This is a genomic window from Streptomyces tamarix, from assembly GCF_032423885.1.
Taxonomy (GTDB): Bacteria; Actinomycetota; Actinomycetes; order Streptomycetales; family Streptomycetaceae; genus Streptomyces; species Streptomyces tamarix.
Window position 1 is genome coordinate 1 of record NZ_JAWCTQ010000045.1, and the last position, 56,706, is coordinate 56,706.

Consider the following 56,706-nt stretch of genomic DNA (forward strand, 5'->3'; position numbering starts at 1 on the left):
ACAGCGCCCCGGAGGCGGAACGAGCCCCAAAAAGGGCGGCGCGGAGCGCTGAGCACGTTCGCCGCCTCGACACCCGCTCACAGCGCCCCGGAGGCGGAACGAGCCTAAAAAGGAATCAGCCGCTGGTGCGGGGCAGGTGGCGCCCGTAGTCGAGGATGTCCTCCTTGACGGGCTCCACCAGCGGGAAGTCCCTGTTCCAGTCCGCCAGGACCACCACGCCCCCGCCGCCGCCACGGGCGAACTGGAGCGGGAACGGCGTGCCCTCCAGGGACACGTCGAGGGTGCCGCCCTCGCCGTGCTCGCCGCCCGCGACCTCGATGGTGCGGACCCCGCCGACCTTGTCGCGGTTGCCCTTGTGGACCTCGCCGTGGAGCACGAGCAGGCCCTTCAGCAGGACGTTCATCTCGGTGAAGCCGCGTAGCTGCTTGTACGAGGGGTCGTCCTGCGGGACCTTGACGTATTTGCCGTCCAGCTTGTCGGCCGCCTCGATGTCCGACTCGGTCGGCTCGCCGGAGCCCTCGGCGTGCCGCCAGAACGCCGCGCCCGCTTTCAGGAAGAGGGCGTCGCCGACGCGCAGCAGCTCGAACGTCGACTTCCTGGTGGTGACGGAGCCGGTCGCGCCCTGGGCCTTGAGGCGCATGTTCAGCTTGTACGTGCCGGACTTGCTGACGAGGGTGCCCGCGAGGCGCACCGACGTGGCGCCGTCGGCGGCGGCGCGGGCCTTGTCCTCGATCTCGCCGGCCGGGAGCCTGCCGACCCCGTTGGTGCCCTCGTCCGGGTCTTCCGCGCAGGCGGTCAGTGCCGCGGCCAGTCCGACGCAGAGGGCGACGGGGAGCACGACGCGTCGGGTACGCCGAACCGGGGGGAGAGCGGTCACCAGCGCTGCCTCTCAGTGTTGCACGTGGGGGGACGGCCGACCGCAGCGTACCGGGGTCGGATCGCCCCCTCCGAACGGAGCCGGACGGACGCCCTGCCTGGGCGACCCGAACCCTGACGAGCTAGCCTGAAACACCGAACTGCGGGCATAAGCGGCATGTCGGTTGATGGTCACGCGGACGACAAGGAGGCGCGGGGCATGGCAGGAGGCGCCGCCCGGATCTTCGTCTCGCACCTCGCCGGGGCGCCGGTCTTCGACCCGAGCGGCGACCAGGTGGGCCGGGTGCGCGACCTCGTCGCCATGCTCCGCGTGGGGCGCCGGCCGCCCCGGGTGCTGGGGCTCGTCGTGGAGGTGATCGGCCGCCGCCGGATCTTCCTGCCGATGACCCGGGTGACGGGCGTCGAGTCCGGCCAGGTGATCACGACCGGGGTCCTCAACGTGCGCCGCTTCGAGCAGCGCCCCACCGAGCGCCTCGTCCTCGGCGAACTCCTCGACCGACGGGTCCGACTCGTCGACGGCGGCGACGAGGTGACCGTCCTCGACGTGGCGATGCGCCAGTTGCCCGCCCGCCGCGACTGGGAGATCGACCGGGTCTTCGTGCGGCGCGGCGCCCGCGGGGCGCTGCGCCGCAAGGGCGAGACGCTGACCGTCGAGTGGTCGGCGGTCACGGGGTTCTCCCTGGAGGAGGTCGGGCAGGGCGCGGAGAGCCTGGTCGCCACGTTCGAGCGGATGCGCCCCGCCGACCTGGCGAACGCGCTGCACCACCTGACGCCCAAGCGCCGCGCCGAGGTCGCCGCCGCCCTCCACGACGACCGGCTGGCCGACGTGCTGGAGGAGCTGCCCGAGGACGACCGGATCGAGATCCTCGGCAAGCTGAAGGCGGAGCGCGCCGCGGACGTCCTGGAGGCCATGGACCCGGACGACGCCGCGGACCTGCTGTCGGAGCTGCCGGAGGACGAGAAGGAGCGGCTGCTCACCCTGATGCGTCCGGACGACGCGGCGGACGTGCGGCGGCTGATGTCGTACGAGGAGCGGACGGCGGGCGGGCTGATGACGACCGAGCCGATCGTGCTGCGCCCGGACGCGACGGTCGCGGACGCCCTCGCCCGCGTCCGCCAGCAGGACCTCTCCCCCGCGCTGGCCGCGCAGGTGTACGTGTGCCGGCCGCCCGACGAGACGCCGACCGGGAAGTTCCTCGGGACGGTCCACTTCCAGCGGCTGCTGCGCGATCCGCCGTTCACCCTGGTCTCCGCGATCGTCGACACCGACCTGGAGCCGCTCTCCCCCGACACCCCGCTGCCGGTCGTGACCAGCCACCTCGCCGCGTACAACCTGGTCGCGGCGCCGGTCGTCGACGACAGCGGGTCGCTGCTCGGCGCGGTCACCGTCGACGACGTGCTGGACCACCTGCTGCCGGAGGACTGGCGGGAGACCGAGTTCGGCCCGGAGGCGGAGCGGGAGGCGGCGCATGGGGCCTGACCGCGCCCCGGAGGGGGGCACCGGACGCGACCACCGTACGGGCGGGCGCGAGCGCCCCGGCCTGCGGGAGCGCGCCGGCGGACGCGACCGTACGGGCGGACGCGAGCGCGCCGGCGGGCGGGAGCGGGCCGCGCCCCGCACCCGGCTCGACCAGCCGTTGGACCAGCCGCGCGTGCGGCGGCCGAGGCTACTGCCGGAGTACGACCCGGAGGCGTTCGGGCGGCTGTCGGAGCGGATCGCCCGGTTCCTCGGCACGGGCCGGTTCATCGTGTGGATGACGGTGGTCATCATCACGTGGCTGACCTGGAACATCACCATGCCGGAGCCGCTGCGCTTCGACCCGTACCCGTTCATCTTCCTCACCCTGATGCTCTCGCTCCAGGCGTCGTACGCGGCGCCGCTGATCCTGCTCGCGCAGAACCGGCAGGACGACCGGGACCGGGTCAACCTGGAGCAGGACCGGGCGCAGAACGAGCGGTCGATCGCCGACACCGAGTACCTGACGCGGGAGGTCGCGGCGCTGCGCATGGGGCTCGGCGAGGTCGCCACCCGCGACTGGATCCGCTCCGAGCTGGAGGTCCTGGTGAAGGAGTTGGAGGACCGGGGCTCCGTATTCCCGCGGTCCGCGCCGCCGGGGAGTGACGAAGGCGACCGCTGACGGGCTTTCCGAGGCCCTCGGTGGGCGCCGTACCATCGTCCGTATGACGACGGAAGACGCGGTGCGCGAAGCACTGGCGACGGTGAACGACCCCGAGATCAACCGGCCGATCACCGAACTCGGCATGGTCAAGTCAGTCGAGATCGGGGCGGACGGCGCGGTGGCCGTGACCGTGTACCTGACGGTCTCCGGCTGCCCGATGCGCGAAACGATCACGAAGAACGTGAGCGAGGCGGTCTCCCGCGTCGAGGGCGTCACCCGCGTCGACGTGTCGCTGGACGTGATGAGCGACGAGCAGCGCAAGGAGCTGGCCGCCGCGCTGCGCGGCACGACCGCCGAGCGCGAGGTGCCCTTCGCGAAGCCCGGTTCGCTGACCCGCGTGTACGCGGTGGCGTCCGGCAAGGGCGGCGTCGGCAAGTCCTCGGTGACGGTGAACCTGGCCGCCGCGATGGCCGCGGACGGGCTGAAGGTCGGTGTCGTGGACGCCGACATCTACGGCCACAGCGTCCCCCGCATGCTGGGCGCCGACGGACGGCCCACCCAGGTCGAGAACATGATCATGCCGCCGTCCGCGAACGGCGTGAAGGTCATCTCGATCGGCATGTTCACCCCGGGCAACGCCCCGGTCGTGTGGCGCGGCCCGATGCTGCACCGCGCGCTCCAGCAGTTCCTCGCGGACGTCTACTGGGGCGACCTGGACGTGCTGCTGCTGGACCTCCCGCCGGGCACGGGCGACATCGCGATCTCCGTGGCGCAGCTCGTGCCGAACGCCGAGATCCTCGTCGTCACCACGCCGCAGCAGGCGGCGGCCGAGGTGGCGGAGCGGGCCGGTTCGATCGCCGTGCAGACCCACCAGAAGATCGTCGGCGTCGTGGAGAACATGTCGGGCCTACCGTGCCCGCACTGCGACGAGATGGTCGACGTGTTCGGCACGGGCGGCGGCCAGAAGGTCGCGGACGGGCTGACGCGGACGACCGGCGCCACGGTCCCGGTGCTCGGCTCGATCCCGATCGACGTACGGCTGCGGGAGGGCGGCGACGAGGGCAGGCCCGTCGTGCTGTCCGACCCGGAGTCGCCGGCCGGCGCGGCGCTGCGCGCCATCGCGGGCAAGCTCGGCGGCCGCCAGCGGGGCCTGTCCGGCATGTCCCTGGGCATCACGCCGCGCAACAAGTTCTGAGGCGCACGCGCCGGGCGCGCGTCCGCCGGGTACGCCGAAGGGGCGCCCCTCCACCGTGAGCGGCGCCCCTTCGGCGTGCCCGGCGCGGGTCCGGGGCGCCGGGTCGGACGTACTCAGACGTACTCAGACGTACGTGGAGATGTCGGCGACGACGGCGAAGCCGAGCCCGTACGCGCTCATCCCCCTGCCGTAGGCGCCCAGGTGGACGCCGCGGGAGGTGCTTCCGGCGAGGATCCAGCCGAACTCGGTCTCGCGGTAGTGGAACGGCTGCGGCACGCCGTCCACGGGCAGCGACAGCGTCGTCCAGGCGGGCCCGTCCAGGTCGTCCGCGAGTTCGAACGCGGTCTCCGTCTGCTGGTCCAACCACTCGTTGCGCAGGACGTGGTCGAGCTGGGGGGGCCAGGTGTACGCGAGGAGCCCCGAACCGGCCAGCCAGGCGGCGGAGGACACGCTCGTGGCGTCCAGGACGCCGGTGCCGTCGCCGGAGCCGCGCACGGGGTGGGCGGCGACGGTGACGACGACCACGAAGGCGCCGCGCCCCTGGTCGGCGGCGTCGGGCCGTATCGACGGCTCCTCGCCGTGGCCGGTCGAACCGTGCTGCACGGTTCCGTCCGCCGCCGTGCTGACCCGCATCAGCCAGCGCGGGCCGGTGAACGCCTCGTCCAGCCCGTACCAGGGGAAGGGGGCCCGCAGGTACCCGTCGACGGTGCGACGGGCCGGAGGCACCCCCTCGGGCGTGGGTGTGGTGCCGGGCGTCGGCTGTGCCTGCGCCCCCACCCGTCTCGTGGTCTCCATCTGCCCGGCCGCCTCCTCGATCCGTTCGGACAGAGGGAGAGGATATCCACCGGGGAGGGGCTCGTACGGGAGGTCCGGCACCGGGTGGCCCGGGTGGCTCAGCCCGGTCGGGCGGCGTCCGCGTCGGAGCTCAGGTGGCGTCCGCGTCGAAGGGGGGCCGGTCGGCCGTATCGGGCGTGTCGCGCTTCTTCAGGAGGTCGGGCGTGGCGGAGCCGGAGGCGGCCGGGGCGGAGGCGGTGCCCTTGACGGCGTCGGCGACCTCGTCGATCTCCTTGCGGAGGTCGAAGCTGCTGCGCAGCTCCTGGAGGTCCCTCAGGTCCGGGTTCTCGGTGAGCTGCTTGCGGATGAACGTCTTCGGGTTGAGGTCCTCGAAGTCGAAGTCCTTGAAGTCGGGGCCGAGCTCGCTGCGGATGTCCTGCTTGGCGCTCTCGGAGAAGTCCCGGATCTTGCGGATGAAGCGGCTGACGTCCTGGATGAGCTGGGGCAGCTTGTCGGGACCCCAGATGAGCACGGCGAGGATCACCAGCGCCACCACCTCGAGTCCGCCTATGTCACTGAACACCTTGCTCCTCCTCCGGTCTCCGCTGCACCAAGGTACCCGCTCCACCCGTGTGGCGGGACCGGCGCCGGGACCATCAGCCGTTCGGTCGTTCAGCCGTCCGCCGACGAGCCGAGCGTGAGCGTCCTGACCTCCTCGTGGCCGCCGCGCCGCACGGTGAGGCGGAGTTCGTCGCCGGGGCGGTGGGCGCGGATCTTGACGATCAGCTCCTCGCCGTTGTGGACGCGCTCGCCGTCGACCTCGGTGACGACGTCGCCGGGGCGGACGCCCGCCTTGGCGGCGGGACCGCCCGGGGTGACGGACGCGCCGCCGTCCTGGGCCTTGTCCGCGACGCGGGCGCCGTCGCCGGTGAACTTCATGTCGAGGCTGACGCCGATGACGGGATGGGTGGCCCTGCCCGTGTTGATGAGCTCCTCGGCGACGCGCTTGCCCTGGTTGACGGGGATCGCGAAGCCCAGGCCGATCGAGCCGGACTGGCCGTCGTCGATGCCGGAGCCGCTGTCGGCGGCGCGGATGGCGCTGTTGATGCCGATGACGCGGGCCTGCGAGTCGAGGAGCGGCCCGCCGGAGTTGCCCGGGTTTATGGGGGCGTCGGTCTGGAGGGCGTCGACGTAGCTGACGTCACTGCCGTCGCCCTTCTCGCCGCCGGCGGTGATGGGGCGGCCCTTGGCGCTGATGATGCCGGAGGTGACGGTGTTCTGGAGGTCGAAGGGGGCGCCGATGGCGACGACCGGGTCGCCGACGCGGACGCCGTCGGAGTCGCCGAGCGGGAGCGGCGCGAGGTTCGACACCCCGGTGACGCGGACGACGGCGAGGTCGTAGCCGCTGTCGCCGCCGACGAGGGTGGCGCCGGCGGTCTCGCCGCCGCTGAAGGTGACGGTGATGTCGCCGCCGCCCTCGGCGGAGTCGACGACGTGGTGGTTGGTGAGGATGTGGCCGCGCTTGTCGAGGACGAAGCCGGTGCCGGTGCCCTGCGCGCCGCCGCCGCTGACGTGGAGGGTGACGACGCCGGGCAGGGCCCGGGCGGCGATGCCGGCGACGCTGTCGGGGGCGCGGTCCCTCACGTCCGCCCCGGCCTGGGGCAGCTCGACGGTGGTGAGACCGCCGTTGCGTTCGACGTACGCGCCGACGGCTCCGCCGAGGACGCCGGTGAGCAGCGCGAAGACCAGCGCGCCGACGAGCGCGAGCCCCGTGCGCGACCGCCGGGGCCGCACGCCGCCCGGGTGGCCGGTGAGCGGTTGCGCGGGCTGCCGCGCGGCAGGAGCGCTCCAGGGGTCGTACTGCCCCCACTGCGCGGGCGCGGGTGCGGGCGGCTGTCCGTGCGGCGCGGGGGTGGGAGCCGGCGACGGGGTGCCGTAGGCGGGCGGCTGGGCGGCCACGGGCCGCTGCACGGGCGGCGCGGGCGCCCAGGGGCCGGGCTCCCCATAGGGCGGTGTCCGGTACTCGTCGGGCGCGTGCAGGGGCCCGCCGGTGCCGGCGCGGTGCCCGGCGGGCGCGGCGCCGGTGTCGGTACCGGCCGCCGCCGGGGGGACCGGCCGGGCCGCGTCCGCGGGGGCGGTGTCCGGCGCGGCCGGGGACGCGGGCGCGGGGGCGTCCCGGGGGGCCGGGGGCGCGGGCGCGGCTCCGGGCGTAACGGCTCCGGGCGCGGCGGCTTCGAACGGCGCGGGCCGCGGGGAGGCGGACGGGCCGTCCGCCGGGGGCGGCGGGGTGGGGACCGGGGGCGCGGGGCGGCTCCACCACGTTCGTTTCGGCTGCGTGGGCTTCCCGTCGTCCATGCTCTCCCCGCTACTGGCCACTCAGCGCCCCTCCGGCGCCCCTGACCACGGATTCAACCAGGTCCTCCCGGGGCGCCGTTCAGGGTGCCGGGGGCGCCTTGTGCGACGGGTAGGGGTCCCGTACGGGCCCCGGAGCGCCTATCAGGGGCAGGGTCCCGGCGCCGACCAGCGGGGTCGCCGCGTGGAGGAACGGCGGGGCCGCCGGATGCCGCGACCGGGCCTGCGTGGCGGAGATCGGGGCGCCGGTCCGGTCCGCGAACCGGCCCGTGCTCGCGCCCGTGGCGGGGCGGCGGCGGGAATTCTCCGCCGCGGCCGGCTGCCCGGCGGACGACGACCGCAGCGGCGTCACCTTGTTCCCGGAGCCCTCGCCGCGCACGTCGACCGCCGTGACGGTCGGCAGCGTCCCGCCCAGCGCGATCGCCGCGAACGACACGGCGCTGGCCGCCGCGAACGCGAACCTCCGGCCGCGCCACGGGGACCGCTCGGCCTCCCGGCCGACCTCGTGGATGCGGAAGCCCCCGCGCCCGGCCGGTGCGTGCTCGGCGGCGGGGACGTACCCGAAGCCGCCGGACCTCACTCCGAACAGGCCGGCTCCCGAGCCGGGCCGCCCGGTGTCCGGGGCGTGCCCGGACCGCCGGGTCCCGGCTCCCAGGGCGCCTCCCCCGAGACCGCCGCCCCCGAACGGCGGCCCGCCGTCTCCCGCGGCGCCCCCGGGCAACCCCTGGAGGCGGGCGAGCAGCCCCGCGGGGGGCGGCGGGGGGGCGGACTCGGCGAAGAAGCTCTTGACGCGGCGCTGCGCGTCGGCCTCGGCCTTGCAGCGGGCGCAGGTCGCCAGGTGGGCGAGGACCCGCTCGCGGGCGTCGTGACCCAGCTCGCCGTCGACCAGCGCGGCGAGCCGGTCCCCCAGATGGTGTTCCGCGGGGGTCGGACGTGTGCCACTCACGCGGCTCCGCCCTCCCCGACCACGGCGGCGAACGGACGCCCGGCGACGCGCTGCCCGGCCCGCGCCTCGGGCGACCGGTGCTTGAGCGCCTTGCGCAGGTGCGACCGGCCGCGGTGGATCCGGCTGCGGACCGTGCCGAGCTTCACGCCGAGCGTCGCGGCGATCTCCTCGTACGACAGGCCCTCGATGTCGCACAGCACGACGGCCGCGCGGAACTCCGGCGCCAGCGTGTCCAGCGCCTGCTGCACGTCCGCGTCGAAGTGCGTGTCGTGGAACGCCTGCTGCGGCGACGGCTCGCGGCTGGGCAGCCGCTCCGCGGCGTCCTCGCCGAGCGCGTCGAACCGGATGCGCTGCTTGCGCCGCACCATGTCCAGGAACAGGTTCGTGGTGATGCGGTGCAGCCAGCCCTCGAACGTGCCCGGCGTGTACGTCGACAGGGAGCGGAAGACGCGGACGAAGACCTCCTGCGTGAGGTCCTCGGCGTCGTGCTGGTTGCCCGTCAGGCGATAGGCGAGGCGGTAGACGCGACCGCTGTGCGTGCTGACGATCTCCTCCCAGGTCGGAGGGGCCCACGCCTGCGATTCCGCATCCGATGCGAAGGTCGCCGTCGTGGCTGCGGTCTCGGTGGCGGCACGGGTGCTGTCAGCGGTGTCGGTCACGGATTTCGGCTCACCCGCCGACCTGAGGAAGCGCCGCAGCCGCAGCGCTCCTCTCCGATCCACAGGCGCAGCCGCACCTCCCCTATCGGCTCTGGTGGTGTCCAGTGGAGCCCCTACCATAGCCACCTCGCCCGTTAGCTCCGGATAAGAATCTTTACGCGAATTTGGGACGGACTTCGGGTCTTGATCCGTCCGACCGTCCCCACCCCTTCCCAACGCCTGGTCCCATCTGCGGGTTCCCGAAGGCGAGCGGCTACAGTCACCGTTGCCAACTACGGGAACAGGAGAGGGTCATTACCGCCAACCGGCAGACGAGCTGGGCCTTCGCCGACGCCTTTGCCGCCGAGGACGAAGCGCTGCGCTGGGCCCGCGACCGGGCCCGGGAGGCAGGGCTGCCCTCGGTGTCCCCGGGCACCGGAGCCGCGCTGCGGATGCTCGCCGCCACGGCGGACGCCAAGGCCGTCGCGGAGATCGGCACGGGGACCGGCGTCTCCGGGATCTACCTCCTGCTGGGCATGCGGCCGGACGGGGTGCTGACCACCGTGGACCCCGAGCCGGACCGGCAGCAGTTCGCCCGGCAGGCGTTCCGGGCGGCGGGCTTCGCCGGGAACCGGGCGCGCTTCATCCCCGGCCGGGCGCTGGACGTGCTGCCGAGGCTGGCGGACGGCGGGTACGACGTGGTCTTCTGCGACGGCGACCGCACCGAGTACCTGGCGTACCTCGACGAATCGTTGCGGCTGCTGCGGCCGGGCGGGCTGGTGTGCTTCGAGGGCGTGTTCGCGGACGGCCGTACGGTCGACTCGGGGGTCCAGCCGGTCGAGGTGCTGACGCTGCGCGAGCTGTTGCGCACGGTGCGGGAGAGCGACGAGCTGGTGCCGTCGCTGCTGCCGGTCGGCGACGGGCTGCTCTGCGCCGTGCGCCGCGGCTGACCGGCCCCGAGGGGCCCGCCCCGGCCCCCCGTACGCCATCCGGTGTCCCGCGGCCCGTGGCGCTCCGGAGACACGGGCACCCCGGAGACACGAGCGCCCCGGCGTGGTGGGGGCACCGGCCGGGGCGATCGGGAAAACGTGGGCGTAAGCGTCAGCTCGTGACCTTCTTCAGCTCCTCGCCGAGGGCTACGGCCTCGTCCGGGGTCAGCTCGACGACAAGCCGACCGCCGCCTTCGAGCGGAACGCGCATGACGATGCCCCGCCCCTCCTTGGTCACCTCGAGCGGGCCGTCGCCCGTCCGCGGCTTCATGGCCGCCATGCTCGTTCCCCTTCCTGAAACCAGCTCATCGATCAGCCGATGGCCCCATGGAAGGGCGCGGACCGGCGTCGAACACATTGCTTCCAGGTCATTATCCCGCATGGCGACACCCGATGACCAACATCGGGCCGCATCGCTTGCACAACGCGATCACGCAAAACCCCTCATTTCGGCGGTCCGCCTGCGATACTTCGCCGTCGCGGCGCCCGGCACGCGGTGCCGTCGTTTGACGCAGGTCACATGCCGGGGCCCGATGATCTCCGCCATGCTGGGCGGGACACGACCGCCGGAGCCGCAAAGGGGACCCTGCCATGGCCGACACCGTGCTGTACGAGGTGAGCGACGGACTCGCGACCGTCACCATCAACCGGCCCGACGCGATGAACGCGATGAACACCGAGGCGAAGGTCGCGCTGCGGGACGCCCTGGAGGCCGCGGGCGCCGACCCCGCCGTGCGCGCGGTGCTGCTGACCGCGACGGGCCGGGCGTTCTGCGTGGGCCAGGACCTCAAGGAGCACGTGCAGTCGCTGACCGGCGAGGACGCGATGCGGACGGTGCGGGACCACTACAACCCGATCGTCCGGGCGATCACCGGCATGCCGAAGCCGGTGGTGGCCGGGGTGAACGGGGTCGCGGCGGGCGCGGGCTTCGGCTTCGCGCTGGCGGCGGACTACCGGGTCGTGGCGGACACGGCGTCGTTCAACACCTCCTTCGCGGGCGTGGCGCTCAGCGCCGACTCGGGCATCTCCTGGACGCTGCCCCGCCTGATCGGCCCCGGCCGCACCGCCGACCTGATGCTGTTCCCGCGCTCGCTGTCCGCGCGGGAGGCGTACGACCTGGGGCTGGTCGGCAAGCTGGTGCCGGCCGCCGAGCTGGCCGCCGAGGCGGAGCGGACCGCCCGCGCCCTCGCGGCGGGCCCCACGCTCGCGTACGCGTCGATCAAGGAGGCCATGGCGTACGGCGCCGGGCACACCCTCGCGGAGACGCTGGAGAAGGAGGACGAGCTCCAGACCCGGGCGGGTGCCTCCGAGGACCACCGGATCGCGGTGGAGGCGTTCCTCGCGAAGGAGAAGCCGAGGTACGTCGGCCGCTAGCGCGCCGCGGGGGCCGGGGCGGCCCCGGGGGCCGGGCGCGGGGTGCGGGCGACGCACTCCGCCAGGTGGTCGTCGACCAGGCCGCACGCCTGCATCAACGCGTACGCCGTGGTGGGGCCGACGAAGCGGATGCCGCGCCGCTTCAGGGCCTTGGCCAGGGCCGTCGACTCGGGGGTGACGGCGGGGACGTCCGCGAGGGTGCGCGGCGCCGGACGGGCCGCCGGGTCCGGCGCGTGGGACCAGACCAGCTCGTCGAGTTCGCCGGGCTCCCACCCGGCGAGCACGCGCGCGTTGGCGAGCGTCGCGTCGACCTTGGCGCGGTTGCGGATGATGCCCTCGTCGGCGAGCAGCCGCTCCCGGTCGGCCTCCGTGAACGCGGCGACCGCGGCGATCCGGAAGCCGGCGAAGGCCCGCCGGAAGCCCTCCCGGCGGCGCAGGATCGTGATCCACGACAGGCCGGACTGGAACGCCTCCAGGGAGAGCCGTTCGAACAGCGCGTCGTCTCCGTGGACCGGGCGGCCCCACTCCCCGTCGTGGTAGGGGAGGTAGTCGGGTGTCGACAGGCCCCACGGGCAGCGCGGCGCGCCGTCGGGCCCGGGTACGGCCCCGCCGGTCACCGCTCCCCCTCCTCGTCCCGCGCGTCGCGGTCGCCGTCCGCGGCGCGGTCCTCGTCCGCGCTCCGGGCCCCGTCCGCGACGCGGTCCCCGTGCCCGGCGGGGCCGTCGTGGCGGGGGTGCTTGGCGAAGAGGTCCGTACGGCCGGACGCCGTGGCCTGCGCGCCGGCCAGCGCCGACTCCAGCTCGGCGATCCGGGCGTCCCGCTCGGCGAGCTCGGCCGCCAACCGGTCCAGGACGTCGTCGACCTCGTCCATCCGGTAGCCGCGGGGCGCCAGCGGCAGCCGCAGCGCCTCGATGTCGGCGCGGCTGACCGGCCGGGTGAGCGGCAGGGGGTCGGCCAGGTGCTCCGGGGGCGCCTCGGGCAGGACCTCGCTCTCCGCGCCGCCGACCACCGCGAGGGTCACCGCGGCCACGACGACGACCATCGCTACAGCCAAGAACCAGAACACAGTGCGCCTCTCCCGGGGCCGGAAACATGGAGCGTAAAACGTCCGGTGCCGATCGTGCCATGCGGTCGCGGCGGTTAGGGTCGCAGGGACGTCATGCGAGGAGGACTTACGGGATGCTGCGCCTGGGACGACGCGAATTCGACGCGCACGAGCCGGTGGTCATGGCCATCGTGAACCGGACCCCGGACTCCTTCTACGACCAGGGGGCCACCTTCCACGACGAGCCCGCCCTCGCCCGGGTCGAGCAGGCCGTGGCCGAGGGCGCGGCGATCATCGACGTCGGCGGGGTGAAGGCGGGGCCCGGCGAGGAGGTCGACGCCGAGGAGGAGGCGCGGCGCACGGTCGGTTTCGTGGCGGAGGTGCGGCGGCGCCACCCCGACGTGGTGATCAGCGTCGACACCTGGCGGCACGAGGTCGGCGAGGCCGTGTGCGAGGCCGGGGCGGACCTGCTGAACGACGCGTGGGGCGGCGTCGACCCGAAGCTCGCGGAGGTCGCGGCGCGGTACGGGGCGGGGCTCGTGTGCACCCACGCGGGCGGCGCCGAGCCGCGGACGCGTCCGCACCGGGTCGCGTACGACGACGTGATGGCGGACATCCTGCGCGTGACGGTCGGGCTGGCCGAGCGTGCCGTGGCGCTGGGCGTGCCGCGGGAGTCGGTGCTGATCGACCCGGGGCACGACTTCGGGAAGAACACCCGGCACTCGCTGGAGGCGACGCGGCGGCTCGGGGAGATGGTGGAGACGGGGTGGCCGGTGCTGGTGTCCCTGTCGAACAAGGACTTCGTGGGGGAGACGCTGGACCGGCCGGTGAAGGAGCGGGTGATCGGGACGCTGGCGACGACGGCCGTGTCGGCGTGGCTGGGGGCCCAGGTGTACCGGGTGCACGAGGTCGCCGAGACGCGGCAGGTGCTGGACATGGTGGCGTCCATCGCGGGGCACCGCGAACCCGCCGTCGCCCGGCGGGGGCTGGCGTGACCGGTCGGGCCGCGCCGGCCCCGCGCCGGGCGACGGTGCTCAGCGGCCTGCTTCCTTGCTGACCAGGGCCACCGCCTCGTCCACGTCGTCGGTCACGTGAAAGAGCATCAGGTCGCGTTCGGCGGCCTTGCCCTGGGCGATGACCGTGTCGCGCAGCCAGTCGACCAGGCCCGACCAGTACTCCGTGCCGAACAGGACGATCGGGAAGCGGGTGACCTTGCGGGTCTGGACGAGGGTCAGGGCCTCGAACAGCTCGTCCAGCGTGCCCAGGCCGCCCGGCAGGACGACGAACCCCTGGGCGTACTTCACGAACATCGTCTTCCGCACGAAGAAGTAGCGGAAGTTGATGCCGATGTCGACGTGCGGGTTCAGGCCCTGCTCGAAGGGCAGCTCGATGCCGAGGCCGACCGAGACGCCCCTCGCCTCCCGCGCGCCCTTGTTCGCGGCCTCCATCGCGCCCGGTCCGCCGCCCGTGATGACCGCGAAGCCCGCCTCGACGAGAGCCCTGCCGAGCTTCACCCCGGCCTCGTACTCGGGCGTGCCCGCCGGGGTGCGGGCCGAGCCGAAGACGCTGATCGCGGAGGGCAGTTCGGCGAGCGCGCCGAAGCCCTCGACGAACTCGGACTGGATCCGCATGACCCGCCAGGGGTCGGTGTGCACCCACTCCGCGTCACCCGCCGTGTCCAGGAGCCGCTGATCGGCGGTTCCGGGCTGCACCTGCTCCCGGCGGCGGAGCACCGGGCCCAGCCGCTGCTCCGCCCGTGCACGCCCTCCCTCGACCTCGGGGTTCCCCATGACCTGCTCCCTCCGCTGAACATCTTTTGCTGGGGTCAGCGTAGGGCGGGACATGTGAAGAGTGGCGAAATCGCGGTTGTCAGGCAGTGAGCCAGTCGTACAGGCGCCGTTCGCAGTGGGTGATCCGGTCGACCACGACGTGCTCGTCCCGCTTGTGCGCGAAGAGGGGGTTGCCCGGCCCGTAGTTGACCGCGGGCACGCCGAGCGCGCTGAAGCGGGCCACGTCGGTCCAGCCGAACTTGGGGTGAGCGGTGCCGCCGACCGCCTCCATGAACGCCGCCGCGGCCGGGTGGGAGAGGCCGGGCAGGGCGCCGCCGGCGTGGTCGTCGACGACGAACTCGTCCACGCCGCAGTCGGCGAACACCTCCCGCACGTGCTTCTCCGCCTCCTCCGGGGTGCGGTCGGGGGCGTAGCGGAAGTTCACGACGACGGTGCACTCGTCGGGGATGACGTTGGTGGCGACGCCGCCGGTGATGCCGACGGCGTTGAGGCCCTCGTGGTACTCCAGGCCGTCGATGACCGGGCGGCGCGGCTCGTACGAGGCGAGGCGGGCCAGGACGGGGGCGGCGGCGTGGATGGCGTTGGAGCCCATCCAGGAGCGGGCCGAGTGGGCGCGCTCGCCCTTCAGGGTGAGGCCGACGCGCAGGGTGCCCTGGCAACCGCCCTCGACCTGGCCGTCGGACGGCTCCAGCAGGACGGCGAAGTCGCCCGCGAGCCAGTCGGGGTGGGCGGCGGCCACATGTCCGAGGCCGTTGAGGTGGGCGGCGACCTCCTCGTTGTCGTAGAAGACGAACGTCAGGTCGCGGTTGGGCTCGGGAACGGTCGCGGCGATGCGGAGTTGGACGGCCACACCGGACTTCATGTCGGATGTGCCGCAGCCCCACAGGACGCCGTTCTCGTCCAGCCGGGAGGGGACGTTGTCGGCGATCGGCACGGTGTCGATGTGTCCGGCGAGGACGACCCGCTCGGCGCGGCCGAGGTGGGTGCGGGCGACGACGTTGTTGCCGTACCGGTCGACCGTGAGGTGCGGAAGGGCGCGCAGGGCCTGCTCGATGGCGTCCGCGAGCGGCTTCTCGGTGCCGCTGACGGAGGGGAAGTCGACCAGTGCGGCGGTGAGCGCGGGGCCGTCCAGCGTGAGGTCCAGAGCGGCGTGGAGGGGCGCTTCGGGCGTGGAGTCGGGCATGTGCCGACCTTATCCCGGCCCCCTAGTACGGTTGGTTGCGTGTCCGAATCCGCCGCCCCCTCCCCCCGCCCCCGCCGCGGTCGCCGAGTCCGGGTCGCGGCGTCGTTCGCCGTCCTGCTGGCCGTCGCCGGTTACGTGGCGCTGCGGTACGAGTCGGGCGGCGGCGGTACGCCGCGGTGCGTGGTCGGCAGCGGCAGCCACACGTACGCCCTCTCCCCCGAGCAGGCGGCGAACGCCGCGACGATCTCCGCCGTGGGCACCACGCGCGGCATGCCCGAGCGGGCGGTGACGATCGCGCTGGCGACCGCGCTGCAGGAGTCGGCGCTGCGCAACATCGACTACGGCGACCGGGATTCGCTGGGGCTGTTCCAGCAGCGGCCGTCGCAGGGCTGGGGCACGGCCGAGCAGATCATGGACCCGGTGTACTCGGCCGGCGTCTTCTACGACCGGCTGGCGGAGGTGCCGGGGTACTCGCGACTGCCGCTGACGGTGGCCGCGCAGCGCGTGCAGCGCAGCGGCTTCCCGCAGGCGTACGCGAAGCACGAGCCCGACGCGGCGCTGCTGGCGGCGGCGCTGACCGGGCGTTCGGCGGCGTCGCTGACGTGCACGCCGACGCCCGGGCCGCGGCCCGGGGACGCGCGGCGGGTGCGGGGCGAGCTGGTGCGGGCGTTCGGTGCGGGGGTGCTCGGCGCGGCGCCGGAGGACTCCGGTGACGGCAAGGGGGGCGGCGCGCCCGGCGGGTCGACGCCCGGCCGGACCGCGTCCCCGGACCCGGCGCCGGGGGACGGTTCCCGCACGGTGGTGGTTCCCGTGCCCGCCCGGGCGGACTCCGCCGGCCCGGCGGGCGGCGCGTCGGACGGTGCGGCGCGGCGCGGCTGGGAGCTGGCGCAGTGGGCGGTGGCGCGGGCGGAGGCGCTGGGCGTGGTGGAGGTCTCGTACGCGGGCCGCGTGTGGAGCGTGCGGGAGGCCGACGAGGGGTGGCGTACGGCGGGGTCCGGCGCGGGAGCGGGGACGGCCGGGGTCGTCATCGAGGTCGCGGAGTAGGAGCCGCAGGGCGGCGTCACATAGTAGTCGACTCTTCTCGCAGAGTAATCGCGGCGCGCTCGGCCGGCATTCGGCCAGCCGTCCGGGAACCCGCCTGATCGGGTTACTTCCCCCCTCCCGCACCCCGTCCCCGCCGGAGAGGGGGGCCGCCGCCGGGCCGGTGCACCCTCCCCCGGGAGAACCTGCGGAGGAACGATTCCGCACGCCCTCCCGAAGACTTTTGTTTGCCCGGTTTTGGGAGGAGCGGGCCCTCCGGCGCATTGCCAACTCTTTACCCGGGGCCACCGCAACCTCCCCCGCCCTCCGAGCGGTTGTCACAGCGTCCGATCGTCGGACAGGCATCACAACCACACGACCTCTTCCCCGTCGAAGGAGCATCATGTCCCTCCCCCTGACCCGCCGGATCGCCAGTGCCGCGCTGCTCACCGCAGCGGGAGCGGCCTCCGTGGTCGGTGCGGCCGGCTCCGCGAGCGCCGTGGACCTCCCCCAGACCACCGACCTCACCGGCGGCGTCACCGCCCTCGACACCGCGCGGATCACCGACACGGCCGGCACCGCCTCGCAGAAGGTCACGGACCTCGCGGGCGGCGACACCGCCGAGAAGGCCGTCCCGGCCGCGGGCCGGGCCCTCGGCACGACGACCGAGAACGCCGTACCGACCGCCCGCGAGGCCACCGGCGACGTCACGCGCGACGCGGGCGCCCTCGTCGACGGCACCACCGGGAACGACCTGCCGGGCGGCGCCCTCCTCGGCGGCCTGCCGGTCTCCTCCCCGCTCGGCTGACCCCGCGCCCGCACGCACGGAAGGGCCCGGTTCGCGTCACGCGAACCGGGCCCTTCCCGTCACCGCCCGCGGGCGGGGCCGGCCGTCAGCCGAGGCGCTTGACCGCCGCGGCGACCCGCTCGTCCGTCGCCGTGAACGCGACCCGGACGAACCGCTCCCCCGCCGTGCCGTAGAAGTCGCCCGGCGCGACCAGGACGCCCAGGTCCGCCAGGTACCCGACGGTGTCCCAGCAGGACTCGTCGCGGGTGGCCCACAGGTAGAGGCTGGCCTCGCTGTGCTCGATGCGGAAGCCGTGCGCCACCAGCGCCGTCCGCAGCGCGGCCCGCCGCTGCGCGTACCGCTCGCGCTGCTCGCGCACGTGGGCGTCGTCGCCCAGCGCCACGACCGTCGCCGCCTGCACCGGGGCGGGCGCCATCATGCCGCTGTGCCGACGGATCTGGAGCAGCTCGCCCAGCACGGCCGCGTCGCCCGCGACGAACGCGGCCCGGTAGCCGGCCAGGTTGGAGCGCTTGGACAGGGAGTGGACGGCGACGATCCCCTCGTACGAACCGCCGCACACGTCCGCGTGCAGCACGGAGACCGGGTCGGCCTCCCAGCCCAGCTCCAGGTAGCACTCGTCGCTGAAGACCAGCACGCCGTGCTCGCGGGCCCAGGCGACGACACGGGTCAGCTCGTCCTTCGCGAGGACCCGGCCCGTCGGGTTGGACGGCGTGTTCAGCCACAGCAGCCGCAGCCCGTCCGGGTCCAGCTCGGTCGGGTCGTCGTACACGACCGGGACGGCCCCGGCGAGGCGGGCACCGACCTCGTACGTCGGATAGGCGAGCCGCGGGTAGGCGACCTTGTCGCCCGGGCCGATGCCCAGCTGCGTCGGCAGCCACGCCACCAGCTCCTTGGAGCCGACGACCGGCAGCACGTTGGTGTGCGCGACGCCGCGGGCGCCGAGCCGGCGCTCGCACCAGCCGGCGATCGCGTCGCGCAGGGCCTGCGTCCCCCAGACCGTGGGATAGCCGGGCGAGTCGGCCGCCTCGACCAGGGCCCGCTGGATCAGCTCGGGCACGGGGTCCACCGGGGTGCCGACCGACAGGTCGACGATGCCGTCGGGGTGGGCCGCGGCCGTCTTCTTGTACGGCTCCAGCTTGTCCCACGGGAAGACGGGGAGGCGGGAGGAGACTCCGGACACGGTGCTCACTTTCTCGTGGGTGCGGCGCTCGGGCGCGCCGCGGGCACGAACGCCGCGGCCCCGTACGGCGGAAGGGCCGTACGGGACCGGCGGCGCGGGATAAGCGATCAGCCGTTCTGCGGCGGCAGGGCGGCGATGAAGGGGTGGTCGCGCTCGATCAGGCCGAGCTTGGAGGCACCACCGGGCGAGCCGAGCTCGTCGAAGAACTCGACGTTCGCCTTGTAGTAGTCCTTCCACTCCTCCGGAGTGTCGTCCTCGTAGAAGATCGCCTCGACCGGGCAGACCGGCTCACAGGCCCCGCAGTCGACGCATTCGTCCGGGTGGATGTACAAGGACCGCTGGCCCTCGTAGATGCAGTCGACGGGGCACTCCTCGATGCACGCCTTGTCCTTCACGTCGACACAAGGCTGCGCGATGACGTAGGTCACGCTGTCGTTCCTCCTTGGTAGGGCTGGCTCTGCGCGGGAGCGCGGCGTCGTCGATGCCCGCACCTAGTATCTCCGTTCTTGGAGACGATCCGAACAGGAGGGGCGGACAGAGCTGTGGAGTTCACTGCGGGCGGACGGCTTGAGGTCCGGATCACACCTTCTGACGTGGGCAAACGGGTGTCTGTCCGCCGGTTGGGCGAACCGGCCTCCGGGACGGAGACGTTCACGGACACGGTCGGGGTTCTCACATCCTGGACCGAAGGTGTGCTGTTGATCACACGACGGACCGGGGAGACCGTCCGCATCGCGGAATCGTCCCTGGTCGCGGGCAAGGTGGTGCCGCCCGCCCCGGCCCGCAGGCGCGGTCCCGCAGCGGGTTTCGAGGAGCTGGCCCGGGTCCAGGCGCGGGCCTGGCAGCCGGTGGAGAGCGAACCGCTCGGGGAGTGGACGCTGCGCGCCGCGCGCGGCTTCACCCGCCGGGCCAACTCCGCGCTCCCGCTCGGCGACCCCGGCGTGCCCCTCGACGACGCCCTCGCGCGCGTGCGGGCCTGGTACGGGGAGCGCGGCCTGCCCCCGTACGTGCAGGCCGCGACCGGTGCCGAGGGCACCCAGGAGCGGTTGTGCGCCGCCCTGGAGGAGCGGGGCTGGCGGCGCGAGGTCTCGGCGGAGGTGCGGACCGGGGGGCTCGCGCCCGTCGCCGACCTGCCCGCCGACACCGGCCGGGTGGCCCTGTCCCGCACCCCGGACCCGGCGTGGCTGCGCCGGTACCAGCGGGTGGGTGAGCCCGGCCCGCACGTGGTGCGGGTCCTGTCCGCCGGGCCTTCGGTGTGGTTCGCCTCCGTGGCCGGCGAGGGCGGGGTGCCCGCGGCGATCGGCCGGTGCGTGGTCGACGGCCGGTGGGCGGGGTTCATGGCCGTGGAGGTCGACCCGGCGCACCGGCGGCAGGGCCTCGCCCGGGCGGTGATGGCCGCGCTGGCCGCCCGCGCCCTGGAGGAGGGCGCGTCGGCCGCCTGGCTGCAGGTGGAGACGGACAACGGCGCGGCGCGCGCCCTGTACGACGGCATGGGCTTCGCGGTCCACCACCACTACCACCACTTCCGCACCTCCTGAACGGGTACGTGAGGCGTATGCGCGACCACACCGAGCCCGACCGGTGGCGGACCCGGTTCGCCGAGGCGGCCCGCGAGGAGCGGCCCGACCTGGCGGAGCTGTGCCTGCTGATCGGTGCCGTGGCGGAGCCGGAGCTGGGCGAGGCCGAGCTGGACGCCGCCGAGATCGAGCTGGACCGGCTGGCGGGGCTCCTGCCGTACGGCCCGAAGTCGCCGCACGCCTGGGTGGCGGCGCTGGCCTCGCTGCTCGGCGACCGGTACGGCTTCCACGGGACGCCCGACGACTACCGCCTCCTGGAGTCGTCGCTGCTCCACCACGTGCTGCGGCGCCGCCGGGGGCTGCCGATCCTGCTGTCGGTGGTGTGGATGGAGGTGGCGCGGCGGGCGGGCGCCCCCGTGTACGGAGTGGCGCTGCCGGGTCACTTCGTCGTCGGGTTCGGGGACCCGGGCGAGCAGGTGCTGGCGGACCCGTTCGCCGGGGGCCGGCCGCTGACCGGCGTGGACGCGGAGCTGCTGGTGGTGGGCGCCACCGGGGAGCGGCTGCGGCCGTCGATGCTGGTGCCCGCGGACCCGCTGGAGATGGTGCTGCGCATCCTGAACAACATCCGCGCCTGGGCGGCCGGGCGGCCCGAGCGCTCCGGCGTGGCGCTGTGGGCGGTGGAGTTGGCGCTGCTGCTGCCGTCGCACCCGGCGCGGCTGCGGTACGAGCGGGCGCTCCTGCTCGTCCAGCGGGGGGACTTCCTGGCGGGCGCGGCGGAGATCGACGCGTACGCGGACGTGGTCGCCGCGGTGGAGCCGGACGCCGCCGCCACCCTGCGCGCCCACGCGCGGGCGGCGCGGGCCCGGCTCAACTGACCGGCCGGCGCCCCGTGCGGGCCTGCGCGGGGCCGTTCCCCGCGCCGCCGGGCCGGGGCGCCCGCGGACGCCGCGCCCGCCGCCCGGTCGGGCCCGACCGGGCGGCGGGCCCGACCGGCACGTGCACGGTCCGGGCGACGGCGGGCCCGGGGACGCACGGCAGGACCCGGGACGTACGGCACGGAGGGCCGGGACACACGGCGCGGAGGGCCGGGACGTACGACAGGACCCGAGGCACACGGCGCGGAGGGCCGGGACGTACGACAGGACCCGAGGCACACGGCGCGGAGGGCCGCCCCGCCGGTCGGCGTGGGCGGCCCTCCGCCGTACGGGCCGGTGCCTACCCCTGCGGGTCGAGCTCGATGGTGACCGTGCGCTCCGCCGCCGTCCTGCCCCGGAGGGCCTTGTGCATGGCGGAGGCCACGTCGTCCGCCGACAGCTGGTGCTTCTTGCCGTCACCCTTGGTGATCATGACGCCGTCGAAGATCCCGTCGAGGAGGCGGTCGATGGCCTCCTTGTCGTAGTACGGCTCCAGCCTCGTGCCGACCGCCTTCATGGACAGGATCTGCGGCAGCGACCGCTGGGGGCCGAACTGGATCTGCCGGCCGCCGGCCCTGATGGTGATCAGATCGGACATCGCGGGCTCGGCGAACTCCTTCATCGCCCGGTCGATCTCGGCCTGCTTGATCAGCGGCTCGCGGGTGGTCACGGGCAGCTCGACGACGTTCGCCCGGCCCGTCTCGACCTGGGCGCGGTACGCGTCCCTGACGAAGATCATCGACCGCTGGACGTCCAGCACCGTGCCGGCCTTGCCCGGTACGGGGACGGCCTTGCCCGGCTCGAACGCGATGGTGCCCTCGGTGACCGTGCCGGAGCCGCCGCCCAGACCGGCCAGGGCGACGCCCAGCTTCTCCTCGTCGACCGGGATGACCGGCTCGGCGACGCGTTCGGCGCCGAACAGGGAACCGATCACGGAGACGGGGTTGTAGTCGCTCCCGGCGGCGGCGCGGACGGTCTCCTGGCTGTCCAGGGACAGGCCCGCCTTGTCGGGGGCGAGCGTGCGGTTCCGGCCGCCGACCTCCAGCCGGAGCGGTGTGGCGGCGCGCTCGCCGAGCACGGCGTCCAGCTTCTGGACGGCCTCCTCCTTCGTGGAGCCGCCGATGTCGACGCCCAGGACGGTGGTGCCCTTCGGCACGTCGGCCTGGTTGAGGAGCAGCCCCGCGCCGTAGGCGACGCCGGCGGCGACGACCACGCCCACGGCGAGGAGCACCAGCTTGGAGCGGCCCTTCTTCGCGGGGGCGGGCGCGGCGCGCGTGGCCGGCGGCGGGGTGGGCGCGGGCGCCTCGGGGGCGGGCTCGTCGAGGACCGGCGGGTACGCCTCGAACGCGCCGGGTCCGCCGGCCGCGGGGGCGGGGCCCGGCGCCGGGAACGGCGACGGCGCGGACGCCCCGCGGCCGTCCTGCGGGACGACGGGGATGCCGCTCGTGAGCGTGTCGCCCGAGACCTGGCCGGGCGGCGGCCCGGGGTGCGGCTTCTGCGGGGTGAGGATCGCGGTGTCGTCGGACATCCCGCCGCCCGGGGCGGGGGCCGGGGGTCCGGCCGCGCCGGCCGCCGGGGCGGGGGCCTCCGCGGGCGGCACCGCGGCGGTACCGAAGGCGGGGCCCGTCGTCGGGCCGGAGGGGGCGCCGGGCGCGTCCGAGAAGTACGGCAGGCCCGGGGCGCCGACGGCCGGCGGGCCCGGGGTCCGGTCCTGCGGCGGGGCGGCGGCCGTCGCGGCGTACCCGGCGCCGTCGGCGCGCGGCTCCGCGCCCGCGTTCGCACCCACGCCGGTGCCCGCGCCGGTGTCCGGGGCCGCTTCGGCCGGGACGGCCTCGGCGGCGGGCGGCGTCACGGCGGGGGGCGTCGCGGCGGGCGGCTTGCGCGGGGCGAACCAGTCGCTGGTCGGCTTCTCCCGCGCGGCGGCCGGCGCCGGCTCGTCCGCGTCCGGGCGGGGCGTCTGCGCCGTCCGCTCGGCGGGGCCCTCCTGCTCGGGCGCGTCCGCCGGCGCGCCCTGGCCGTCCGCCTCCACCGGCTTGCGCATGACGACCGGCGGGATGGGCCGCGAACCCGGGATGTTGATCCGGATGCGGGTGGTCAGGGTCGTTTCGGTCTTCTTCTCCTCGGGCCGCGCGGGTGCGGCGGCCCCTGACTCCTCCTGGTACTGGGGCGACCCGTACGGCGGGGTGCCCGAGGGGTACGCGGCTCCGCCACGCCCCTGGTGCCCGGAGGACGAGGTGTCAGTTTCACGACTCAAAGCAGGATCTCCCGGTTGGCTCCGCCGCCCGCTCACACACCCACGGGCGCCCGGCGGCGCGCACCACCATACTGTCCGCCGTCGCCCCGCCACCCCTCCCACGGGGGAACATCACCGGGCAATACCCCTCAAGTTCGGGCGCGCCCCTCGTCAAGTGCCCCTGCGGGCCCCCGTTGTTGCGGCAGCACGGAGAGGGTGGCGCACATCACAGCGAGCGCCATGCCGCCGAGGACGAACACCAGATCGGCCAGTCCGCCCCAGAACACCTTGTCGCCCTCGCCGCGCCCGAAGCCGACCACCACGACGGCCGCCAGCCAGCCCGCGCCGGACGACACGACGCCCGACTGGCCGCCGACGGCGCGCAGCCCCCCGTAGAAGAGGGCCGCCGTCGCCAGCAGGGCGAGCAGCAGTCCGCCGGGGAGCCAGCCGGCCTGGACGAGCGCGCCGGCCAGTCCCACGAGGACGCCCAGCAGGGCGAGCGCCGTGTGCGCCACGGCCTTCACCGCGGCCCTCATGCGGCCACCCCCGCGAACAGGTCGGTCTCCCGCTCCCCCGCCGGGGCGCCGGACGCGCCCCGCGCCAGCTCGTAGTACTCGTGGACGAAGACGGGCTGCCCGAGGGCGTTGGACAGGGCGAAGAACCGGCCCTGCACGGCGATCTGCGTGGCGTGCGCGCCCATGGCGGCCGTCTTGCGGTCCGCGTACGCGGTGCCGTCGATCTCGGTGGTGACCAGCTCGTCGTCGACCACGCCCGGTACGTCCCCGATGTCGGCGATGCTGGGGAAGGTGACCCCGGTCGCGGCGCGCAGGGCGGCGAAGCCCTCCTCGGCGACCGAGCGGGGCACCCGGTTCCAGTAGATCTTCGCGATCGTGTGCGGGGCGCCCAGGTCGGGCCCGTACGCCGGGTCGGCGGCCAGTTCGGCGGCGCGCATGGCCACGCGGTGGGCCTGGATGTGGTCGGGGTGGCCGTACCCGCCGTCGGGGTCGTACGTCACCAGGACCTGGGGGCGGACCTCCCGGACGACCTCCACCAGGTGCGCCGCGGCGGCGTCCACCGGGGCGTTCCAGAAGGCGCCCTCGCGGTGGTTCTGCGGGACGCCCATCATGCCGGAGTCGCGGAAGCGCCCCGGGCCGCCGAGGAAGCGGTGGTCGGTGACGCCCAGCTCCTTCATCGCGGCGGCGAGTTCACCGACGCGGTGGGGTCCGAGCCGGTCGTCGCGGTCGGGTGCGAGATGGGCGAGGGCAGGCGGGATGACCTCGCCCTCCTCGCCCCGTGTGCAGGTCACCAGGGTGACCAGGGCGCCCTCGGCCGCGTACTTGGCCATGGTGGCGCCGTTGTTGATCGACTCGTCGTCGGGGTGCGCGTGCACCAGGAGCAGACGACGGGCGGGGAGATCCGTCATACGGACACCCTACGAGGTCGGCTCCCGGGGGGCGGCTTCTAGAACTTGAGGTTGCCGATCATGCCCGCCACGCTGGTGGTGAACTGGCTGACGGTGGGGGCGATGGAGGAGCTCGCCAGGTAGAAGCCCAGGAGCATGCAGATCACCGCGTGCCCGGTCTTCAGCCCCGATTTCCGGATGAGCAGGAAGACGACGATCGCCAGCAGCACCACCGCCGAAATCGAGAGTGCCACGGCGGTTCACCTCCATACGTGTCGGTCGGGAACGGGCAGCGCGCATGTGCCAGGAGGTTCATACCCACCTTGCGCTACGGATCATAACTTTCCGTCTCCGCACATCGATCGGTGCACGGCAGCATTGGGGGGCGCACAGCCGCTAGTTTCGGTCACATGACCTCGCGGCAACAGCACTCGTTCCCCCGCCAGTACGCCCGCACCCGGCGCTTCACCCTCGGCGCACCCCGGTCGTTCACCGTGGCGCCCGACGGCTCCCGGGTCGTTTTCCTGCGCGCCCCCTCGGGGACGGACCCGGTCAACCGGCTGTACGTCCTGGACCTGGACGGCGAGCGGCCCCGCGAGCGGCTCGCCGCCGACCCGAAGGCCCTGCTCGGCGGGGGCGAGGAGCACCTGTCCGCCCAGGAGCGCACCCGCCGGGAGCGCGGCCGGGAGACGGCGGGGGGCGTGGTGGGCTACGCGACGGACGCCGCCGTCGAGTTGGCGGCGTTCGCCCTGTCCGGACGGCTGTACGCGGCGGAGCTGCGGACCGGGGCGGTGCGCCGGCTGCCCGCGTCCGGTCCGGTGATCGACCCGAGGCCGTCACCGGACGGACGGCTGGTGGCCTATGTGGCGCGGGGGGCGCTGCGCGTGGTCTCCGTGCGGGCGGGGGCGGAGGAGGCGTGCGGGGCTGACGGGGTGCACGGGGCGATCGGGGCGGAGGAGGCACGCGGGGGCGGCGCGGTGGACCGGGTGCTCGCGGAGCCCGAGGGCGAACACGTGACGTACGGGCTGGCCGAGCACGCGGCGGCCGAGTCGATGGGCCGCCCGCGGGGCTTCTGGTGGTCGCCGGAGTCGGACCGGCTGCTGGTCGCGCGGGTCGACGACGGCGCCGTGCGGCGGTGGTGGATCTCCGACCCGGCGCACCCGGACCGGGAGCCGGTGCCCGTGGCGTACCCGGCGGCGGGGACGGACAACGCGGACGTGCGCCTGTTCCTGGTCGGGGTGGCGGGCGGGGAGCGGACGGAGGTCGTGTGGGACCGCGGCCGGTACCCGTACCTGGCGCGGGTGCACTGGTCGGCGGCGGGGGCGCCGCTGCTGCTGGTGCAGGCCCGCGACCAGCGCACTCAGCGGTACCTGGCGGTCGACCCGGGGACCGGGGCGACGCGGACGGTGCACGTCGAGGAGGACGGCCGGTGGCTGGAACTGATCCCGGGTGCGCCGGCGTGGGCGCCGGGCGGACGGCTCGTGCGCGTCGCGGAGGAGGACGGGGCGCGCGTGGTGGTGGTGGACGACCGCCCGCTCACGGGCCGGGACTTGCACATTCGTAACGTACTGGACGTAGGGGACGGGGACGTCCTGGTTTCGGCCTCGGCGGGCGAAGGCGCGGACGACCCGGAAATTGGCCAGATCCATGTGTACCGGGTGAGCGGTTCGGGCGTGGAGCGGATCTCCGAGGGGCCCGGCGTCCACGGGGCCGTCCGCGGCGGCCCGGTGACCGTGCTGGTGTCGGCGGTGCCGGACGGGCCGGGGGCGCGGGTGCGGGTGCTGCGGGACGGGAAGCAGGTCGCGGCGGTCGCGTCGTACGCCGAGGTGCCCGTGTTGTCGCCGCGGGTCGCGCTCACCGTGTCGGGGCCGCCGCGGGTGCCGTGCGCGGTGCTGCTGCCGCGCGCGTACGAGGAGGGGGACGGGCCGCTGCCGGTGCTGATGGATCCGTACGGCGGGCCGCACGGGCAGCGGGTGGTGGCGGCGCACGACCCGCACCTGACGTCCCAGTGGTTCGCGGACCAGGGCTTCGCGGTGGTCGTCGCGGACGGCCGGGGCACGCCGGGCCGCTCGCCCGCCTGGGAGAAGGCGATCGCGGGGCGGCCCGCGCTGGTGCTGGACGACCAGGTCGCGGCGTTGGAGGGGCTGGCCGGGCGGTTCCCGCTGGACCTGGGGCGGGTGGCGATCCGGGGCTGGTCGTACGGCGGCTGGCTGGCGGCGCTCGCGGTGCTGCGGCGCCCCGACGTGTTCCACGCGGCGGTGGTGGGCGCCCCGGTGACGGACCAGCGGCTGTACGACACCCACTACACCGAGCGGTACCTGGGCGGGCTCCCCCAGGACGTGCCGGAGGTCTACCGGGCGAACTCGCTGGTGTGGGACGACGGACTGGTGGAGGCGCGGGAACCGGCCCGGCCCATGATGATCATCCATGGTCTGGCGGACGACAACGTGGTCGCCGCCCATACGCTCCGGCTGTCGTCGGCGCTGCTGGCGGCGGGCCGCCCCCATGAGGTGCTGCCGTTGACGGGCGTGACCCATATGACCCCGCAGGAGCAGGTCGCGGAGAACCTGCTGCTGCTCCAGGTGGACTTCCTGAAGCGGTCCCTGGGCCTTCCCTGAACGACCGGCCGGGGCGGCATGGCGCGCCCCGGCCGGTCCACGGCACCCGCACGGCCGTACGGGATTCAGGGTGGCGTGTCCGTATATCGGAACGGGGTCGGCCCGGTGTCCTGTCCGTTACGTGGCCCGCGGCCCGCCCGCACCGGGCGGCGGCCCGGGGGCGGCCCGGTCCCTCGGCGGCCCCGCCTCGCCGGGCACGACGTGGAGCTCCTCCGCGAAGTGGCACGCCGAGTCGTGCCGCGCGGGGGTGGCGGCGTCCCCGAACGCCGCGGGGACGGCGAGCGGCGGGACCTCCAGGGCGCACCGCTCGCGCGCCTTCCAGCAGCGGGTGCGGAAGCGGCAGCCGGACGGCGGGTTGGCGGGGGACGGCACGTCGCCGGAGAGGAGGATCCTCCCCCCGCGGTGCTCCCGCGCCTCCGGGTCGGGCACGGGCACGGCGGACAGCAGCGCCTGGGTGTACGGGTGGGTGGGGTGGTCGTAGATCTCGGTGCCGGTGCCCGTCTCGACGATCCGGCCCAGGTACATGACGCCGACGCGGTCGGAGATGTGCCGGACGATCGACAGGTCGTGCGCGATGAAGACGTACGACAGGCCGAACTCGTCCTGGAGCCGCTCCAGCAGGTTGACGACCTGCGCCTGGACGGACACGTCGAGGGCGGAGACCGGTTCGTCCGCGACGATGATCCTCGGCTGGAGGGCGAGGCCGCGGGCGATGCCGATGCGCTGGCGCTGACCGCCGGAGAACTGGTGCGGGTAGCGGTTGATGTGTTCGGGGTTGAGGCCGACGACCTCCAGCAGCTCCCGCACCCTGCGGCGGCGGTCGCCCTTGGGCGCGGCCTCGGGGTGGATCTCGTACGGCTCCCCGACGATGTCGCCGACCGTCATCCGGGGGTTGAGCGAGGTGTACGGGTCCTGGAAGACCATCTGGATGTCGCGGCGCACGGCCTTCAGGGCGCGCCCGGACAGGCGGGTGACGTCCTCGCCCCGGTAGCGGATGGCCCCGGAGGTGGGCCGCTCCAGGTGGACCAGCATCTTGGCGACCGTCGACTTGCCGCAGCCGGACTCGCCGACGATGCCGAGGGTCTCGCCGGAGCGCAGCTCGAAGGAGACGCCGTCGACGGCCTTGACCGCGCCGACCTGCTTCCTGAAGAGGACGCCCCGGGTGAGCGGGTAGTGCTTGACGAGGTCCCGTACCTCCAGGATCGGCTCAGCGGGGGGCATCGGCGGGCTCCTTGTGGAGGGTCTCCCGCCAGAAGTGGCAGGCGCTGCGCCGGTCGGCGGAGACCTCGTGGAGCGGGGGGACGTCGGTGCGGCACACGTCGCGGGCGCGGGGGCAGCGCGGGTGGAAGGGGCAGCCGGGCGGGATCGCCGTGAGGCTGGGCGGCAGGCCCCTGATGGCGTACAGCTCCCTGCCCTTCTGGTCGAGGCGCGGGATGGAGTCGAGCAGGCCCTGCGTGTAGGGGTGGGCGGGCGCCTTGTACAGGTCGTGGACGGGGGCCGTCTCGACGATGCGGCCGGCGTACATGACGGCGATGTGGTCCGCGACGTCCGCGACGACGCCGAGGTCGTGGGTGATGAGGACGAGGCCCATGCGCAGTTCCCGCTGGAGCTCGGCGAGGAGCTCCATGACCTGTGCCTGGACGGTGACGTCGAGGGCGGTGGTGGGCTCGTCCGCGATGATGAGGGCGGGCTCCAGGGCCATCGCCATGGCGATCATGATGCGCTGGCGCATGCCGCCGCTGAACTGGTGGGGGTACTGGCCGACGCGTTCGCGGGCGGCGGGGATGCGGACGCGGTCCATCAGGTCGACGGCCCGGGCGCGGGCGTCCTTCTTCGACAGGCCGCGGTGGACGGTGAACATCTCCGCGAGCTGGTCCCCGACGGTGAGGACCGGGTTGAGGGCGGACAGGGCGTCCTGGAAGATCATCGCCATCCGCGCGCCGCGCACCTTGCGCCGCTCGTCCTCCTTGAGGGTGAGCAGGTCGCGGCCCTGGAAGAGGACCTGCCCGCCGGTGATCCGGCCGGGCGGCGCGTCGAGGATGCCCATGACGGCCTGGGCGGTGACGGACTTGCCGGAGCCGGACTCCCCGAGGACGGCGAGCGTCTCGCCCTCGTCGACGGAGTAGGTGACGCCGTTGACGGCCTTGGCGGTGCCCTCTCGGGTGCGGAACTCGACGTGGAGGTCGCGTACTTCGAGCAGCATGGCGGCGGCTCCTCAGCGCAGCTTGGGATCGAGGGCGTCGCGGACGGCGTCGCCGAGCATGATGAACGCGAGGACCGTGACGCTCAGCGCGCCCGCGGGCCAGAGCAGCATGTGGGGGGCGTTGCGGATCTGCGGGGCGGCGTTGGAGATGTCGATGCCCCAGGAGACGGTGGGCGGGCGCAGCCCGACGCCGAGGAACGACAGCGTCGCCTCCAGCGCGATGTACGTGCCCAGCGCGATCGTCGCGACGACGATCACGGGGGCGACGGCGTTCGGCGCGACGTGCCGCAGCAGGATCCGTCCGCTGCCGGCGCCGAGGGAGCGGGCGGCCTGGACGTAGTCGTGCTGCTTGGCGGTGATGACGGAGCCGCGGGCGATGCGGGCGATCTGCGGCCAGCCGAGCAGCACGATGAACCCGACGACGGGCCACACGGTGGTGCTGGTGACGACGGAGAGGAAGACCAGGCCGCCGAGGACGACGGGGATGCCGAAGAAGACGTCGGCGGTACGGGACAGCAGGGCGTCGCCCCAGCCGCCGAAGAACCCGGCGAGCCCGCCGAGGAGGCTGCCGAGCAGGGCGGCGCCGAAGGTGGCGGCGATCCCGACGGTGATGGAGGCGCGGGCCCCGTGGACGGTGCGGGCGTACACGTCGCAGCCCTGGGTGTCGTACCCGAAGGGGTGGCCCGGCTCCGAGCCCTCCTGCGACTTGGCGAGGTCGCAGTGGAGGGGGTCGGCGTCGGTGAGGACCTGCGGCCAGATCGCGATGAGCACCAGGAAGGCGATGAGCAGCGAGGAGACGACGAAGACCGGGTTGCGGCGCAGCTGGTGCCAGGCGTCGCTCCACAGGCTGCGGGGCCTGCCGCCGGGTCCGGGCGGGGCGCCCTCCTCGCCGGTCGGTTCGGTCTCCCGCTTGTCCAGCGTCTCCGCTTCGCTCATGGCCAGGTCCATGGCGCCGCCGGCGCCGGTCGGGGCGACCGCCTCGCGCGGGTTCTCGTACGGGTTCCCCTCGCGGGAGCCCCTCTCGTACGGGTCAGGCATAGCGGATCCTCGGGTCCAGGACCGCGTAGAGCAGGTCGACGAGCAGGTTCGCCACGAGGAAGACGATGACGAGGATCGTCACGAAGCCGACGACGGTGGGCGAGTTGTTGCGGAGGATGCCCTGGTAGAGCTGGTATCCGACGCCGTGGATGTTGAAGATCCGCTCGGTGACGATGGCGCCGCCCATCAGGGCGCCCACGTCGGCGCCGATGAAGGTGACGACGGGGATGAGGGAGTTGCGCAGCAGGTGCCGGGTGATGACCCGGTGGCGCGGCAGGCCCTTGGCGACGGCGGTGCGGACGTAGTCGGCGCGGGCGTTCTCGGCGATGGAGGTGCGGCTGAGCCGGGTGACGTACGCGAGGGAGACGAGGGCGAGGACGACGCCGGGGAGGAGCAGTTCGTCGAAGCGGGCGTCGGAGGAGACGGACGGGCTGACCCACCCCCACTTCACGCCGAGGAGGAACTGCAGGAGGTACCCGGAGACGAAGGTGGGGACGGAGATGACGACGAGGGTGAGGACGAGCAGCCCGGTGTCGAGGGGGCGTCCGCGCTTGAGGCCGCTGACGACGCCGAGGGCGATGCCGACGACGATCTCGATGGCGACGGCGACGAGGGTGAGGCGCAGCGTCACCGGGAAGGCGGTGGCCATCAGCTCGGTGACCCGCTGGCCGTTGAACGCGGTGCCGAAGTCGCCCCGGAAGATCGCCCCCATGTAGAGCAGGTACTGCTTCCCCAGCGGCTCGTCGAGGTGGAGGTCCTTCCGGATGCGGGCGACGGTGGCGGGGTCGGGCGCCTTGTCGCCGAACAGCGCCGCCACGGGGTCGCCGAGCGCGTACACCATGAGGAAGATCAGCAGGGTGGTCCCGATGAACACGGGGATCATCTGGAGCAGCCGCCGGATGACGTAACGCCCCATGGGGCCTCCTCCGGGTGCGGGGTGCGGGTGGCTCAGCCGACCTCGATCTGGTCGTACACGGGGACGCTGAACTGGTTGAGCTTCACGCCGGAGAGCCGCTCGGAGTAGCCGGCGCTGCCGTTCTGGTACCAGAGCGGGATGGCGGGCATCTGGGCGGCGAGGAGGCGCTCGGCGTCCTGGAAGTGCTTGACGGCGGCGGCCTCGTCGGCCTCGGCGTTGGCGCGGTCGACGAGGGCGTCGAAGCGCCGGTTGGTGAACTTGCCGTAGTTGGAGGAGGCGCCGGTGTAGTACAGGGGCTCCAGGAAGTTCTGGACGAGCGGGTAGTCGGCCTGCCAGCCGGAGCGGAAGGGGCCGGTGATGCGGGCGCCCGTGATCTGGTTGCGGAAGTCCGCGAAGGTGCCGATGGGGTTGACGGTGCAGACGGGGCCGCGGCCGAGGACGTTGTTGATGCTGTTGCAGACGGCGTCCATCCACTGGCGGTGGGAACCGGTGTCGACGTTCGACGTCAGGGTGATCCTGCCGCCGGGGAGGCCGCCGCCCTCGGTGATCAGCCGCTTGGCCTCGGTCGGGTCGAAGGCGCAGGCGTCGCCGCACAGGTCGGCGTACCCGCCCTTCCGGCCGAGCGCCGGGGAGGTCCAGTCCTTGGCGGGGGTGCGGGTGTTCTGGAAGATCTGCCGGGTGATCTGCGCGCGGTCGATCGCCTTGGAGATGCCGACGCGGACCTTCTCCATGCCGGGCTTGGACCACTCGGGCCGGTAGAAGGGGAAGGCCAGGGTCTGGATGATCAGGGCGGGCTGGTTGATGTACCGGTCGCCGAGGTCGCTCCCGACGTTCTTGAGCTGCTGGGCGGGGACGTCGTCGACCAGGTCGAGGTTGCCGGAGATCAGGTCCTGGTAGGCCGTGTTGTTGTCGGTGTAGACGCGCAGGTCGACCCCGGCGTTCTTGGCCTTGTCGGGGCCCTTGTAGCCGTCCCAGCGGCGCAGCCGCATCTCGCTGCCCCTGGTGTACGAGTCGACGGTGTACGGGCCGTTGCCCACGGGCTTGTCCAGCCAGGCGGCGTGGTCGGTGAAGAACGCCCGGGGCAGGGGCATGAACGCCTGGTAGCCGAGGGTCTCGGGCCACGTGGAGAACTTGTCCTTCAGGGCGACGGTGAAGGTGCGCTCGTCCTTGACGACGAGTCCGCGCATGGTCTTCGCCTTCGCCCTGCCGGACTCGGGGTGCACGTCCTCGTAGCCGACGATGTCGGAGAAGAAGGGGGCGTTGTTCTGCTTGTTGTCGATGTGGGCGGCGTAGTTCCACGCGTCGACGAAGGACCGGGCGGTGACCTTCTCGCCGTTGCTGAAGGTCCAGCCGTCCTTGAGGGTGACGGTGAAGTTCTGCGAGTCGTCCGTCTCGATCCGCTCGGCGACCATGTCCTGGGCCTCGCCGGTCCCGGGGTCGTACCGCTTGAGGCCGCGGAAGACCATGTCGAGGACCTTGCCGCCCTGGACCTCATTGGTGTTGGCGGGCTCCAGGGGGTTCTGCGGGTCGCCCCAGGAGGAGCTCAGGACGCCGTCGCCGCCGCTCCCGCCGCCCCCGCCGCAGGCGGCCGCGGCGGAGGCGAGGACGACGGCGACGGCGGCCCACCGGGTGGGACGGCTGGCTCCGCGCATGGGATGCCTCCTGTGGGGCCGTGTACAGGGCTCAGGCCCCAATATCACCGCATACGGCACACCCCGCACCCCACGCGCCCCCAACGGTGTACGCCCCGGCACCGCCGCGGAGGACGGGGACCCACGGGGGGCGGCGCCCCGGGAGCGGCACCCACGAGGTGGGACGGGGCCCGCGGAGGACGGGGCCCACGGGGGGCGGCATCCACTGGGGACGGCGCCCACGAGGGGGGACGGGTCCCGCGGCGGGGCGGCGCCCGTCCCGGAAACGCGAAGGCCCCCCGCCGGGGCGGGGGGCCTTCGGAGCGCGGGTCACTCGGAGTCGGACTCCAGGGACGCCAGGGCCGGGTCCAGGATCACTTCCTTGTCGGCCTTGATGGTGGGCTCCTCCGGGAAGTGGCAGGCGGTCAGGTGTCCTTCCGCGTTGCCGGAGAGCTGCACCAGCGGCGGCTCCTCCGTCGCGCACTTCTCCTGCGCCTTCCAGCACCGCGTGCGGAACCGGCAGCCGGAGGGCGGGTTGATCGGCGAGGGCACGTCGCCGGCGAGGCGGATGCGCTCGCGGCTGCCGGCGTCGAGGTCCGGCTCCGGCACCGCCGACAGCAGCGCGTGCGTGTACGGGTGGCGCGGCCGGTTGTACAGCGAGTCCCGGTCGGCGATCTCCACGATCTTGCCGAGGTACATCACCGCGACGCGCTCGGAGAAGTGCCGCACCACCGCGAGGTCGTGGGCGATGAACACGAACGCGATGCCCAGGTCCCGTTGGAGGTTCTGGAGGAGGTTGACGACCTGCGCCTGGATCGACACGTCCAGCGCCGACACCGGCTCGTCCGCGACGATCAGCTTCGGCTCCAGCGCGAGGGCGCGGGCGACGCCGATGCGCTGGCGCTGACCGCCGGAGAACTCGTGCGGGAAGCGGTTGTAGTGCTCCGGGTTGAGACCGACGGTCTCCAGCAGCTCGCGGACCTTCTTCTCCCGGCCCCCGGGCGGATTGATCCCGTTGATCTCCATGGGGCTGGAGATGATCGTGCCGACCGTCTGCCGCGGATTGAGGGAGGCGTACGGGTCCTGGAAGATCATCTGGATCTCGGACCGGATCGGCGCCAGCTCCTTGCGGCCGGCGTGCGTGATGTCGCGGCCCGCGTAGTCGATCCTCCCGCCGGTGGGCTCCATCAGGCGCGTGATCAGCCGGCCGGTGGTCGACTTGCCGCATCCGGACTCGCCGACCAGGCCCAGGCTCTCGCCCGGGAACACGTCGAAGGTGAGGCCGTCGACGGCCTTGACCGCGCCGACCGTCCGTTTGATCGGGAAGCCGGCCTTCACGGGGAAGTGCTTGGCCAGCCCCTCGACGCGCATCAGCGGCTCGGACGCGGTCCGCTGCGCCGGGACCGCGTCACCGGCGTTGGTGGTGGTGTTCTCGCTCATGGTCATAGCCCCAGTTGCCGGTGTCGCTCAGCCCAGCCGGGGCTGAATCGTCTCGATGAAAACCTGCTGCCGCTGCTCCTCCGCCAGGTGGCACGCGGCCGCCCTTCCCTCGGCGAGCAGCGGGCGCTCACTGGCGCACCGGTCCCCGCCGACCAGGCCGGTGTACTCGCAGCGGGGGTGGAACGGGCAGCCGATCGGCGGGTTCAGCAGGCTCGGCGGCGTACCGGGGATCGGCCGCAGCGGCTCGTCGACGTCCGACGACAGGCTCGGCATGGAGCCCAGCAGACCCCACGTGTAGGGGTGCGCCGGCGCCTTCAGCACCTCGCGCACGGACCCGCGCTCCACGGCCCGGCCCGCGTACATCACGAGCAGGTCGTCGGCCGTGTTGGCGACCACGCCGAGATCGTGGGTGATCAGGATGATCGCGGAGCCGAACTCCTGCTGGAGGTCCTTCAGGAGGTCGAGGATCTGGGCCTGGACCGTCACGTCGAGCGCGGTGGTCGGCTCGTCGGCGATGAGGAGTTCGGGGTTGCAGACCAGCGACATCGCGATCATCGCACGCTGGCGCATGCCGCCGGAGAACTGGTGGGGGTAGTCGTCCACGCGGGCCTTGGGGTCCGGGATCCCGACCTTGCCCAGCATCTCGATGGCCCGGTCGCGGGCCTCCTTCTTGGAGGCGCCCGTGTGCTTCCGGAACGGCTCGGCGATCTGTCGGCCGATCGTGTAGTACGGCGACAGGGCCGTGAGCGCGTCCTGGAAGATCATGGCCATCTTGTTGCCGCGCAGCCTCTCGAGCTGCTTCTGCGAAGCGTCCGTGAGCTCCTGGCCGTCCAGCTTGATCGAGCCGGTGATCTCGGTGGTCTTCGCGTTGTGCAGGCCCAGGATCGTCAGGTTGGTGACCGACTTGCCGGAGCCCGACTCGCCCACGATGCCGAGCGTCTTGCCGCGCTCCAGGTCGAACGAGAGGCCGTCCACCGCCTTGACGATGCCGTCCTCGGTGGAGAACCGGACACGCAGGTCGCGTACCGACAGGAACGCTTCCGACCCGGTCGGAGCCGTTGCGTCCTCGGTCTTGGTCAGTGTGGTCACGGTCGTTCTCCTAGGACAGGCGCACGCGCGGATCGATGATCGCGTACATCGCGTCCACGATGATGTTGAAGAGCAGGATGAGGGCGGCGCTGAAGACCATCACGCCCATGGTGAGCGGCAGGTCCTTGTCGATCACCGAGTCGCGGGCGAGGCGGCCGATGCCCGCGAGGCCGAAGGTCAGCTCCGTCACCATGGCCCCGCCGAACAGGGAGCCGAGGTCCATGCCGAGGATGGTGACGATCGGGATGAGCGATCCGCGCCAGGCGTAGCGGAAGAAGACGAACCTGCCGCTCATGCCCTTGGCGCGGGCGGCGCGGACGTGCTCCTCCTGGAGCTGCTCGATCATCGTCGAGCGGGACATGCGGGTGTAGTTGGCCGTGAAGATCACGGACATCACGCACCACGGGATGAGCAGGCCCATGAACCAGCCGGTCGGGCTCTCGCTGAACGGTACGTACTCGGGCTTGTCCAGCCAGCCGGTCGAGTAGACGAAGATGCCCAGGACGACCGGGCCGAGGAAGTAGATCTGCAGGGACGACAGGACGAGCGAACCCCCGCTGAAGACCTTGTCGACCGCGGTGCCCTTCTTCCAGGCGGCGAGCATGCCGGCGCCGAGGCCGACGGTGAGGAAGACCAGGATGCCGCCGATCGAGAGCGAGAGGGTGAGCGGGAGCCGGTCGATGATCGTGTCCCAGACCATCTGCTGGTTGTCGAAGGAGACACCGAAGCAGGGAGCCGAGCAGTGGCCCACGGAGAAGTCGCGCCCGGCGAAGATGCCGACCATGTAGTCCCAGAACTGCACGGGGACGGGCTGGTCGAGCCCGAGGTTCTTGTGGATGACTTCCAGGGCGTCGGGGGTGCAGTTCTTGCCGCACGCGAGCAGGGCGGGGTCCTGCGGGATGGCGAAGAACATGAAGAACGTGCTGGCGCTGATCAAGAAGAGGATCACCACAGCGCCGAACGTCCGGCGAAGGAGGAATTGAAGCATGACTGGTCGCTGCTCTCAGGACGGCGGCAAGGAGGGGTTCGAACGGAGAGAGGGCCGGCGATCCGGGGGTGTGCGATCCGCCGTGTGCACACCCCCGGAGCCGGCCTGAGCCAGTGTCAGCTCTTGAGGAAGACGCGCGTGACGTCGATGGCGCTCAGGTCGGTGGAGTAGCGCGCACCGCCGACGTTCGAGCCCTGGATCTGCAGCGACTTGGTGAAGTACAGCGGCGCCGCCGGGTTGATCCGCTCCACGATGTCGTGGTGCAGCGCGGTCCACGCCTTCTGCGCTTCGGCCGGGTCCGTGATCTTCTTGGCCTTGGCGATGTCAGCGTTGACCTTCGGGTCGTTGATGTGCGAGTAGACCGAAGAACCGTCCTGCAGCTGGTTGCCGTCGTACAGCGGCGGGATCACGGTGGAGGCGGAGGCCCAGTCCTGGCCCCAACCCGTCATGTACAGGTCCAGGCCGTTGTTGACCTTGCCGACCTGCTCGTACCAGGTCGCGCCGTCGATCTCCTTCTTCTGGACGTCCAGACCGATCTTGGTCAGGGCGTTGGCGATGACGACGGCCTGCTGCTGGCGCTTCGGGGTGTTCGCGTAGGCGTAGACGACCTTCTTGCCCTTGGCGCCCGCCTCCTCGATCATCTTCTTGGCCTTCTCGATGTTCCCGTTCGGGTACTTCTTCTTCTCGAACGGGTCGTAGTTCTTCTCGAAGCCCGGAAGGGTCGGGGCTATCAGGCCGGTCGCGATCTCGCCGCCGTAGGCGCCGCCGTCGGGCTGGTAGATGTTCGCGCTCGGCATCGCGATGGCGATGGCGTCGCGGACCTTCTTGTCCTTCATGCGGTCCAGGTTGAAGTTCAGCTGCCAGACGTACGGCTGGTAGCCCTGGATCGTGCGCTTCTTGGCGGCGGGGTCCGACAGGACGTTGCGCACCTGGGTGGTGGCGACGGTGCCCGTCAGCTGGATCATGTTCTTGCCTTCACCGCGGTCGGCGAGGATCGTCTTGGTCTGCGCCTCGTCGTCCTGGTTGAAGGTGATGTTGAAGCCGTCCACGTACTGGTGGCGGACCGAGTCGGTCTTCGGGTCCCAGTTCGTGTTCTTGACCAGCTTCATGGACTTGCCGGGCTTGAACTCGGCGATCTTGTAGGGGCCGAGCGCGACCGGGGCCGTGTCGTACTTCTCCTTCGTGTCGCCCTTGGCGGGGACGATGGAGTAGCCGGTCATGGCGAGGGCCTGCGGCAGGTCCGCCTGGGGCTCCTTGAACTTGAAGATGACGGTCTTCGCGTCCGGGGTCTCCAGGACGGTGTCCGGCAGGTGCTTGCCCTTGTACGGGCCGTCGGGCAGGGCCTTGCGGTAGGTGGTGCCCTCACCGGAGAGCCAGTTCTGCAGGTACACCGGGCCGTCGGTGACGAACGGCGCGTACAGGCGCTCGACCGTGTGACGGACGTCGGCGGACGTGATCACGTTGCCGTTCGCGTCCTTCACGCCGTCCTTCAGCGTGTACTTCCAGGTCTTGCCGCCGTCGGTGGTGGTGCCGGAGTCCGTGGCGATGTCCCCGACGACGGTGAGCTTGCCGCCCTCGCCCTCCTGGTACTGCGTCAGGCCGCGGTGGATCAGGCGGCCGAGCAGGCGGGCGTCGCTGACGTAGCTCTGCGCCGGGTCCAGGTGGGAGAAGTCGTCCGTCTGGTAGATGGCGATGGTGCCGCCGGGCTTGGCGCCCGGGACCTCGGCGGCCGGGCCGGTGGACACCTTGGCGTCGCCGAAGGAGACGGCCGCCCCCTGCTTGGCCGCCTCGTCCTGGTTGACTCCGCCCGTCGTGCCGCTCTTGTCCTTGCTGTTGCCGCTGCAGCCCGTGAGCGCCAGCGAGCCGGCAGCCAGGGCGACAACGGCAGCGCGCGCCGTTCGCGTGCCAAAGATGCTCATGGTGATGAGTGCCTATCTGTCAGTAGTGATCCAACTGTGCTGCCTGACGCACGGTCAGGGCGATGCCCTTATGGGTGGCAGCAGCCCGGCAGGGGACGAGGCGTCAGCGTCCGGACTTCGGGTCGAAGGCGTCCCGTACCGAGTCACCGAGCAGGTTGAACGCGACGACGAAGACGACCATCGCGATACCCGGGAAGAACATGTACGCCGGGTCCTGCTCGTAGATGGAGCCGCCGATGGCGAACATCCGGCCCCAGTCCGGAGTGGGCTCGACGTAGCCGACACCCACGTAGGACAGGAAGGCGACCGACAGGATCGTGGCAGGCAGCATCAGCGTGGCCTGCACGAGGATCGGTGTGACCAGGTTGGGCAGCAGTTCCTTGCGGATGATCCGCCAGGGAGAGGCACCCGCGATCTTCGCGGCTTCGACGAACTCGCGCTCACGCAGGGAGAGCGTCGCCGCGCGGATCAGGCGGGACAGCCCCATCCACCCCAGGAACGAGAGCACCACGACGATCGCGGTGGCCCGCAGCGCCGTCGGCGTCTCCTCGTCGGGGCGGACGAACGCCGCCGTGACGACCGGCATCGAGGCGATGAAGAACAGCTGGCTCGGGAAGCCCAGGAGGAAGTCCGTGAAACGTCCGAGGGCGTAGTCGACCTTCCCCCCGTAGTAGCCGCCCACCATGCCGATCACCACGCCGACGACGACCATGATGAGCGTCGCGGCCAGGGCCGTGTAGATGGACGTGCGCATGCCGTAGAGCAACTGCATGAACACGTCCCGGCCCAGGATCGGCTCGATGCCGAACCAATGCTCCCCGGAGACGCCTCCGAAGACACCGGTCGGGATGCTGAACTCGTCGAGGAGCCCGACGGTTTCCTGCCCGTAGAGGGTGTACGGATCCTTCCCGTACAGCTTGGAGATCACCGGAGCGAGCAGTGCGATGACGAAGAAGAAGACGACCACGAACGCGGAGACGACTCCGGTCTTGTCGCGCTTGAATCGTCGCCACATCAACTGCCCGGGCGACAGCCCCGCAGGATCCTTGGCCGGTGCGGTCGCGCCGGCCGGCGCGGACTCCGCTTCCAGGACCACGGCTGCCTCGGCGACCTCTGTCTGCGCTGGGCTCGTCACGGCCGGCTCGCCCCCGTGGGGATCACTACCGCGCACACGACCCATTTGGTGCTTATGGCACCACGCATGGGGTCCTCCTCAAGAGTTCACTTGTCACTACGAGACGGGTACAACGAAGCACGCCGACACCCCTGACGGCGCGTTCTGAAAGTACCCCCAAGTGCCCGAGAGTCGGCGCGCTCCCCACAGCGCGTGACCCATTGACCCGAGCTCTACGCGCTTAACTATCAGCCATCCCCCAACAGGCGGACCACAAGGTTTTGGTCTCGGTTCGGTCACACCTAGCCGCCACAGCATTCGAAATCTGGACAAAGTGATCCGATATAGATGGCCGCGAAACGGACTCGTTACCTATGTATCGGTCGTAGACATCCGGAAACCGGACGGGAGCGGTGAGTAAATCGGTTGCCACCCCCGTCTGAACGGCTATGGTGCCCGCCACCGAGCCCCGCCATGGTCCGTGCCCCGGCGGCCTTCCCGCTCGGCGCGGGATGCCCGCCGGTCCGCGCCTCGGCAGCGGTCGCCGCCCGCTCGGCTCCTCCGTCGGCCGTCCGCTCGGCTCCTCCACCGGCCGCGCGGACGCGTGTGCCCGCTCCCGCGGCCCGGGGTCGGGAGGAGGCCGGAAACGCCGCGCGGGCGGGAACTCCGAGGAGTTCCCGCCCGCGTCCGGTCCGCGTGGACGTCCGCCCGCGTGCGCGTCAGCCGTGCTTGGCGCGGGAGGCCGTGCGGGCGCGCTCGCGCGCGTCCAGGTTGACCTTCCGGATGCGGACCGCCTCCGGGGTCACCTCGACGCACTCGTCGTCGCGGCAGAACTCCAGGGACTGCTCCAGGGAGAGCTTGCGCGGCGGGACGATCGCCTCGAACGAGTCGGCCGAGGACGACCGCATGTTCGTGAGCTTCTTCTCCTTGGTGATGTTGACGTCCATGTCGTCGGAGCGCGAGTTCTCACCGACGATCATGCCCTCGTACACCTCGGTGCCGGGCTCCACGAAGAGGACGCCGCGCTCCTGGAGGTTGGTCATCGCGAAGGCGGTGACCGCGCCGGAGCGGTCGGCGACGAGCGAACCGTTGTTGCGGGTCGTCAGCGTGCCGAACCACGGCTCGTGGCCCTCGTGGATGGAGTGGGCGATGCCCGTGCCGCGCGTCTGCGTCAGGAACTCGGTACGGAAGCCGATCAGGCCGCGGGACGGGACGACGAACTCCATGCGCACCCAGCCGGAGCCGTGGTTGGACATGTTGTCCATGCGGCCCTTGCGGACGCCCATGAGCTGCGTGACGGCGCCCATGTGCTCCTCGGGCACGTCGATGGTCATGCGCTCGACCGGCTCGTGGATCTTGCCGTCGATCTCCTTGGTGACCACCTGCGGCTTGCCGATGGTCAGTTCGAAGCCCTCGCGGCGCATCTGCTCGACCAGGATGGCCAGCGCCAGCTCGCCGCGGCCCTGCACCTCCCAGGCGTCGGGGCGCTCGGTGTCCAGGACGCGCAGCGAGACGTTGCCGACCAGCTCGCGGTCCAGGCGGTCCTTCACCTGGCGGGCGGTGACCTTCCGGTCCTTCACGGCCGCCTTGTTGTCCGCGCCCTTGCCGGTGGCGCCACGGCCGACCAGCGGCGAGGTGTTCGTACCGATGACCATCGAGATCGCCGGCTCGTCGACCGTGATCAGCGGCAGCGCGATCGGGTTCTCCGGGTCGGCCAGCGTCTCGCCGATCATGATGTCGGGGATGCCGGCGACGGCGCAGATGTCGCCCGGGCCCGCCTTCTCGGCCGGCTTGCGGGTCAGCGCCTCGGTCATCATCAGCTCGCTGATGCGGACGTTGGAGACGGTGCCGTCGCGCTTGATCCACGCGACCGTCTGGCCCTTGCGCAGCTCGCCCTGCTCGACGCGCAGCAGCGCGATGCGGCCGAGGAAGTTGTCGGCGTCCAGGTTGGTGACGTGGGCCTGGAGCGGGGCCTCCTCGTCGTACACCGGGGCCGGGATGTGCTCCAGGATCGTGGAGAAGAACGGCTCCAGGTTGGTGGAGTCCGCCGGGACCGTGCCGTCCTCCGGCTTGGTCAGCGACGCGATGCCGTCGCGGCCGCAGGCATAGACGATCGGGAACTCGATCTGCTCCTCGTCCGCGTCCAGGTCGAGGAAGAGGTCGTAGGTCTCGTTGACGACCTCGTCGATCCGGGAGTCCGGGCGGTCCGTCTTGTTGATGCAGAGGATCACCGGCATGCGGCGCTGCAGGGCCTTGCGGAGCACGAAGCGGGTCTGCGGGAGCGGACCCTCGGACGCGTCCACGAGGAGCACGACGCCGTCGACCATCGACAGGCCGCGCTCGACCTCGCCGCCGAAGTCGGCGTGGCCGGGGGTGTCGATGATGTTGATGGTGATCGGGGCCCCGCCGTCCTTGGGGTGATACTTCACCGCCGTGTTCTTGGCGAGGATCGTGATGCCCTTCTCACGCTCCAGGTCGTTCGAGTCCATCATGCGGTCGTCGACGGAGTCGAGCTGGTGGGCGGCGAAGGCGCCCGCCTGCTTCAGCATGGCGTCGACGATGGTCGTCTTGCCGTGGTCGACGTGGGCGACGATGGCTACGTTACGGATGTCGTGGCGCGTGGGCATGGGTGGCTGGCGCTTCTCTCGGATCGTGGGTGCGGCGTCTCGTTTTCCTCAGTACGCCCGCCGGGCGGACGCGCCACGGCTCTGTCCATGGTACGGGGCTGCCGCACACTCGGCCTCCCGGGCATGATCGTGCCCGCCGGGAGGCCCGGCGGGCAACGGATCTGAGCGGTTCTTGAGCTTGTTCGCTACGGCTTCACTTCTTCTTCGGCGCCGCGAACCCGATGTTCTCGTAGCGGGGGGTCGTGAAGCCGAAGGCGCCCGCGTTGACGACGTTCTTCCTGACGGCGACGAGCTCGGGCCGCTGGAAGAGGGGGATCGACCCGGCGGCGGCCCAGATGCGGGCGTCGGCGCGGCGCACCAGGTCGCGGGCGGCCTTCTCGTCCAGCTCGGCGGCGGCCTGCTCGAAGAGCTGGTCGATGTGGTCGGTGCCCACGCGCGTGTAGTTCTGCTCCACCAGCAGCGAGCCGTCCGTGGCCGGCTCCGGCTTGGCGTAGATGGGCCGGCCGTCCGTGGCGGGGAAGGCGGTGCCGGGCCAGGAGTAGAGGGCGAGGTCGTAGTCGCCGGAGGCGATGTGGTCCTTGAAGAAGCTCTCGTCCGGGACCTTGCTGATCTCGGTGCGCACGCCGACGCGGTCCAGCATCGCCGCGATCTTCTCGCCGACCGTCCGCAGCGACTCGGAGCCGGGGCCGGAGGGCAGGACGAAGCGGAGGGCCAGCGGCCGGCCGTCCTTGCCGAGGGGGCCGGCGGGTCCCGCGGCGCCGGGCTTCCCGGACGGGGCGGCGGGGGCGGCGGGGGCGGCGGTGCCGACGGGGGCGTACGCGCCGGGGGCACCGCCCTTGGCCTTGGGGCGCTCGGTGCCGGAGGCGTCCCGCGGCTCCCCGGCCTCCTCGGCGTCCCCGCTGCCGGTCTCGTCGTCGGTGCCGGTCTCGTCGGTGCCGGTCTCCTCGTCGGCGAGGGCGGCCGTGACGGCGCGGGCCTGGCCGAGGACGAGCCTGCTGTGGACGGCCGCGGCCGGCGCGGGCGCGAGGACGTGCGTGCCGGGCCCGCCGCCGTCGGACGGCTTCTCGTCGCCGACGATGTACAGGCCGTCGTCGGACGGCAGGTCCACCGTCTTCGCCCCGGTCGCCGCGCCCGGGGGCCGCTCGGGCGCGGCGGCGGGCGAAGCGCCCTTCGACGGGGTCCCCGACGCCTCCGCCCCCGCCTTGGCGCCCTTCGTCGGCGCGGCGCTCGCGCGGGCGCCCGCCTTCGTCCAGCCCGCGTCGGCGAGCAGGGCGAGGGCCTCCTCGGTGTCCTGGCCGCCCAGGGCGCCGCTGCTGTCGGCGTACGCGTCCTGCCCGGCCAGCGCCAGGTGGGAGCCCACCGGTTCCGCCGGCAGCCCCAAAGGGGCCAGTACGGTTTCGGCCAGCTCGCGGCGGTCCAGGGCGCGGGCGACCGCGCGGCGCACCCGCTCGTCGGCGAGCGGCCCGGACTCGCCGTTCAGGGCGAGCTGGGTGAACGCGGGCTCCAGGGTCTTGCGGACGACGTAGCCGCTCAGGGCCCGCCGCTCGGTCTCGTACGCGGCGGCGGCCCGCTGGTCGCGGAGGCGCGCGGCGCGCGCGGCGGCGGCCTTCGCCTCGTCGGAGCCGTACGCGGCGGCCCAGGACTCCAGGGCGGCGGAGGGCGCCTTGGCGGTGTCGGGTCCGTCCGCGGCGGGTCGGCCCCCGGCGCCCGGGCGGCCCTCTCCCCCGGCGCGGGTGACGCGGGCGGCGACGGCCGCGTCGACCTCGGCGATGTCGACGGCGTTCGCGAGGAGCGCCTCGGCCCGGCGGCCGCGCGGGACGGCGCGCAGGACGAGGCTGTCGAGCTTCGCGGGCTCGCCCCACCAGCGCGGGTCGCGGACGAGGGTGAGGGTGCCGGCCTTCGTGTCGACCGCCTTCAGCCGGAACGGCCCCGCGGTCCGCGGCAGCCTGGTGCGGGCGCCGTCGTTGAAGGTGCTCGGCGACCCGGTGACCTCCTTCGGGTACAGCGGGGTGAACAGCGACTTCCAGTCGGCGTAGGGCTTGCCGAAGGTGACCCGGACCTCCAGGTCGTCGGCGCCGCGCTCGATCTTCTCGATGCGCTCGTACCCGGCGTTGCGCGCCGTCCAGTACGCGCTGTCACGACCGCGCAGGGCCCGCCACTGGGCGACGAAGTCGGAGGCGCCGATCTCGCGGCCGTCGCTCCACACGGCCTGCTGGTGGAGCTTGTACCGGACGACCTGCTTGGGTTCGCGCTCGATGATCTCGGCGGACTCCAGGTAGTCCGGGTTGGGCTGCGGCCGGCCGCGTTCGTCGAGGGTGAAGAGGGCGGGCAGCACGGCCCCGGCGACCCGGGCGGTGGCGGCGTCGGCGTCGGCCTGGAAGGTGTTGAGGGTGGCGGGCAGCGCGTCGACCGCCCAGCGCAGGGTGCCGCCGTCCGCGACCTCGGAGCGGGGCGCGGCCGCGATGTCCGCGGGGACGGCCCGGCCGGTGTTCTCCTCGTCCCCGGAGCTGCAGCCGGCGAGTACGGATACGGCGAGCGCCCCGCTGGTGAGGAGCGCGGCGGACCGAAGTGCGCGGACGCCGACCTGGGACATGGCTTGTACCTCTTCGTCCGGTTTTTGAATTTAGGGATGATCACACCTATTGCCCGTCTACTGAAGAGGAGGGGGCAGGCGGGCCGGCGGCGACACGGCGGGGCCGCTCCGAAAGCCCACCCGGGCGGCGCAACGGGCCCGGCCGGGGACGGGCTCCGGGGCGGCCCCGGAGCCCGTCGGACGCCACCCCGGCGCGGTGCCGGGCCGCCCGGCACGGCCGCGGCCCGGGGCGGCTTGTTCGCCCGGTCGCGGAGGCCCGGCCTCCGGCCTAACCTCACTCCTGTGACGCGCAGAGCGCCCCGGCCCCTCACGGCCCTCCTCGCCGGACTTCCGATGGCGGTGTGCCTGCTGGTGGGGCCCGCGGCCCCGGGCGGGCGCGCGGAGGAGCCGGGCCCGCTGGACCGGCGGGGCCGGATCACCGACCGGGCGGGCGCCCCCGGCACCGGCGACGTGCTGCTCGCGGCGGCGCGGGAACGGCGGTACGCGCGCGTGGGCGACGCCGCGGGCCGGCCGCCGCAGGACCGGCCCGACGGGGCGGCGCACACCGCCGTGGGGTCCGCACCGCGCGCCGACGACCGGACGGGGGGCGGCGGTCGGACGGGGGGCCACGACCGGGCGGGGGCCGCGAGCGGCGCCGCCGAGGGGTACGGCGCGGTGCCCGCGGGGCGGTCCGCACCCGTGCCGACGGTCCTCTCGGGCGCGCCCGACCCGGGGAACGGCGGGGGGCCCGGCGCGGAGCTGGCCGTCCCGGCGGCCCTGGTCGCCGGGGCGCTGGCGATGGCCGGGTACGCGTACGCGAGCCGGCGCCGGCGGACCCGGACGCGGACGACGCCGCACGGCGGGGTGCCCGTGCCCCGGGCCGCGGAGCTGGACGGGCGGGCGGCGCGGGCGCTGGTGGAGGCGGACGACGCGGTGCGGACGAGCCAGGAGGAGCTGGAGGTCGCGGTGGCGCGGTTCGGCGAGGCCGCGGCGAAGCCGTTCACCGAGGCGGTCGCGTACGCGCGGGGCCGGTTGGCGGCGGCGTTCCGGCTGCGGCAGCGGCTCGACGACGCGGAGGCGGGGGACGAGGTGACGCGGCGGGCGGTGCTGGAGGAGATCACCACCCTGTGCGCGGACGCGGAGCGGCGCCTCGACGAGGAGTCGGCGGCCTTCGACGAGCTGCGCGACCTGGAGCGCACGGCCCCGGAGGCCCTGGCGGCGGCAAAGGCCGCGCACCGGGACCTGGAGGGCCGCCTGACGACGGCGGGGGCGACGCTCACGGCGATGCGCGCCCACTACACGGGCACGGCGGCGGCCCCCGTCGCCACGGCGCCCGCCCAGGCCGGGGCCCGTCTCGCCTTCGCGGCGGCGAACCTGGCCCGGGCCCGGGAGGCCCTGGAGGCCCGTGCGGCGGCGGGGACCGGATCCCCGCCGTCCGCCGCCCCGTACCTGCGGGCCGCCGAGGGGGCCGTCGGGCAGGCCGCCCGGCTGATCGACGCCGTGGACCGGCGGGCCGTGGAGCTGGCGGAGGCCGCCGGGAGGCTGCCGGGGGCGCTCACGGAGGCAGAGGCGGACCTCGCGGAGGCGCGCGGGGCCCTGGGGGGCACGTCCGGCGGGGTGCCGAGGGCCGGGCTGCGGGGGCGGGTGGCGCGGTTGGAGGCCGCCGTGCGGGACGTGCGGCGCGTGGTGGAGGCGGGCCGGTACGACCCCGTCGACGCGCTGCGCCGCACCGGGGAGGCCCACGCGGCGCTGGACGAGGTGCTGGAGCGGGCGGACGGCGCGCGGCGGGCCCGCGCCTTCCTGGACCAGGCGCTGCTGACCGCCCGGTCGTCGGTGGGCGCCGCGGAGGACTACGTGGCGACGCACCGGGGCGCCGTGGCCTGTGGGGCCCGCACCCGGCTCGCGGAGGCCCGGCGGCTCCTGGCGGCGGCCGGCGCCGGTACGGGCACGGACCCGCGCGCCGCGCTGGCACAGGCGCAGCGGGCGGACGCGCTGGCCCGGCAGGCTCAGGAGCTGGCCGAGCAGGACGTACGGCTGCGCGGCGCCCCCGGCGGGGAGCCGGGTGACCCCGGCGGCCGGGGAGGCGCCGTGCTGGGCGGGATCCTGCTGGGCGGCCTCCCGGGCGGGGGGTCGGGCGAGGCACCGGGCGGGGTCGCGGGTGGTCCGGCGAGCTTCGGCGGCGGGGGGACGCGGGGCCGGCTCGGCGGCGGGGGGCGCCTCTGACGGCACGCACGGCGGGTCCCGCACCCGCGCGCCGCGCGCGTGCGCGTGACGGGGCGGGCCCGTTCGGACAGGGCGGGCGCGGCGACGGGCCGCGCGCCACGCGCGCGTGGAGGGGCGCTCGCGGCACCCCGCGCACGCGCAGGCTCGTTCCCGCGCACCGTGCGCGGGTGCCCCTGGGCTTCGCGGGGACCGCTCTCGTCCGCCCGCGCCACGCGCGCGGAGAGGGGTCTCCCGCGACGGATGGGGCCCGGGACAGCGGCGCCGCGCACCACACGCGTGGAGAGGGACGAGGGCGAGCGGTTCCGAGGTCAGCGCATCGGGCGCGCCCCTCTTCCCGCCCGCGCGGTCCGCAGGGGCCGCTCCCCGCGCCGTCGGGGTCCGCGCCGTCAGGACCCGAGCCGTGGAGGTCCGTGCCGTCAGGGCCCGAGCCGTCAGAACATGCTCAGCAGTTGGTCCACCGTCGGTTCCGCCGCCGCCCTTCCGTCGGGGAGGGCCAGTTCGAACCAGACCGTCTTGCCGCGGGGCGTCCGCCGCGAGCCCCAGCCGGCGCTGAGCAGGCCGACGAGCTGGAGCCCCCGGCCGCCCTCGTCGGTGTCGCGGGCGCGGCGGCGGCGGGGCTGGACGAGGCCCGCGTCCCACACCTCGCACACGAGCGTGCGGTCGCGCAGCAGCCGCAGTCTGATCTCGCCCTCGCCGTAGCGCAGGGCGTTGGTGACGAGTTCGCTGACGAGCAGTTCGACGGTGTCGATCAGCGGTTCCAGCTCCCAGGCGGTGAGCTGGGCGCGGGCCAGTTCCCGGGCGCGCCCCACGGACCGGGGCTCGCGCGGCAGCCGCCAGTCGCCGACCGCCTCGGCGGGCAGTCCGCGGACCCGGGCCATCAGCAGCGCGATGTCGTCCTGGCCGTGGCGGGTGTCGAGGGTGCCCAGGACGTGGTCGCACGCGTCCTCCAGGGGACGCTCGGGTCCGGTGAGGGCCTGCCGGAGCGCCTGGAGGCCCTCGTCCAGGGGGTGGTTGCGGGACTCGACGAGCCCGTCGGTGTAGAGGGACAGCAGCGCGCCCTCGGGCAGCTCGACCTCGACCTCCTCGAACGGCTCCCCGCCGACGCCGAGCGGCATGCCCGGCGGTACGTCGAGCAGCCGCGCCTCCTCGCCGGGCGCGACCAGCACGGGCGGCAGGTGCCCGGCGTTGGCGAACGTGCAGCGCCGGGTGACGGCGTCGTACACGGCGTACACGCAGGTCGCGAGGTACACCTCGGACAGTTCGGGGCCGCGCGGCTTGTGGGCCGCGCGCGACGACTGGGCGCCGATGGGCGCGCCGAGGCCGCGGGCGATCTCGTCCAGGTGGGAGAGGACCTCGGCCGGTTCGAGGTCGAGCTGGGCCAGGGTCCGTACGGCGGTGCGGAGTTCGCCCATGGCGACGGCGGCGCGCAGGCCGCGGCCCATGACGTCGCCGACGACGAGGGCGGTGCGGTGGCCGGGCAGGTCGATGACGTCGAACCAGTCGCCGCCGACCTCGGTGGCGGCGTTGCCGGGGAGGTAGCGGCAGGCGATGTCCAGTCCGGCGGCCTCCGGGTCGCCGGGCGGGAGGAGGCTGCGCTGGAGGATCAGGGCGCGCTCGTGTTCACGGCGGTAGAGGCGGGCGTTGTCGATGCAGACGGCGGCCCGGGCGGCGAGCTCGACGGCGAGGGCCCGGTCGCGTTCGCCGAACGGTTCGCTGCCCTTCGTACGGGAGAACTGGACGAGTCCGACGACGGTGTCGTGGGCGACCATCGGCACGGCGAGGGTGGAGTGGACGAGGCCGCCGTCACCGGCGGGGACGAGGACGGGGCGGCCGGTGCGCAGGGCCGTGGCGCAGGGCGAGTGGAACGGGAAGCGGTGGACGGATCCGACGAGGGTGGGCCCGGTCTCGCAGCAGTCGGGGGCGGCGGGGGACGGGCCGACGAGGGGCGGCGCGTCGGAGACGGCGCTGGCGAAGGCGACGCGGCGGAGCTGGGCGGTGCGCCCGCCCGCCTGACCGGGCGGGGCCTCGTCGCCGCTGAGGAGGCCCTGGTAGAGGTCGACGGCGGCCAGGTCGCAGAAGCCGGGGACGGCGACGTCGAGGAGTTCGCGGGCGGTGGTCTCCAGGTCCAGGGACGTGCCGATGCGGGCGGTCGCCTCGTTGAGGAGGGCGAGGTTGCGGCGGGCGCTGGCGGCCTCTCGGGCGGCGTTGTGGCGGCGGGTCACGTCGGTGCTGAGCCCGGCGACGCCGATGGGGCGGCCGGAGCCGCTGTGCACGCGGTAGAGGTTGACGGACCAGTGGCGGCGGTCGGTGGAGCCGGGGGCGGTGCCGACGATCTCCAGGTCGGTGACGGCCTCGCCGGTCTCCAGGACGCGGCGGAGCGCGGCGGTCATCCGGTCGGCCTCGGGGCGGGAGAGGTAGTCGTGGACGGTGCGGCCGCGGTGGTCCTCGGCGGTGCCGCCGAAGACGGTGGCGAAGCGCTGGTTGGCGCGCTGGACCGTCAGGTCCGTACCGAAGAGGAGGAAGCCGAACGGAGATTGGCCGAATATCGCCTGTGAGGAAGCCAAGTCGGTCTCGATGCGGCGTAGGGCACGTACGTCCACGGCGATGCATACGGCACCGCGTTCGCCGTACTCGGTCTCGCTCGGCATGACGTACACCTCGGCGAGGCCGCGCACGCGTCGTTCCCCGGGCACGCGGAAGGGGACGAGGCCCGTCCACTCCTTGCCGTCGAGGATCTCGGCGACCTTGCGGTGGCCGCGCGACCGCAGCTCGGCGGGGATGAAAACCTCGACGGGGTCCATGCCCCTGACCTCTTCGGCAGGGATGCCGAACATCTCGGCGGCGCGCAGGCTCCACTGGTCGACGAGCCCGTCGGGGCCGATGGAGAACGACGCCACTCCGATGTAGTCGTAGATCGAACCGGGTGGGTTGCTCTGCCACACGACGCCGTCCGCCGTCCCAGGTATCTCGCTCACGCGACCGTCCCCTCCAGCTCACCGCACCGGACCGGCCATTCCCGCAGTATTCAGCACTACGGCCCCCGTCGGCACGCCGTTCACGATCACAGGGTGGTCTCGTTCGTTTTGAGCCGGCCCCGGAGTGATCGTTGTCCCTTACCTCTTCTAACCCGGCAGGCACGGCTCGAACCACACGGTCTTGCCCCTCCGGCTCTTCTTCGTACCCCGATGGCAGGGGGAGCGGGCGGCGGGCCGGAGCCCGCGTCCCCCCTCGTCGCCGGGGTTGGCGGGGCGGGCGCGGGGCGGATCCGGAACCGGATCGGAGACCTCGACGAGGAGGGCGGGGTGGGACGGGAGGGGGTCGTGGGACGCAGGGAGGCTACTGACGCGCAGGCAGACGGAGCCGTGGGCGTGCCGCAGGGAATCGGTCACGAGCCCGCCGACGAGGAGGACGGCGATGCCACCGGGGGGTGCGCCGAACCGCCGGTCGCGCAGGGTGTCACGGAGGGCGCGGCGGGCCGTGCGCACGGGGTCGAGTCGTCCGGGGAGGGTCCACCGGGCGCACGCGCCACCGGTGTCGCCCACGCCGATCACTTCCCCTCCCCCGGACCGAGGAGGCCAGGGGAACCAAGAAGAGAGCCCCGCATCCGATTGCAAGAGCCCGCACCCGATTCCAGGGGCAAAGCGTCACATAACCGACGTTCGGGACGCCGCGCCGCGAGGCGGACCGCGCGCCGCCGGGCGGACCGCGCGCCGCGGGCGGCCGGGATCAGGGGGCACCGGGGGCTGCCGTCAGGGGCGCGCAGGGGCCACGGTCAGGGGCGCGGGGGGTCGGTGTCCGCGGCGGGGAGGTGGCGGAGGGCTTCGACGACGGCGGGGACGTCCTGTTCCAGCCAGTCGACGGTGTCCCATTCGGCGCGGGTCAGCCAGCGCAGTTCGTCGTGGTCCTGGAGGGGCCGGGGCTCACCGGAGAGCACACGGGCCGTCCACACGTGCAGCACGTAGCCGCGTCCGAGCGGCCAGGCACCCGGAACGCGTTTCCCCGGTTCCGCCTCGATGCCCAGTTCCTCGCGCAGCTCGCGCACGAGGGCCTCACGCGGGCCCTCGCCCGGCTCCACCTTGCCGCCGGGCAGCTCCCAGCGGCCGGCCAGCTCGGGCGGCGCGCTGCGGCGCGCGGCGAGCAGCCGCCCCCGGTCGTACACGGCTCCGGCGACCACCACACGATCCGTCATGCGCCGGAGCGTATCCGCCCGCGGGGGTCAGTGCGCCGGCTCCCCGATCCGCTCCACCCAGTAGAGCTGCCGGTGGCCGCGCGCGTCGAGGCTGTCGGCGACCTTCTGCGCCTCGTCCCGCGTCGCGTACTGGCCGACCCGGTAGTGGTTGCCGTTGCCGTCCTGCCGGATGACCTGCCAGAGAAGAGTCGTACCGCTGTCGGGCATTACGCCGTTACCCCCGCCCGGTCGCCTGTGTCGATGGATTCCGCCGAAACCGCAATCCGCATATGCCTGAGCTTACGCCTGACCTTCACTCAGCGGATACGCATTTGCACAAAGAGATACGGATCCGGCCAGGAATCCCACAGGAAGAGGGGGCGCACTCGTCCGAGTACGCCCCCACGAACCACCGCGAACCAGCGCCGCCCTCCGCCCCCTCGGGCCCTCCGCGCTCAGCGCACCGGCAGGTGGTACGCGACGCGGTAGCGGTCGGCGGGGACGACGATGTCGGCCGTCTCCACCGCCCGTCCCGACGCGAAGTACGTGCGTTCCACGACGATCACCACGTGCCCCGGCACTCCCCCCAGCGCCAGCAGTTCCTCCGCGAGGCCGGGGCGCGCGCCCACCTCCTCCACCACGTTGTCCACGACGACGTCGATCGCGGCCATGCGCTCGACGACCCCGCAACCGCCCATCGGCCCCTCCTCGGGGAGCATGACGGGCGTGCGCCCGGTGATGGCGAGGGGCTCCCAGGACGTGGAGAGCATCATCGGTTCGCCGCCGTCCCGGAAGACGTACCGCGTGCGCATCACCGGGTCGCCGGGCGCGATGTCCAACCGGGCGGCGACCGGCGCAGGCGCCCGCTCCTGCTCGCTGTTGGACTCCCACGTGCCCCGCGCGCCCTCGGCGGTCTGCTCCTGGCGGAACGGGTCGACCGACCCGTGCGCCGGGCGGTACCCGGAGCGGGCGATCCGGCGCGGCACGGGGCGCTCCCGCACGTACGTACCGGATCCGGAGCGGCCCTCGACCAGGCCCTCGGCCATCAGGACCTTGCGCGCCTCCAGCGCGACGGTGTCCGAGACGCCGTACTCCTCGCGGATGCGCGCCTGGGAGGGCAGCCGGGTGTGCGGGGGCAGCGAGCCGTTGACGATCTTCTGCCGGAGATCGCTCGCCACGCGCAGATAGGCGGGCTGCTCGCCGAATGTCACGGGCCACTCCCATCAGGTTGACGGACAGCGACAGCCTGACAACCGGGAGTTCCCTCCGCAAGCATGGGCCAGGGCTTCACTCGAAGTGATGCCTGCTGTTTGGCGGGGCACCTCGGGCCCGCCACGGGCGGGGCGCACGACGGCGGCCGTCGTGCGCCCCGGAGCACCCTTTGCCTACGGCCGTGTCAGTCGGTCGGCTCGGCCGGCGCCTTGGTGGAGAGCTTCAGCGCGGCGCGCGCGTCCTTGCCCAGGTCGAGCGGCAGGGCGTCGTAACCGGGCTCGTAGTGGATCCAGAAGGTGTCGGCGTCGGGGGCCTTCGCGGCCTTCGCCCAGTGCCCGCGCGCCTTCTCCAGCTCCTTCACGACCTCCGCGACGGGCTGGGCGGAGGCGCCGGGAAAGGTGTGGCCCTTCAACTGGGCGATCGAGCCGCCGAGGGCCTTCTCGACCGAACCGGCCCAGGTGACGTTGGCGTCGAGGGCGGTCTCCGGGTCGCCCTCGGGCTCCGTGACGAGCACGGCGTCGAGGGCGTTCATCGCCTTGAGGTACGCCACCTGGTCGGCGTCCAGCGTGGCGGCGTCCGCGCGCAGCGAGCCGGTCAGCTTGCCCTTCTCGGCGGCGAACGCGCACGTCACCGTGCGGTCCTTGATCTGCCGCCAACTGTCCTCGGTGGGGTGGTAGTAGAACGTCACCGCGTTCTCCGGCACCGCCCAGGAGTCGAGCGCGTACTGATCGCTGATCTTGAGGCAGCGCTCCTCGGCCTGCTTCTCGATCGCCGGGACGCCCGGGTACGCGCTGCCGGCCAGTTGGAAGGTGCCGGTCACCTCGGCGTCGTGCGGCTTGGCGCAGTCGACGCTCTTGACCGTCTCGACCTCCTGCTGGTCGGCCGTCCCGCCGGGCTGGTTGAAGCAGTCGCCGGTGCGGAGGCTGAACGCGGAGTTGGTACTGGCGACGTCCTCCTTCACCTCGCGGACGCCGTCCGCGAACTCCTTGAAGCCGCCCAGGGCGAAACCGGCCGCGACGAGCAGCGTGCTGACCAGCGACAGGATCATGCCGGATATCGCGAGGCCCTTGCCGCGCTGGCCCTTGCGCTTGATCTGGCCCAGCGCGACCGCGCCGAGGACCAGGCCGAGCGGCGGCACGAGGCAGACGATGCCGGTGACGAGGGAGGCGATGGCCAGACCGTTGGTGGCGGCCGGGGGGTACGGCGCCCCGGGCGGCGGGGGCACCGGCGGGTAGGGCTGCTGCGGCGCGGGCCAGCCCTGCGGGGACGATGACACGGGTACGGTGCTCCTGTCGGGGGCGGAACGAACAAACGTATGAGCGGCGCGCATCGTACGCGGTGCGGGGCAGGGGTCCTAATGCGGCCGGCGAACCGGGCAGGCCGGGCGGCGGCCGTCTGCCGGGCCGGCGGGCGGCGGCCCGTGGCAACGGGGCTGCTCCCGGGGGCGGTTCGCCGGGCGGACCGGCCCCGCCGCCCGCCTCCCCCGCGGCCGGAGTCCGGTGCCGGTGCCCGGTGCCCGCGTCCCGTCGCCGGTGGCCGCGCCCGGCCGGTGACCGCGCTCCGTGGCCGGTGCCCGCGTCCGGTCGCCGGTGACCGCGCCCCGCCGCCGGAGTCCGGTCGCCGGTGGCCGCGTCCGGTCGGGGGGCGGCGGGTACGCGGAGGGGCGGCCGCCGGGACCGGCGACCGCCCTTGTCGAATCAGGTCCCGCGGAGCGTCAGAACTGCAGCGCCCACGAGTCGATCTTGCCCGTGTCGTAGCGGGCGTTGTCGCTCACCCGCAGCTTCCACGTGCCGTTCGCGACCTCGGAGGAGGCGTTCACGGTGTACGTGGTGTTGATGTTGTCGGTGCTGCCGCCCGTGCCGTGGTCCTTCAGCGTGTAGGCGGTGCCGTCCGGCGCGACGAGCTCGACGCGCAGGTCACCGATGTAGGTGTGCTGGATGTTGACCTCGACCTTCAGGCCGGTCGGGGCGTTGCCCGGGACGTCCGTGACGGTGACCGGCGACTCGACGGTGGCGAGGTCGCTGATCGTGTAGTCGCCGGTGTTCTCGAAGCGGGAGCCGGGCGGCGGGGGCGTGGTGCCGCCGTCACCGACGTACAGCAGGCGGTTCGGGGAGCCGGTGCCGGGGCTGGTGACCGCGCCGGTGGTGGCGGCGGAGGTCAGCGCCGAGGAGACCTGGGCCGGGGTGGCGGACCGGTTGTTGGCCAGGTACAGGGCGGCCGCGCCCGCCACGTGCGGGGAGGCCATCGACGTACCGGAGATGGTGCTGGTGGCGGTGTCACCGGTGCTCCACGCCGACGTGATCGACGAGCCCGGCGCGAAGATGTCCAGCACGCTGCCGTAGTTGGAGAAGCTGGAGCGGGCGTCGGAGTTGGTCGTCGCGCCGACCGTGATCGCCTCGGCGACGCGGGCGGGCGAGTAGTTCGACGCGTTGCTGTTGTCGTTCCCGGCCGCGACGGCGTAAGTGACGCCGGACGCGATGGAGTTGCGCACGGCGGTGTCGAGGGCGGTGTCCGCGCCGCCGCCGAGGCTCATGTTGGCGACGGCCGGCTTGACCGCGTTCCGGGTCACCCAGTCGATGCCGGCGACGACCTGGGCGGTGGTGCCGGAGCCCTGGTTGTTGAGGACGCGGACGCCGACGATCTTCGCCTTCTTGGCGACGCCGTACGTGGTGCCGCCGACGGTGCCGGCGACGTGGGTGCCGTGGCCGTGGCCGTCCTGCGCGGTGTTGTCGTTGTCGACGGCGTCGTAGCCGTAGGAGGCCCGGCCGCCGAAGTCGCTGTGGGTGATGCGGACGCCGGTGTCGATGACGTAGGCGGTGACGCCGTCGCCGCCCGGCTCCGGGTACGTGTAGCTCCGGTCGAGCGGCAGGTTCCGCTGGTCGATGCGGTCGAGGCCCCACGTCGGGTTCGTCTGGGTGCCGCTGATGGTGAAGACGCGGTCCTGGACGACGGAGTCGACGGCCGGGTCCGCGGCGAGCTTCTTCGCCTGCTCCTCGGAGAGCGTCACGGCGTAGCCGTTCAGCGCGGCGGTGTACGTCTTCTTGATCTTCGCGCCGTACCGCGCCGCGACCGCCTTGCCGGACGCGGCGTCCGAGTCGGCGGCGGACTCGTCGAGGGTGACGATGTAGCTGCCCTGGACGGCGTTGGGGGCGTCGGCGTACTGGATCACGCCCTCCTGCGCGGAGCCGGCGGCGGTGGCCGGGTGGGCGGAGAGGGTGCCGAGGGCGAGGGCGGCGACGGCTGTCGCACCGACTGCGGCGACTCTGCGTCGCGACGTACGCATCACGGGCATGTGAGGGATCCTCCTCATCGGTGGTGCGCTGCTGTGGGGATGTTACGGCAGGTGCATGACAACCCCTGTCATCCGCATGCACGACGGAGGACGCCGCGGGGTGCGCGGCGCCGCCCACCTTGGTCTGCCACGCGAAAGGTTGGCCGATCCATAGGAATCCCACAAGGGTGCTGAACAGCCGTTAACAGGTGTGCCACACAACTGTCATGCTGGCCGGCATGCTGAAGGATGCTCGGTACAGCTGCCAGGAATGCGGAGTGCGAACCCCCGTTTCTTCGCTGACCTGGAGCTGCCCCCGCTGCGGCGGCCCCTGGGACCTGGACTTCACCGCCTCTCCGGTACCGCTCGGCGCACTGGCCGGCCGGGTGGGCTCGCTGTGGCGCTACGAGGAGGCCCTGCCGCTCTCCGACCCGTACGTCTCGCTCGGCGAGGGCCGCACCCCGCTCGTCCGGCTCACGGACACCGTGTCGGCCAAGCTCGACTACCTGATGCCGACGCTGTCCTTCAAGGACCGGGGCGCCGCGCTCCTCGTCGAACTGGCCCGGCGGCTCGGTCCGGACCGGGTCGTCGCGGACAGCAGCGGCAACGCGGGCACGGCGGTCGCCGCGTACTGCGCGCGGGCGGGGCTGGACTGCACCGTGTACGTGCCGGAGGGCACCTCACCGAAGAAGCTGGAGCAGATCCGGGCGCACGGGGCCCGGCTGGAAGTCGTCCCGGGCGGCCGGGAGGCGACGGCGCGGGCGGCCCGCGCCGCGGCGGGCGCGCCGGGCGTGTTCTACGCGTCGCACGCGGACAACCCGTACTTCCTGCACGGCACGAAGACGTACGTGTACGAGCTGTGGGAGGACCTGGGCGGTCGCCTCCCCGACACGCTCGTCGTCCCGGTCGGCAACGGCACGCTGCTGCTCGGCGCCGCCCTGGCGACCGCCGAGCTGCTGGCGGCGGGGCTGGTGGAGCGGCGTCCGCCGCTGGTGGCGGTCCAGGCGGGGCCGGTGGCGCCCCTGGCGCGGGCGTTCGCGGCGGGAGCGGCGGACGCGGAGCCCGTACCGCCCGCGCCGACCCTGGCGGAGGGCATCGCCGTCCCGCACCCGCGGCGCGCCCGGCAGATCCTGCGGGCGGTGCGGGAGTCGGGTGGCGCGTTCCGTACGGTGGCCGACGACCGGATCCGGGACGCCCAGCTCGACCTGGCGCGGCGCGGTCTGTTCGTCGAGCCGACCGGTGCGGCGTGCTGGGCGGCGGTCATGGCGGAGCCGCCGCGGGGCGGGGCGGTGGTCCCGCTGTGCGGGGCGGGGGCGAAGAC

General features: G+C 73.5%; 49 protein-coding genes (1 of these 49 only partly in view). 13 read left to right on the forward strand and 36 right to left on the reverse strand.

What is annotated here, in order from left to right:
- Positions 1-115: 115 nt before the first annotated feature.
- The gene (locus RND61_RS26760; protein WP_315880682.1) at positions 116-838 is read right to left on the reverse strand and encodes a hypothetical protein; all 723 of its coding nucleotides are present in this window, start codon (positions 836-838) and stop codon (positions 116-118) included.
- A 237-nt stretch (positions 839-1,075) separates the two neighbouring features.
- Here RND61_RS26760 and RND61_RS26765 point away from each other — a divergent pair, with 237 nt between their 5' ends.
- From RND61_RS26765 to RND61_RS26775, 3 genes are read left to right on the forward strand one after another with little or no spacing between them, the layout of a single operon-like run.
- Positions 1,076-2,356, forward strand: coding sequence for a magnesium transporter MgtE N-terminal domain-containing protein (locus RND61_RS26765; protein WP_315880683.1), 1,281 nt, complete (start codon positions 1,076-1,078; stop codon positions 2,354-2,356).
- Positions 2,346-3,014 carry a DUF1003 domain-containing protein gene (locus tag RND61_RS26770; RefSeq protein WP_315880684.1) on the forward strand — a complete coding sequence of 223 codons (669 nt, stop codon included), beginning with the start codon at positions 2,346-2,348 and terminating at the stop codon, positions 3,012-3,014. Before RND61_RS26765 ends, RND61_RS26770 begins: the two co-directional genes overlap by 11 nt.
- Positions 3,015-3,057: 43 nt before the next feature.
- On the forward strand, positions 3,058-4,191 hold the full coding sequence (locus RND61_RS26775; protein ID WP_315880685.1) for an Mrp/NBP35 family ATP-binding protein: 1,134 nt from the start codon (positions 3,058-3,060) through the stop codon (positions 4,189-4,191).
- Between the two features lie 123 nt (positions 4,192-4,314).
- Here the strand turns inward: RND61_RS26775 and RND61_RS26780 are convergent, their stop codons facing one another.
- The 5 genes from RND61_RS26780 to sigE all read right to left on the reverse strand — a co-directional run bounded on the left by RND61_RS26780 (position 4,315) and on the right by sigE (position 9,042).
- Entirely contained in the window at positions 4,315-4,986 is a 672-nt protein-coding gene (locus tag RND61_RS26780; RefSeq protein WP_315880686.1) for a hypothetical protein, read from the reverse strand.
- A 130-nt stretch (positions 4,987-5,116) separates the two neighbouring features.
- Positions 5,117-5,548: a sec-independent translocase gene (locus RND61_RS26785; RefSeq protein WP_315880687.1), complete on the reverse strand. Its 432-nt coding sequence runs from the start codon at positions 5,546-5,548 to the stop codon at positions 5,117-5,119.
- An 89-nt stretch (positions 5,549-5,637) separates the two neighbouring features.
- Positions 5,638-7,320: a trypsin-like peptidase domain-containing protein gene (locus RND61_RS26790; RefSeq protein ID WP_315880732.1), complete on the reverse strand. Its 1,683-nt coding sequence runs from the start codon at positions 7,318-7,320 to the stop codon at positions 5,638-5,640.
- Between the two features lie 79 nt (positions 7,321-7,399).
- Positions 7,400-8,263: a zf-HC2 domain-containing protein gene (locus RND61_RS26795; protein WP_315880688.1), complete on the reverse strand. Its 864-nt coding sequence runs from the start codon at positions 8,261-8,263 to the stop codon at positions 7,400-7,402.
- Positions 8,260-9,042 (reverse strand): RNA polymerase sigma factor SigE, encoded by a 783-nt coding sequence (sigE, locus tag RND61_RS26800; protein WP_315880689.1) that lies wholly within the window; start codon positions 9,040-9,042, stop codon positions 8,260-8,262. The genes RND61_RS26795 and sigE overlap by 4 nt, the downstream gene beginning before the upstream one ends.
- A 107-nt stretch (positions 9,043-9,149) precedes the next feature.
- On the opposite strand from sigE, the gene RND61_RS26805 reads away from it, so the two are divergent.
- Positions 9,150-9,851, forward strand: coding sequence for an O-methyltransferase (locus RND61_RS26805; RefSeq protein WP_315880733.1), 702 nt, complete (start codon positions 9,150-9,152; stop codon positions 9,849-9,851).
- Positions 9,852-10,002: 151 nt separating this feature from the next.
- On the opposite strand, the gene RND61_RS26810 is transcribed toward RND61_RS26805, so the two are convergent.
- The gene (locus RND61_RS26810; RefSeq protein ID WP_010474836.1) at positions 10,003-10,170 is read right to left on the reverse strand and encodes a DUF3117 domain-containing protein; all 168 of its coding nucleotides are present in this window, start codon (positions 10,168-10,170) and stop codon (positions 10,003-10,005) included.
- Positions 10,171-10,481: 311 nt separating this feature from the next.
- Here RND61_RS26810 and chcB point away from each other — a divergent pair, with 311 nt between their 5' ends.
- Entirely contained in the window at positions 10,482-11,264 is a 783-nt protein-coding gene (gene chcB / locus RND61_RS26815; protein ID WP_315880690.1) for a 2-cyclohexenylcarbonyl CoA isomerase, read from the forward strand.
- Here chcB and RND61_RS26820 read toward each other — a convergent pair.
- Both RND61_RS26820 and RND61_RS26825 read right to left on the reverse strand, forming a co-directional pair.
- The gene (locus RND61_RS26820; protein WP_315880691.1) at positions 11,261-11,881 is read right to left on the reverse strand and encodes a DNA-3-methyladenine glycosylase I; all 621 of its coding nucleotides are present in this window, start codon (positions 11,879-11,881) and stop codon (positions 11,261-11,263) included. The genes chcB and RND61_RS26820 overlap by 4 nt on opposite strands.
- Positions 11,878-12,330, reverse strand: coding sequence for a DivIVA domain-containing protein (locus tag RND61_RS26825; RefSeq protein WP_315880692.1), 453 nt, complete (start codon positions 12,328-12,330; stop codon positions 11,878-11,880). Before RND61_RS26825 ends, RND61_RS26820 begins: the two co-directional genes overlap by 4 nt.
- A 113-nt stretch (positions 12,331-12,443) precedes the next feature.
- Here RND61_RS26825 and folP point away from each other — a divergent pair, with 113 nt between their 5' ends.
- Positions 12,444-13,304 (forward strand): dihydropteroate synthase, encoded by an 861-nt coding sequence (gene folP / locus RND61_RS26830; protein WP_315880693.1) that lies wholly within the window; start codon positions 12,444-12,446, stop codon positions 13,302-13,304.
- Positions 13,305-13,343: 39 nt separating this feature from the next.
- On the opposite strand, the gene RND61_RS26835 is transcribed toward folP, so the two are convergent.
- Both RND61_RS26835 and dapE read right to left on the reverse strand, forming a co-directional pair.
- On the reverse strand, positions 13,344-14,138 hold the full coding sequence (locus RND61_RS26835; protein ID WP_391654226.1) for an LOG family protein: 795 nt from the start codon (positions 14,136-14,138) through the stop codon (positions 13,344-13,346).
- Positions 14,139-14,178: 40 nt separating this feature from the next.
- Entirely contained in the window at positions 14,179-15,282 is a 1,104-nt protein-coding gene (dapE, locus tag RND61_RS26840; protein WP_315880695.1) for a succinyl-diaminopimelate desuccinylase, read from the reverse strand.
- Between the two features lie 39 nt (positions 15,283-15,321).
- On the opposite strand from dapE, the gene RND61_RS26845 reads away from it, so the two are divergent.
- The gene (locus RND61_RS26845; protein WP_315880696.1) at positions 15,322-16,326 is read left to right on the forward strand and encodes a hypothetical protein; all 1,005 of its coding nucleotides are present in this window, start codon (positions 15,322-15,324) and stop codon (positions 16,324-16,326) included.
- 379 nt (positions 16,327-16,705) lie between these two features.
- Positions 16,706-17,110, forward strand: a complete 405-nt coding sequence (locus RND61_RS26850; protein ID WP_315880697.1) for an ATP-binding protein — start codon at positions 16,706-16,708, stop codon at positions 17,108-17,110.
- 85 nt (positions 17,111-17,195) lie between these two features.
- On the opposite strand, the gene RND61_RS26855 is transcribed toward RND61_RS26850, so the two are convergent.
- Both RND61_RS26855 and fdxA read right to left on the reverse strand, forming a co-directional pair.
- Entirely contained in the window at positions 17,196-18,290 is a 1,095-nt protein-coding gene (locus RND61_RS26855) for a bifunctional succinyldiaminopimelate transaminase/glutamate-prephenate aminotransferase (RefSeq protein ID WP_315880698.1), read from the reverse strand.
- Positions 18,291-18,397: 107 nt separating this feature from the next.
- Positions 18,398-18,718, reverse strand: coding sequence for a ferredoxin (gene fdxA / locus RND61_RS26860; protein ID WP_010474859.1), 321 nt, complete (start codon positions 18,716-18,718; stop codon positions 18,398-18,400).
- Between the two features lie 114 nt (positions 18,719-18,832).
- Between fdxA and RND61_RS26865 the strand changes: the two genes are divergently transcribed.
- Complete coding sequence (locus tag RND61_RS26865; RefSeq protein ID WP_315880699.1) at positions 18,833-19,828, forward strand: GNAT family N-acetyltransferase; 996 nt, start codon at positions 18,833-18,835, stop codon at positions 19,826-19,828.
- A gap of 17 nt (positions 19,829-19,845) precedes the next feature.
- Complete coding sequence (locus RND61_RS26870; protein WP_315880700.1) at positions 19,846-20,682, forward strand: transglutaminase-like domain-containing protein; 837 nt, start codon at positions 19,846-19,848, stop codon at positions 20,680-20,682.
- Positions 20,683-21,022: 340 nt separating this feature from the next.
- Here RND61_RS26870 and RND61_RS26875 read toward each other — a convergent pair whose 3' ends face one another.
- From RND61_RS26875 to RND61_RS26890, 4 genes are all read right to left on the reverse strand, one after another.
- Positions 21,023-22,975 (reverse strand): hypothetical protein, encoded by a 1,953-nt coding sequence (locus RND61_RS26875; protein ID WP_315880701.1) that lies wholly within the window; start codon positions 22,973-22,975, stop codon positions 21,023-21,025.
- 128 nt (positions 22,976-23,103) lie between these two features.
- On the reverse strand, positions 23,104-23,490 hold the full coding sequence (locus RND61_RS26880; protein WP_315880702.1) for a DUF6113 family protein: 387 nt from the start codon (positions 23,488-23,490) through the stop codon (positions 23,104-23,106).
- Positions 23,487-24,377, reverse strand: a complete 891-nt coding sequence (gene mshB, locus RND61_RS26885; protein WP_315880703.1) for an N-acetyl-1-D-myo-inositol-2-amino-2-deoxy-alpha-D-glucopyranoside deacetylase — start codon at positions 24,375-24,377, stop codon at positions 23,487-23,489. The genes RND61_RS26880 and mshB overlap by 4 nt, the downstream gene beginning before the upstream one ends.
- Positions 24,378-24,415: 38 nt before the next feature.
- Positions 24,416-24,610: a hypothetical protein gene (locus RND61_RS26890; protein WP_315880704.1), complete on the reverse strand. Its 195-nt coding sequence runs from the start codon at positions 24,608-24,610 to the stop codon at positions 24,416-24,418.
- Positions 24,611-24,766: 156 nt separating this feature from the next.
- Here RND61_RS26890 and RND61_RS26895 point away from each other — a divergent pair, with 156 nt between their 5' ends.
- Entirely contained in the window at positions 24,767-26,974 is a 2,208-nt protein-coding gene (locus tag RND61_RS26895) for a prolyl oligopeptidase family serine peptidase (RefSeq protein ID WP_315880705.1), read from the forward strand.
- Positions 26,975-27,091: 117 nt separating this feature from the next.
- Here the strand turns inward: RND61_RS26895 and RND61_RS26900 are convergent, their stop codons facing one another.
- The 12 genes from RND61_RS26900 to RND61_RS26955 all read right to left on the reverse strand — a co-directional run bounded on the left by RND61_RS26900 (position 27,092) and on the right by RND61_RS26955 (position 44,532).
- Positions 27,092-28,195 (reverse strand): ABC transporter ATP-binding protein, encoded by a 1,104-nt coding sequence (locus tag RND61_RS26900; RefSeq protein ID WP_315880706.1) that lies wholly within the window; start codon positions 28,193-28,195, stop codon positions 27,092-27,094.
- On the reverse strand, positions 28,182-29,177 hold the full coding sequence (locus tag RND61_RS26905; protein ID WP_315880707.1) for an ABC transporter ATP-binding protein: 996 nt from the start codon (positions 29,175-29,177) through the stop codon (positions 28,182-28,184). The genes RND61_RS26900 and RND61_RS26905 overlap by 14 nt, the downstream gene beginning before the upstream one ends.
- Positions 29,178-29,189: 12 nt before the next feature.
- Positions 29,190-30,215: an ABC transporter permease gene (locus tag RND61_RS26910; RefSeq protein ID WP_315880708.1), complete on the reverse strand. Its 1,026-nt coding sequence runs from the start codon at positions 30,213-30,215 to the stop codon at positions 29,190-29,192.
- Entirely contained in the window at positions 30,208-31,131 is a 924-nt protein-coding gene (locus RND61_RS26915; RefSeq protein ID WP_315880709.1) for an ABC transporter permease, read from the reverse strand. Before RND61_RS26915 ends, RND61_RS26910 begins: the two co-directional genes overlap by 8 nt.
- Positions 31,132-31,163: 32 nt before the next feature.
- Positions 31,164-32,783, reverse strand: a complete 1,620-nt coding sequence (locus RND61_RS26920) for a peptide ABC transporter substrate-binding protein (protein ID WP_315880710.1) — start codon at positions 32,781-32,783, stop codon at positions 31,164-31,166.
- Positions 32,784-33,092: 309 nt separating this feature from the next.
- Positions 33,093-34,202: an ABC transporter ATP-binding protein gene (locus RND61_RS26925; RefSeq protein ID WP_315880734.1), complete on the reverse strand. Its 1,110-nt coding sequence runs from the start codon at positions 34,200-34,202 to the stop codon at positions 33,093-33,095.
- Between the two features lie 27 nt (positions 34,203-34,229).
- Entirely contained in the window at positions 34,230-35,291 is a 1,062-nt protein-coding gene (locus RND61_RS26930; protein ID WP_315880711.1) for an ABC transporter ATP-binding protein, read from the reverse strand.
- A 10-nt stretch (positions 35,292-35,301) separates the two neighbouring features.
- On the reverse strand, positions 35,302-36,279 hold the full coding sequence (locus tag RND61_RS26935; protein WP_315880712.1) for an ABC transporter permease: 978 nt from the start codon (positions 36,277-36,279) through the stop codon (positions 35,302-35,304).
- A gap of 116 nt (positions 36,280-36,395) precedes the next feature.
- Positions 36,396-38,198, reverse strand: a complete 1,803-nt coding sequence (locus RND61_RS26940) for an ABC transporter substrate-binding protein (RefSeq protein ID WP_315880713.1) — start codon at positions 38,196-38,198, stop codon at positions 36,396-36,398.
- 103 nt (positions 38,199-38,301) lie between these two features.
- A complete protein-coding gene (locus tag RND61_RS26945; RefSeq protein WP_315880714.1) occupies positions 38,302-39,333 on the reverse strand; it encodes an ABC transporter permease in 1,032 nt (343 codons plus the stop codon).
- 698 nt (positions 39,334-40,031) lie between these two features.
- Complete coding sequence (gene typA, locus RND61_RS26950; protein WP_315880715.1) at positions 40,032-41,939, reverse strand: translational GTPase TypA; 1,908 nt, start codon at positions 41,937-41,939, stop codon at positions 40,032-40,034.
- A gap of 193 nt (positions 41,940-42,132) precedes the next feature.
- A complete protein-coding gene (locus tag RND61_RS26955; protein WP_315880716.1) occupies positions 42,133-44,532 on the reverse strand; it encodes an ABC transporter family substrate-binding protein in 2,400 nt (799 codons plus the stop codon).
- 333 nt (positions 44,533-44,865) lie between these two features.
- Between RND61_RS26955 and RND61_RS26960 the strand changes: the two genes are divergently transcribed.
- Positions 44,866-46,734 (forward strand): TPM domain-containing protein, encoded by a 1,869-nt coding sequence (locus tag RND61_RS26960; protein ID WP_391654229.1) that lies wholly within the window; start codon positions 44,866-44,868, stop codon positions 46,732-46,734.
- 431 nt (positions 46,735-47,165) lie between these two features.
- Here RND61_RS26960 and RND61_RS26965 read toward each other — a convergent pair whose 3' ends face one another.
- From RND61_RS26965 to RND61_RS26995, 7 genes are all read right to left on the reverse strand, one after another.
- Positions 47,166-49,709 carry a SpoIIE family protein phosphatase gene (locus tag RND61_RS26965; protein WP_315880718.1) on the reverse strand — a complete coding sequence of 848 codons (2,544 nt, stop codon included), beginning with the start codon at positions 49,707-49,709 and terminating at the stop codon, positions 47,166-47,168.
- Positions 49,710-49,856: 147 nt separating this feature from the next.
- On the reverse strand, positions 49,857-50,285 hold the full coding sequence (locus tag RND61_RS26970; RefSeq protein WP_315880719.1) for an ATP-binding protein: 429 nt from the start codon (positions 50,283-50,285) through the stop codon (positions 49,857-49,859).
- Positions 50,286-50,506: 221 nt separating this feature from the next.
- Complete coding sequence (locus RND61_RS26975; RefSeq protein ID WP_315880720.1) at positions 50,507-50,923, reverse strand: (deoxy)nucleoside triphosphate pyrophosphohydrolase; 417 nt, start codon at positions 50,921-50,923, stop codon at positions 50,507-50,509.
- A gap of 27 nt (positions 50,924-50,950) precedes the next feature.
- Positions 50,951-51,130, reverse strand: coding sequence for an SPOR domain-containing protein (locus RND61_RS26980; protein WP_315880721.1), 180 nt, complete (start codon positions 51,128-51,130; stop codon positions 50,951-50,953).
- Positions 51,131-51,357: 227 nt separating this feature from the next.
- A complete protein-coding gene (locus RND61_RS26985; RefSeq protein WP_315880722.1) occupies positions 51,358-52,113 on the reverse strand; it encodes a GntR family transcriptional regulator in 756 nt (251 codons plus the stop codon).
- Between the two features lie 185 nt (positions 52,114-52,298).
- The gene (locus tag RND61_RS26990) at positions 52,299-53,390 is read right to left on the reverse strand and encodes a DUF4190 domain-containing protein (RefSeq protein WP_315880723.1); all 1,092 of its coding nucleotides are present in this window, start codon (positions 53,388-53,390) and stop codon (positions 52,299-52,301) included.
- Positions 53,391-53,828: 438 nt separating this feature from the next.
- Positions 53,829-55,406, reverse strand: coding sequence for a S8 family peptidase (locus RND61_RS26995; protein WP_315880724.1), 1,578 nt, complete (start codon positions 55,404-55,406; stop codon positions 53,829-53,831).
- A 206-nt stretch (positions 55,407-55,612) separates the two neighbouring features.
- On the opposite strand from RND61_RS26995, the gene RND61_RS27000 reads away from it, so the two are divergent.
- Positions 55,613-56,706: the 5' portion of a pyridoxal-phosphate dependent enzyme gene (locus RND61_RS27000; RefSeq protein ID WP_391654222.1), read on the forward strand. The gene runs 22 nt beyond the window's last position; only the first 1,094 of its 1,116 coding nucleotides appear in the window; the start codon lies at positions 55,613-55,615; its stop codon lies off the right edge, out of view.

What these genes read in the sequence shown, in the direction of transcription:
- RND61_RS26765 (WP_315880683.1), top strand. Translation starts at nt 1,076, where the DNA reads ATGGCAGGAGGCGCCGCCCGGATCTTCGTCTCGCACCTCGCCGGGGCG.
- RND61_RS26770 (WP_315880684.1), top strand. Translation starts at nt 2,346, where the DNA reads ATGGGGCCTGACCGCGCCCCGGAGGGGGGCACCGGACGCGACCACCGT.
- RND61_RS26775 (WP_315880685.1), top strand. Translation starts at nt 3,058, where the DNA reads ATGACGACGGAAGACGCGGTGCGCGAAGCACTGGCGACGGTGAACGAC.
- RND61_RS26780 (WP_315880686.1), bottom strand. Translation starts at nt 4,986, where the DNA reads ATGGAGACCACGAGACGGGTGGGGGCGCAGGCACAGCCGACGCCCGGC.
- RND61_RS26790 (WP_315880732.1), bottom strand. Translation starts at nt 7,320, where the DNA reads ATGGACGACGGGAAGCCCACGCAGCCGAAACGAACGTGGTGGAGCCGC.
- sigE (WP_315880689.1), bottom strand. Translation starts at nt 9,042, where the DNA reads ATGGTAGGGGCTCCACTGGACACCACCAGAGCCGATAGGGGAGGTGCG.
- RND61_RS26810 (WP_010474836.1), bottom strand. Translation starts at nt 10,170, where the DNA reads ATGGCGGCCATGAAGCCGCGGACGGGCGACGGCCCGCTCGAGGTGACC.
- chcB (WP_315880690.1), top strand. Translation starts at nt 10,482, where the DNA reads ATGGCCGACACCGTGCTGTACGAGGTGAGCGACGGACTCGCGACCGTC.
- folP (WP_315880693.1), top strand. Translation starts at nt 12,444, where the DNA reads ATGCTGCGCCTGGGACGACGCGAATTCGACGCGCACGAGCCGGTGGTC.
- dapE (WP_315880695.1), bottom strand. Translation starts at nt 15,282, where the DNA reads ATGCCCGACTCCACGCCCGAAGCGCCCCTCCACGCCGCTCTGGACCTC.
- RND61_RS26850 (WP_315880697.1), top strand. Translation starts at nt 16,706, where the DNA reads ATGTCCCTCCCCCTGACCCGCCGGATCGCCAGTGCCGCGCTGCTCACC.
- RND61_RS26870 (WP_315880700.1), top strand. Translation starts at nt 19,846, where the DNA reads ATGCGCGACCACACCGAGCCCGACCGGTGGCGGACCCGGTTCGCCGAG.
- RND61_RS26880 (WP_315880702.1), bottom strand. Translation starts at nt 23,490, where the DNA reads ATGAGGGCCGCGGTGAAGGCCGTGGCGCACACGGCGCTCGCCCTGCTG.
- mshB (WP_315880703.1), bottom strand. Translation starts at nt 24,377, where the DNA reads ATGACGGATCTCCCCGCCCGTCGTCTGCTCCTGGTGCACGCGCACCCC.
- RND61_RS26895 (WP_315880705.1), top strand. Translation starts at nt 24,767, where the DNA reads ATGACCTCGCGGCAACAGCACTCGTTCCCCCGCCAGTACGCCCGCACC.
- RND61_RS26900 (WP_315880706.1), bottom strand. Translation starts at nt 28,195, where the DNA reads ATGCCCCCCGCTGAGCCGATCCTGGAGGTACGGGACCTCGTCAAGCAC.
- RND61_RS26905 (WP_315880707.1), bottom strand. Translation starts at nt 29,177, where the DNA reads ATGCTGCTCGAAGTACGCGACCTCCACGTCGAGTTCCGCACCCGAGAG.
- RND61_RS26910 (WP_315880708.1), bottom strand. Translation starts at nt 30,215, where the DNA reads ATGCCTGACCCGTACGAGAGGGGCTCCCGCGAGGGGAACCCGTACGAG.
- RND61_RS26915 (WP_315880709.1), bottom strand. Translation starts at nt 31,131, where the DNA reads ATGGGGCGTTACGTCATCCGGCGGCTGCTCCAGATGATCCCCGTGTTC.
- RND61_RS26920 (WP_315880710.1), bottom strand. Translation starts at nt 32,783, where the DNA reads ATGCGCGGAGCCAGCCGTCCCACCCGGTGGGCCGCCGTCGCCGTCGTC.
- RND61_RS26925 (WP_315880734.1), bottom strand. Translation starts at nt 34,202, where the DNA reads ATGAGCGAGAACACCACCACCAACGCCGGTGACGCGGTCCCGGCGCAG.
- RND61_RS26935 (WP_315880712.1), bottom strand. Translation starts at nt 36,279, where the DNA reads ATGCTTCAATTCCTCCTTCGCCGGACGTTCGGCGCTGTGGTGATCCTC.
- RND61_RS26940 (WP_315880713.1), bottom strand. Translation starts at nt 38,198, where the DNA reads ATGAGCATCTTTGGCACGCGAACGGCGCGCGCTGCCGTTGTCGCCCTG.
- typA (WP_315880715.1), bottom strand. Translation starts at nt 41,939, where the DNA reads ATGCCCACGCGCCACGACATCCGTAACGTAGCCATCGTCGCCCACGTC.
- RND61_RS26955 (WP_315880716.1), bottom strand. Translation starts at nt 44,532, where the DNA reads ATGTCCCAGGTCGGCGTCCGCGCACTTCGGTCCGCCGCGCTCCTCACC.
- RND61_RS26960 (WP_391654229.1), top strand. Translation starts at nt 44,866, where the DNA reads ATGGCGGTGTGCCTGCTGGTGGGGCCCGCGGCCCCGGGCGGGCGCGCG.
- RND61_RS26975 (WP_315880720.1), bottom strand. Translation starts at nt 50,923, where the DNA reads ATGACGGATCGTGTGGTGGTCGCCGGAGCCGTGTACGACCGGGGGCGG.
- RND61_RS26980 (WP_315880721.1), bottom strand. Translation starts at nt 51,130, where the DNA reads ATGCCCGACAGCGGTACGACTCTTCTCTGGCAGGTCATCCGGCAGGAC.
- RND61_RS26995 (WP_315880724.1), bottom strand. Translation starts at nt 55,406, where the DNA reads ATGCCCGTGATGCGTACGTCGCGACGCAGAGTCGCCGCAGTCGGTGCG.